This window comes from Thauera sp. WH-2 (assembly GCF_048321015.1).
Taxonomy (GTDB): Bacteria; Pseudomonadota; Gammaproteobacteria; order Burkholderiales; family Rhodocyclaceae; genus Thauera.
In genome coordinates, this window is record NZ_JBLWFG010000006.1 from 1 (window position 1) to 54,817 (window position 54,817).

Sequence of the window (54,817 nt, forward strand, 5' to 3'; positions counted from 1 at the left end):
GCATCCTGACCACGCCGTAAGCGCCCTGAGCACCCCCGATACCTTCCAGGTCAGAGCACCATGAGATATCGAAACAGTTTCTCAGTGGAGTCCTCCAGCCCGTCCGCTCTCCGCGAATCCAAGCAATTTGGATGCCACAAGTTGTGATGTATTCAGGCAGGGGGTCGGCGCTCAGGACGGATCACCCATTCGATCTGCCTTCTGGCATGGAACTTGATTCCGATGGCAGTTCCCGACACCCCCTGGAAACACTCACACCACCATGAAGATCGCAATCACCAGCCAGAACTTCCGCACTGTCACTTCCCACGCGGGTAAGGCGCGCCGTTTCCTGGTCTACGACCTGTCCGATCCGGCTGTACCACGCGAACTGGAACGGCTCGACCTACCGCGTGAGATGTCCTTCCACGAGTTCCGCGGGCTTGACCACCCCCTTTTCGAGATGGATGTAGTCATCACCGGCGGCGCCGGTGGTGGATTCGTTCGACGCCTCGCAACACGCGGCATCGAGGTAGTGGTCTGCGGCGAATCCGACCCCATGCAGGCAGTGCGCGACTATCTTTCCGGCATGGTCAAGCCGCCGTTGGCGCACGATCACGCCCACGAGCACACTCACACCCACTGAAAGCAGCGAACGCCATCACTGCCAGTTGTGCAGAATTAACTGCCACTCTGACAGCGATGGCAACTTCGAAATCGCACCCGACTCGAATCAAATGCACGCCGCAGCAGCATTCGCGCAGAATGCATTTGCCTTTGGGCCTGGCACGATTCCTGTATGCAGGAAGTCGACACGAGCGCATTGCGCCCCCCCCTACACCACGGAGCAACTCATGCAGAACAAGCTTCTCGCCGATAAGTACCCGATCCACGTGCTGGAGTTGGGCAAGAACGAGACCGAGCACGCCCATCTCGATGAGCTTCTGAAAGCGATCGAGGCCAAGGCCGAGGCCGACCCGACCGTGCGCCTGATCGCCGTCTTCGACCACCTGAGCCACACGAAGCTGATCGGCGGCGAAATCCGCCCCGACATCCTCGCAGCGAAAAACCTGATCTTCTGCTTCGGGGTCAAACTTCCCGACCCGGTGATGATGGCCGTGCGCCCACGCTCGATCGGCTTTGCCGAGTTGCCCGACCGCTACGTGATCAGTTTCCTTGAAGCGCCGATGCCGGAAGCCAACCGCAAGATGACCGAATGGGTCATGAGCCTGCGCAAGAGCGCCTGACCGATTCCGGCCGGCAAGCGCCGGCCCAAGCGATCCGCCCATGTACTTCCACCCCCTCCACAGCCCGGATTCGAGCCTGATCGGATACCTGCTCGCCGACCTCGACGAGCAGGAGGCCGTCATCATCGATCCACCGCCGCGCCATACCGAGTTGATCCTCGCGCTGTTGACCGAACGCAGCCTGCGGCTCTGTCATGTGCTGCGAACGCATGTGCATCAGGTCGACGTTGCCGACTGCAGCCCTTTGTGCGATCGCACCAGCGCACAGCTGGTGGTCGGCGAAGCGGCTTCGATGCCAATCGGGTGCGGACAGGCCGTCCATCGCGCCGCGCACGGCAGCCGCCTCGTGTTCGGCAACGAAGTCATCCGTGTCCTGAGCACACCTGGACACACACCCGGGTGCCTGAGCTACCTGTGGCGTGACCGGCTGTTCTGCGGGGACGCGTTCGACGTCGGCAGTTGCGGCGCGGGCGACGGCGAGGCCGATCCGGGGATGATGTTCGACACGCTGACCCGCCGCCTCTTCACCCTGCCCGAGCAGACCCTGGTATTCCCGGCCCATCCGATCCGGGGACGCCAGGTGGCCACGCTCGGCGAACTGCGCACCCGCTACGCCGCGCGCCTGCAGCAGAGCCGGGACGGTTTCATCACCGACATGATCCAGCGCCGCGAGCGCAACCCGGCAGGCAAGGCCAGCGCCCTCCCCCTGCCGCGACCATAGGCGACAAACGGACCGGGTGCTGGGCACGCAGCGCCTGGATCAAGGCTGCAGCGGCGCCCAGCCCGGATGGTCGTATTCACGACCGTAATAGTTCAGCGTTTCCACCACGCGCAGCAGGCCCAGACGTTTGCCCGCTGCGCGGGGTGCGCTGCGCATCAGGCCAGCGCCATCGGTGATGTCGCCCAGCATCCACTGCAAGTGTCGTCCGGCCGGACTGTGAAAATCCCGCCCGGCAGCAATCGCGGCCACCTGGTGGTCGATCCCCGCGGCCAACGTCACATGCTCATCCTCGTTCAGCTTCTCCGCACCACCATCGGCCAGCCTTGCTGCAACGAGAGCACGCAGATCCTCCATCGCGGCGCGCAAGGACTCATCGGTCGCACGAGGCAGCGCATCCGCGCCGGATGCGAGCCGGGGTGCTGCGTCCGCGGCCGCAGACAGGGGAAACACCACCGCGCAACTGGCGATGAGCGACGCGAGGACGAGGGATTTGCGCATGAGAGGCTCCACGAAGGCCGATGAATGCCGGGAATGCTACCCGTCTGCAACACAATCCGGTTTGAAGTGAATCAAGTCCGCGGGGCCTGCAAGCACAGACTGAGACGCTGCCCGGGTGCATCGGCATGGAGGGTCAGCCCGTCCTCCGCCTGCGGATCGATGACGTGCACGACCACCTCCCACTGCCCGTCGCCGGGCAACAGGACACCAAGCCGGTTCGGCTGCCGAAGGATCCAGCCCTCATCCAGTCCGTTGCCCGCCATCTTCGGGAACAAGGCGAAGTAGAGCAGATCGGCCTCGATCAGTTCGTTGAGAAAGTGCGTGCCCAACGACACATCCGGCACCAGGTTCTCGTGCATGGCGACGATCTCGCACAAAGCCGCAACGTGGTTGATCTCCGAGAAGCGCACCGGGATGCCGAGGAAGGGATCGCTGGACCCCCAGCGTCCAGGCCCCAGCACCAGCAGGCAGGCCGCATCTGCAAGGCCATTGATCCGCCCGATCAGGCGCGCAATCTCGATGCGTTGTGCGGAAGTCAGCGCCGCATACGCGCCCGGCCGTACATACACCAGCCGGTCCGGCCGGATCACTCGACTCGGACCGATCACGGCACCACGGGCTTCGACCACCCGCGGCAGTTCCACCGGCGGCGCCTCCGCACTCACGCCCTCCACGCTACGCACCTGCATCGGCCGGCATTGCAGCAGGTTGATGCGGTAGTCACCCTGCGGGTTGAAGTTGAGGGCAAACTCGATCTCGACCGGGTGCGCATAGGCTGCGTGCAAGGCAGCGAGCACGCCATGCAGGTCGGCAACGAAGTCAGTCTGCGCGATCAGGCCGTCGAAAGTCAGGAAAGGCGGGCGATCCTCCTGCTCGCGGGTGGTGAACAGAGCGTGCGGGAAATCCTCTTGTCCTCGAACAAGCTCAGCAAAGGGACCGGTGACGACCCTGTTCTCACGCAGGTCCAGCGAATCCATGCGCCGCTGCGCGTGACGCGCAATGGCACCGAAGCTCGTCTCGGGCCGCAGTTCGGGGGCTCCGAGCGCGATCAATCGCGTGTAGTCGTCATCCGCACGATCCACCGCGCGCGTACCGAGGCCGGCGACCAGGCGAACCACGCCGGCCTTCATGTCGATACGCGGGTTCCACGGGTATGGATTCACCGACAGCCCGACCCCCGCGGCATGGGGATGGAAATAGCGCCCACCCGCGGTGCCGGACACGCGCATGATCAGCAGCGCCATCTGCTCATGCTCGTCGAGCAAGCCGCGGCGCTGGCGATAACGCAGCGCCTCCTCGGACAGCGTGCTCGCATACACGCGCCGCACCGCATCGAGCAGGTCGGACAGGCGCTTCTCTCGCGGACCCTGGTTTACGCAGAAAACGCTCTCGTACTGACCAGCGAAGGCGTTGCCATAGCGGTCCTCAAGCCTGGAGCTTGAACGCACGATAAAGGGCCACTCGCCAAAATAGTCCAGCATGGCCTCGAACTGGCGCACCGTCGCCGCAGGGAAACTGCCACGCAGGATGCGCGCATGGGCGCCCTCGTCACCTTCCAGCCCGCGGAGAAAGCCATCGGGTTCACGCTGGCGGCGGCGCACCCACCACAGGCCATTGAGGACGAAGAAGGTGTCGAACACCTCGGTACCGACGTAGAAGGAGTCGTGCGCCTCCAGCCGGCAATCCACCGCGGGCGCATCACGACGCAGGATCGCGCGCGCGATCAGCATGCCCGCAGCCTTCCCGCCAATCGTGCCGATGCCGATCATGCGGCTGCGTACCTCGAGCAGGTCGCCAAGGTCCAGGTAGCGCGCGATCAGACGCTGCAGGCCCGGCTCCTCGGGGAACAACAAGGCCGCGAGACGGGCAAAGCACGCCTGCTCGGCCCTCGGGTCCGCTGACTGCGCTCCACGTTGGGCAAGGTGATCCCGCGCCTCGTCGAACAGGCGCTGCCAGTGACTGAGGATCCGCTCATCCTCCAGTCCGGGCCACCCGGAGCCGGCCAGGATCTCCGCCACCGTCCCGCTGTCGGCCACCGGCCGGAAGCGATCCATCCCCGGACGCCCCCCCTCCTCCCACGCATGAATGAGGTTCATGACCGCCGCCGAACGGTGCTGGACCTTGATCGGCTTGATATACAGCCGTCCGCGGCAGCGGAACACATCAAGCAGGTACTGTGTAGTGTCGGCGATGAGATCCATGCCCGCGCGGGCATGACGATGGCGGAGCACGCCGAAATAGGTCACCGTGTCCAGGTCAAACAGGCGCGGACAGGTCAGGCGGAAGAAATTTCCAAGCATGCGATCCGACTGCCAGGTATCCGCCAATTCGGACAGGCAATCGAAGATGTACAAGGTTTCGGGCCCCGCTGCCTCGATCACGGAATGCACCTGATCGACGAAGGCGTCGAAACCATCCTGCGCCCGCGGGTGCTGCACTTCCGCCCCATCCCCCGGCCCGAGCAACGCGGCATGGGACGCGAAGCGGAAATAGATCAGCCGGCGCTGCTGCCGCCTGGCCGCGGCAGCGTAGGGAAGCACCAGGGCTCGATAGTCCTCGAGCGACTGGATCTGCCACACGATGTTGTCACCGGGGGCGACCCCGCTGAGCACGGCATCGAGGCCGGGCAGGCCGGTGGTGGGCGCAAAGCCATGTGCGGGACGGAGGTTGGGGGTATCCATGGCGCAACCCTAGCGCGACGCAAGCACCTTGAACAGCGCAAACGTCCCGACAGCGTCAGCGCCCGGGGAACTTCTGGACAGCCCCCGGGCTCTGCAGGCATGCGCAAGCGGAACCTGTCTGCGCGCCATTCTGCTCCACTGCCCAACCTGATCCGACTTTCATGACCCTCACCACCCGTGTCCCCCGCTCCGCTCGCCTCGCCGCACTCACCCTGAGTATGCTCGCACTCGGCGCGTGCTCCACCGAAGTCGCCGACACCCACCCCGAGCAGCCGGTGAGCAAGCGACAGGAAGCCTTCAAGGGCATGCTCCGCAGCTTCGAACCGATGGGAACCATGCTCAAGGAGGGGCGCTACGACCCCGAGCGCTTCACCCGCCATGCTGGCGAGGTCGCTGCACTCAAGGAGGCGCCCTGGCCGCACTTCGGTCCCGACACGAATTACCCCCCGACCAAGGCCCTCGCGGCGGTATGGGATCGCCCCGAGGATTTCGCGCGCCTGCGCAGCAAGTTCATCGCTACGATCGACGCCCTCGTTGCCGCAGCCGCATCGCGTGAAGAAGCTCAGGTCCGCAGCGCCTTCGCCGCCGCACAGGACAGCTGCAAGGCCTGCCACCGCGACTTCCGCAAGTGAGCACCGCAAGCTCCTGCGCACCCTTCATGCGTTCCCTGCACACGCACCACACATGTAGCACTCTTCCGCCACCTCGCCCTGCGAGGACTGCAACTGCGCCCCTGGCTCTCGGTCGCTAGGCGCCACAGTCCTGCCAATGTCTGCCCTGCCAGCTGCCACGGCGCGCCAGTTCGGCACTCAGGCGCGGCGCCAGTTCGGACAGGCGCATGTTCCAGTGCGGCGCCAGCTTGAGCGCCGGCGGGACCTCGCTGCCCAGCCGCTGGAGCAGCATGCGGGGAGACAGGCGCTCGACGAAGTCGGCAAGGAGCACGATGTAGGCTTCTTCGTCGAACAGGGGCACGGAGCCCGGGTCACGCTGCCAGTCGCGTGCCATCTCGGTGCCGCGTACGAGTTGGAGCTGGTGCAGCTTGAGCGCCTTGACGGGCAGCGCGGAGAGACGGGTGGCTGCCTCGAGCATGCCTGCCCGTGTCTCCCCGGGCAGGCCGAGGATGAGGTGTGCCGTCACCTCCAACCCGTGCACCGCCGCACGCTCCAGCGCGTCCACGCTGCAAGCGAAGTCGTGCCCTCGATTGACCCGGCGTAGAACCGCATCGTCGCAGGACTCAATGCCAATCTCGAGCTCGATGATGTGCTCGTGCGAGAGCTCGGCCAGGTAGGCCAGCACTTCGTCCGGCAGGCAGTCGGGACGGGTGCCGATGGCCAGCCCGTCGATGCGTGGATGTGCCAGCGCAGCCTCATAGCTCTCGCGCAGACGCGCGAAATCACCGTAGGTATTGGTATAGCTCTGAAAATACGCAATGAAGCGCCCGGTTCCCGGATAACGCCGGTCGAGGAAACGCAGCCCGGTGTCAATCTGCTCCGCGATGCCGTCACGCCGGTCGAGGTACCCAGGCGTAAAACCGGCGTTGTTGCAGAAGGTGCAGCCGCCGCGCCCGAGCGAACCGTCACGGTTCGGGCAGGTGAAGCCCGCCGCCACGGAAACTTTCTGCACCCGACCTCCGTAGCGGCGTTTGACGTAGTCGTTCCACGCGTTGTAACGGCGCTCGCCAAAGGGTGGGCCCGGATACGGCTGCCCACCCATTCCCCCCGGCAATCGCCGGCTGGGTCCGGGCATAGGGGGGGCGAGGGTCGTGGGCACGGTCGTCGGCACCGCCGCGGGGAAAGGCAGGGAGTTTGGGGTCATCTTATGCGTGGCTCCAACGCGTGTCGGGTCTGCACATGCGGTCGCGAAGTTTGCCTTCATCAGCGTGACGGCCCCTTGACGATGCGCAAGGGGCAAGGCTTTCCGCCCTGTCGTTCATGCTGCGTGGACGTTTTTGACGCCGGTCAATTCAACAGCAATCTCTGATACTCTAAAATACGAGTCATTCCTATTTGCATCGGCAAGCCCGACTGGAGCTCAAAATGGACCATCAAGTCGTCGTCCTCTTCCACCTCATCTGCGCAATCCTGTTCGTCGGCGCGGTGGCCATGGAAGTCCTGATCCTCGAGCCGGTACGCAAGATCATCGGCGAAGACGTTTTCCAGCGCGTGGAGTTCTATCTCTTCCGCCAGATCCGTCGCACCTACCCGCTCGCAGTGATCCCGCTCTACATCACCGGCTTCTACATGTACTTCACCTATGTAGAGAACTTCGGCGGCTTCAGTGCCTTCATCGACACTCGCTTCGGCATGCTGCTGACCATCAAGATGAGTCTCGCGCTTGGCTTGCTCACCATCTTCGCGAGTTCGCCCTTCGTCTTCATGCGCAGCCGCCCCCGCAGCACGGTCGGCCACTTCAAGCATTTCCTGATCGTCACCGGCGGCCCCGAGGATTTCCGCATCGACCGCTTCGAGGCAGTGCACTACCTCGCCATGGGACTGGGCATCTGCATCGTGATCCTCGCCAAGCTGATGTTCATGGCCTGACCGGGATGCTGGCGCAAAAAAGCCGCCGCGTTCCGTACCCGGGCAGGGTCGGTACGCGGCGGCGCACTGGAGGGGGTTTGCTGGAACTGCGTCGCTCAGGCGACGCCCTGGTCGTCTTCGCCGATCAGAACCTGTGAGGCAGACAACCACTTGTGCGGAGGAATCTCGAGATTGGTGGGTGCCGGCTGGCTGAGATACACACGACCGGCCAGATCGAAGATGGAACCGTGGCACGGGCAGAAGAACCCGCCCGGCCAATCCGCAGGCATGCCTTCGGCCGAGCCTTCGGCGAACTTATCCGAAGGCGAGCAACCGAGATGCGTGCAGATGCCGATCACCACGAGGTATTCGGGGTGGATGGAACGGTGTCGGTTCGTCGCGTAGTCGGGCTGTTGGGGCACGTCGGAAGCAGGATCCGCCAGTTTGGGTTCGACGGGCTCAAGCGCTGCGAGCATCTCGGCCGTGCGGCGTACGATCCACACCGGCTTGCCGCGCCACTCGACGGTCATCATTTCACCGGGCGCAAGGCCCGCGACATCGGCTTCGACCGGAGCACCAGCCGCGCGGGCACGCTCGGAAGGGGTGAGACTGGCAACGAAGGGTACTGCGGTGGCAGCCGCGGCAAGTGCGCCTGCACCGGAGGTAGCAATCAACAGTTTACGACGCTGGGAAGCGAGGTCGGAACGTGTATCGGACATGGCGGGACGCTCTCCGGGGGAAACGTTCGTCGGACCGGCAGGGAATGCGCGGGGAAGAAAAAAGGCGAAGCGGGTCGGGGGATATCGTCGGGCCAGCGCTGCCGGGGGCAAGACCGTTGAGGGGGGGGACGATCATGCAGCGATCACGACTCGTCCCGCTTCGCACGACACTACATAAGCAACGACCGTGCCAGCTCTCAAAACACCCGAAAATAAAGCCAGTGTAGCGCGACAGAACAGGTGCCGAGCCGCCAAACTCCGCCAAACCGCCATTTCACCTGCCATTTCGGTCAGTTTGGCAGCACCCCCTACCCCCTCACTGCCTTTCCACCGCGCTCGCAGGCGACCAGCTCCGCGCGCGCAGGCTCCTGACCCCGGACTCCTGACGCCAGGTCCGTCTTCCCCCACGCCCTAGCCACCCCGGTCCTCAAGCAGGCCGAGCTCACGCAGACGGCGGTACAGCGTGCGCTCGCTGATGCCGAGCTTCTGCGCCAGCTCGCGCCGGCTGCCACGGTGGCCACGCACCGCACGCAACATCGCCTGGCGCTGGATCTCGTCGAGGTCGACCGATGCACCTTGCACGGTGGGAGAGGGAATCGCGGCCACGCCAAACATGTCGTCCTCATCAGGCACCGGGTCCAGCACTTCCTCCGGCAGATGCTCGGGACCGATGATGTCTCCATCGCACATCAGGCTGGCACGTTCGAGCACGTTGCGCAGTTCGCGCACGTTACCCGGAAAGGGGTAGTCGCACAGCACCCGCATGGCAGCGGGTGACAGCGACAACCTGCGCTTGGGTGCCACCCGTTCGAGCAGCGCCTCGATCAGCGGAGCGAGGTCACCCTCCCTTTCGCGCAAGGCCGGAACGCGAATCGGGAACGTGTTGATGCGGAAGTAGAGATCCTGGCGGAAGCTGCCCTCGGCAATCATGCGCTTGAGCGGGCGGTGCGTGGCCGAGACCAGGCGGATGTCGGCGCGCCGCAGCTCAGTCGAACCGACACGGCGGTAGGTGCCGGTCTCGAGCAGGCGCAGCAGCTTCACCTGCATGCCGAGTGGAATGTCGCCGACTTCATCCAGAAACAGGGTGCCGCCACTGGCCGCCTCGACCAGCCCGGGTTTGCGCGCGGTGGCACCGGTGAAGGCACCGCGCTCATGGCCGAACACCTCGCTTTCGAACAAGGTCTCGGGGAGCCCCGAGCAGTCCACCACAACGAAAGGCCCTTCGGCACGCCGGCTGGCCTCATGCACGGCCGCAGCGAGCAACTCCTTGCCCGTTCCCGATTCGCCCTGCAGCAGCACGCTCGCATCGGACGGCGCCACCCTGGAGATCAGCTCGAGCATGTGCTGGAAGGCTGGGGAGCGCCCGATCATGCCCTGATGCTCGGTCGCGCCGCGCGCCACCTGCATGGGCTCCATTTTTTCGATGAACCAGGCGATCTCTCCGCTGGCGTCGCGTATCGGCGAGAGCTCGATGTTGACGTATTCCTCCCCCCGCGGCGTGTGGTGCAGGTGCAGCACGCGCTCGCGCTGACCCGACTGCAGGCTGCGCGCAAGCGGACAGGACTCGCCCGCCCGGTCACACGGCACGCTGTAGTGGTGCGATACGTCGTAGCACGCCCGCCCGACCACGCTGCGCCCATCGCCGAGCGCGCTGCGATACGCCGCGTTGGCGGCAATGATGCGGTAGTCCCGGTCGCACAGGATGTGCGGCTCAGCAAGGGTTTCGAGAAAGGATACGAGTTCGGGCAAGGGACGTGAATCGGGTTGCATGGCTGCCACTCATGACGGTTTATACGCCACCAGTCTGCCACCGTGACAGAAAACACGTCAATGCCGACGTGTGTATCCCACCGGAAAGTCTTGATTTACATCAAATCCAGAACATGACCGGAACTGGCACGGCTCTTGATTAAGGGAGCGCACCGACAACCGGAGCCCCTCATGAACACCACCGATCGTCGCCTGGTGCGTGAAATCACCGTGGTCATCGTCATCAAGCTGATGCTCATCACCGCACTGTGGTGGGCCTTCATCCGTGACGCGAAGGTGCCGGTCGATCCCGGCGCCATGGCCGCCCAGGTTGCCACCCCTGCAAGCTCAAAACTACACACGACATCTGGAGAAACCCATGGTCAGTGAGCAACTCGTCGACCTGTCGCGGCTGCAGTTCGCCGCCACGGCGATGTACCACTTCCTGTTCGTGCCGCTCACCATCGGCATGGTGTGGATGCTGGTCATCATGGAAAGCGTTTACGTGATGACCGGCAAGACGATCTACAAGGACATGACCCGCTTCTGGGGCAAGCTGTTCGGCATCAACTTCGCGCTCGGCGTCACCACCGGCATCACGCTGGAGTTCCAGTTCGGCACCAACTGGGCCTACTACTCGCACTACGTGGGCGACATCTTCGGCGCGCCGCTGGCGATCGAGGGGCTGATGGCCTTCTTCCTCGAATCCACCTTCATCGGCCTGTTCTTCTTCGGCTGGGACCGCCTGTCGCGCCAGCAGCACCTGCTGGTGACGATCCTGATGGCGGTGGGCACCAACCTTTCGGCGCTGTGGATCCTGATCGCCAATGGCTGGATGCAGAACCCGGTGGGCTCGGAGTTCAGCTACGAGACGATGCGTATGGAACTCACCGATTTCTGGGCGGTGGTGTTCAACCCGGTGGCGCAGGGCAAGTTCGTGCATACGGTGTCGGCGGGCTACGTGACCGGGGCGATGTTCGTGCTGTCGATCTCGGCCTGGTACCTGCTGCGCGGGCGCGACGTGGAGTTCGCCAAGCGCTCGTTCCGCATCGCGGCGGCCTTCGGCTTCGCCTCGATCTGCTCGGTGATCGTGCTCGGCGACGAGTCCGGCTACGCGCTGGGCGAAGCGCAGCAGACCAAGCTCGCGGCGATGGAGGCGATGTGGGAGACCGAACCCGCGCCCGCCAGCTTCAACGTCATCGCCGTGCCCAACGAAGCCGAGATGAAGAACGACTTTGCGATCCACATTCCCTGGGTGATGGGCCTGATCGGCACGCGCTCGCTCGACAGGGAGCTGCCCGGCCTCAACCAGATCTACGCGCTGAACCGCGAGCGTGTGAAGGTGGGCGTGGAGGCGGTGAAGCTGCTCGAGGCGCTGCGCAAGAACCCTCAGGATGCGGCCCTGCGCGAGGCCTTCGACAAGGTCAAGGACGACCTCGGCTTCGGCCTGCTGCTCAAGAAATACGTCGCCTCCATGGACGACGTCACCCCCGAGCTGATCGACCGCGCCGCACGCGACACGCTGCCCAAGGTGACGCCGCTGTTCTGGACCTTCCGCATCATGGTGGCGTTGGGCTTCGCGATGCTGGCGCTATTCGGCCTGGCGCTGTGGTACTCGATCAAGGGTGATTTCGCCCAGCGGCCGTGGCTGCTGAAGTGGGCGCTGTGGTTCCTGCCCATGCCGTGGATCTCGTGCGAGATGGGCTGGTTCGTGGCCGAGTACGGCCGCCAGCCCTGGACCATCTACGGCGTGCTGCCCACCCATTTGTCGGTGTCGACGCTGACGGTCAACAGCCTTTACGGCTCGCTCGCCGGCTTCGTCGGCTTCTATACCCTGCTGCTGATCGTCGAGATGTACCTGATGGTGAAGTTCGCCCGCCAGGGCCCGGGCAGCCTGGGCACCGGCCGCTACATGAACGAAACCCACCACGCCCACGCCTGATCCGGAGCGGACATCATGATCTTCGACTACCCGACACTGAAACTCATCTGGTGGCTGCTGGTGGGCGTGTTGCTCGTCGGCTTCGCCATCATGGACGGCCACGACATGGGCGTGGGCACGCTGCTGCCCTTCGTCGGCAAGAACGACGAGGAGCGCCGCGTCGTCATCAACACCGTCGGCCCGCACTGGGACGGCAACCAGGTGTGGTTCATCACCGGCGGCGGCGCCATCTTCGCCGCCTGGCCGATCGTCTATGCGACCGCCTTCTCGGGCTTCTACTGGGCGATGCTGGCGGTGCTGTGGGCGCTGTTCTTCCGCCCGGTGGGCTTCGACTACCGCAGCAAGATCCACAACGCCACCTGGCGCAGCACCTGGGACTGGGGGCTCTTCATCGGCGGTGCGGTGCCGCCGCTGATCTTCGGCGTCGCCTTCGGCAACCTGCTGCAGGGCGTGCCCTTCCACTTCGACGACACTCTGGTGCCCTACTACACCGGCAGCTTCTGGGGTCTGCTCAATCCCTTCGCGCTGCTGGCCGGCGTGGTGAGCACGGCGATGATCACCTTCCACGGCGCGATCTACCTCGCGCACCGCACCGAGGGCGACATCCAGCGCCGCGCCACCACCGCTGCGCTGATCTTCGGCGTGCTGATGCTGGCCGGCTTCACCGCCGCCGGGCTTTGGATCGCCAGCGGCAACTTCGGTTACGCCATCACCTCGGCGGTGGACACCGCTGCGCTGCCCAATCCGCTCGCGAAGACGGTCGAGCTGCAGCCCGGCGCCTGGCTGGCCAACTACGACAAGGCGCCGCTGACGATGTTGGTGCCGGCACTGGCCTACGCGGGCGGGCTCGCTGCGCTGTTGCTGGTGTGGAAGGGCCGCACGCTGGCCGCCTTCATCGCTTCGTCGCTCGCCATCGTCGGCGTGATCGGCACCGCCGGCGTGTCGATGTTCCCCTTCGTGATGCCCTCCTCCACGGTGCCGGGCGCCAGCCTCACCGTGTGGGACGCGGTCTCGAGCCATCGCACGCTGAGCATCATGTTCTGGGCCACGATCATCTTCATGCCGATCATCGTCGCCTACACGAGTTGGGCCTACAGCGTGATGGCCGGCAAGGTCACCGCGGCCTATATCCGCGAAAACGAGCATTCCGCGTACTGAACGCGCATACCGAACAAGGAGAACGACATGTGGTATTTCGCCTGGGTACTCGGCATCGGTTTCGCGGTGCTGCTGGCCATCCTGAACGCCCTGTGGGGCGAGAACGAGGAAGCGCGCGAGCGCTCGCGTGGGCGCCGTCCCACCGGAGTCGAGGAATGAGGGCCGCCGTCATGAGCGCACCCGATCGCACCCCACCGGACGCAGCGGGTTCAACCGCTGCGTCCGCGTCCGCCCCCCCCCGTATCCGCCTTTTGCCGCTGCTGACAGCGATCGCGGTGATGCTCGGCATCACCGCCTGGCCGGGCGCGCTGTCTGGCCCGGACGGCGCAGCCGACCATTGGGCGGCAATGGCACTGTTCTGGGCAATGAGCGCGGGCTTTGTCAGTGGTGTCGGTTTTCGTGCGCATAACCGGATTGCGCGCTATCTGTTCTCACCATTGGCCTGCCTCACCGGCATCACGCTGGCGCTATGGCGGGTAGCGGAATTTGCGCTATAGGGTAAGAGGAAAATATTCCTTAACAAATGTTAAGTTTTTACTTATATAGTTATACCCACAAAAACAGGCGTGCCGGCTTCGGGTCCGGCACGCCGATTCACTCGCACCGGAGGAGTCAATGACAGTGAAAGACACGCAGACTGAAGCCGTTCAGGAAGTCGACGCCAATCGGCGTCGACTGCTTTTCGGCGCATCGGCCCTGCCCGTCGCGGCAGGGATCGGGCTGAGCGCCTCACCACGGAAGGCACAGGCTGCCCTGAAGACGAACGCCCGGATCGTGATCGCCGGCAGCGGCCTCGGTGGCCTCGCTGCGGCCAACCGGCTGGCGCGCGAACTCGATGGCGCGAAGATCACCATCGTCGACCGCAAGGAAATCCACAACTATCAGCCTGGCTACACCTTGGTCGCCACGGGCGTGTGGCCGGTCGAGAAGGTCAGTGACCGCAACGCCGACCTGATCCCCTCCGGCGTCGAGTGGGTGAAGGAGATGGTTGCCGAGTTCGACCCCGAAGCGAACGCAATCGTCACCGATGCAGGCCACCGAATCGAATACGACTACCTGATCGTCGCCACCGGCCTGCACATGGACTTCAACCTGATCGAAGGCATGGACGTGGCCGCGATCGGCACCAACGGTCTGGGTTGCGTATATCCCAGTCCCGAGGCGGCGCAGGCCACGTGGAACGCGATGGACAGCTTCCGCCAGAAAGGCGGCAAAGCCCTGATGACGCTGCCGTCCACCGCGCTCAAGTGCGCGGGGGCGCCCCTGAAAATGACCTTCATGCTGGTGGACCGGCTCAAGCAGGCCGGCACGCGTGACACGTCGGACGTCCAGTTCCATTCGGCCCTCGGCAACATCTTCAGCGTCCCACGGATCAACCAGGAGGTGCTGGAGCGCTGGGCAAAACTCGACATCCCGGTCCATTTCAACAGCAAGCTCGTGGCGGTCGACATTGGCGCCCGTCGCGCGACCTTCGCCAGCCCCGAAGGCGAGCGGAGCGAACTGGAGTACGACTTCCTCCACGTGGTGCCCCCGATGCGCGCACCGGACTCGGTGAAGAACAGTCCGCTCGCCTGGCAGGAAGGTGGCTTCGCTGCGGGCGGCTGGCTCGAAGTGGATAAGGACACCCTGCGCCACAAGCGTTTCCCCAACGTGTTCGGCATCGGGGACATCAACGGCACGCCCAAGGGCAAGACCGCCGCAACGGTCAAGAAGAGCACGCCGATGGTGGTGCAGAACCTGATCGACGTGATAGCGGGGCGCGAGCCGTCCCAGGTCTTCGACGGCTACACCTCCTGCCCGCTGCTGGTGCGTGAAGGCGCTGCACTGCTGATCGAGTTCGACTACGAGAACCGACTGACCCCATCGCTCCCGGCAATCGACCCGCTGCAGGACAGCTACTTCGCCTGGGTCATGAAATATCGCCTGCTCAAGCCCGCCTACATGGCAGTGGCCAAGGGCCGGGTATAAGGAGGAGACGACATGTACGAAATCTGGCTGACGCTCAACATCCTCTTCGAACTGGGGCTCCTTTACCTGCCCCAGGTGATCATCACCGCGGCGCTCTGGATCCTGCTGACGATCATGGCCGTGAAGCGCGGCAACGCAGGCTGGGCCAAGGCGCTCAAACCCGCCCTCGTGGTCTTCGTGGTCGTTACCGCAATCACCTTCTTCATCACCCCGGGCATGACCAAATCCTCATTCGCCAACATGGGTTACTGGGTCGACTGGGGCAACCTCTTCCTCTACGCAGCCGCCTTCGGCGGCGTGGGCGCCGCCCTCACCTGGCCGATCGCGGCCATGATGCGGCCTGCTCGCTGAGCTTGGAGTCCTGAGCCCCGTGGCGCATCTGCTGCGCAGCGGGGTTTCTTCATTCAGGCATTCCGCTTTCCAAGCTCTGGAGCAAGATCCAGAACGACGAGAAGAACGTGCTTTCCATTGACGTGCGCACCGTCATGGCGGGTTCAGCCCTTCGCTTCGAGCTTGAGGTCGACCATCAACTCGTTGGCCAGCGACTCAAGCGCCGCCTGCAGTTGCGCGGGTGACACGCTCCCCGGCACGCACACATCAAGCTCGGCGCGGAACATCGCCTCGCCGCTGAACGACGCGCTTTCGCAGGCGCTGTCCATGCGGTCGATGCTCGCGCCGTGCTGCGCCAGCACCGACGAGATGTCGCGCACGATGCCCGGGCGGTCGTGGGCGAGCAGTTCCATGTGAATCCGCTCGCCACCGACCGCGCCCGCGGTGGGGGTGCCGCGCTCGATGCTCAGGCTCAGTCCGGCCGAAGACAGCCCGCGCAGCGCCGCCTCAAGGCGGTCGGCGTTCGCCTCGGCGGTGTCGAGCCGCACGATGCCTGCGAACTTGCCGGCCAGGTGCGCCATGCTGCTGTCCAGCCAATTGGCACCGTTCGCGGCCGCACACTCGGCAAGCGTATTGACCAGCCCCGGGCGGTCCTCGCCCACGAGAGTGACGATCAAGGAAACGTTCATGTTCAGGGCTCCTCAGAATTCATGGTAGTCAGACATCGACGTGCGGCGGATCGCGCAACGGATTGTTCCTTGAATCGTACCCGCGCGGGCGCGCTCCATCTATCGCAACCGTGCGCCCCTGGCCCACGAGCAGCCCGAGCGCCCAGGATGCATCGCATCCCTGAGCCCAAGGGACAGCAGCAAGTGAGCGCAGCACTCGGCGCACATCATCGCTGCGCTAGAATCCCGACTTTTCCGGCACGCACGGGGGCGCCCGCACCCGGCGAGCCTCGCCACAGAACCCGACGGAGTCACCCCATGAGCCTGATCGCCCAACTGAAAAAGGATTCCCTGCTCGCCCGCAAGGCCGCCGACGGCGTACGCGCAACCCTGCTCAGCACGCTGATCGCCGAAGCCGAAATGGTCGGCAAGAATGCTGGCAACCGCGAAAGCAGCGACGACGAGGTGCAGCAGACGATCCGCAAGTTCCTGAAGAACAATCAGGAAGCGGTGGCCGTGATAAAGGACGCCGACCGCCTCGCGTTGCTGGGGCAGGAATCGACGATCCTGACGTCCTACCTGCCGCCGATGGCAAGCGAGGCCGAGGTGAAGGCCTTCATCGCCGAGACCGTCGCCGGCCTCGCCGAGCGCTCGCCCAAGCAGATGGGCACGGTGATGGGTGCGCTGAAGGCGAAGTATGGGAGCAGCTTCGACGCCAAACAGGCCAACGCCTGGGTGAAGGACGCGCTCACCTCCTGAACACACCATGCGGCCGCTCAGCGCCTCGGGCCGGCCTGCAGATGCCCCCGCTCAGCGCAGCGCGGCGTGGATCTGCTCCGCGAGCTTGCGGCTGACACCTTCGACCCGGCAAAGGTCTTCTACCGTCGCCTCGCGCACCCCGTCCAGCCCGCCGAAGGCGGCGAGCAGGTTGCGCCGGCGCGAGGGTCCCACGCCGGGAATGTCCTCCAGCTTCGAGCCCACCCGCGCCTTGCCGCGCTTGGCGCGGTGCCCGGTGATGGCGAAGCGGTGAGCCTCGTCGCGGATCTCCACGATCAGGTGCAGCGCAGCCGACTCGCCGCCCAGCACCAACCCCTCGCGACCGTCGGGGAAGATCAGCGTCTCAAGCCCCGCCTTGCGCCCCTCACCCTTGGCCACGCCCACCATCGCCACCGCCTCCAACCCGACCTCGGCGAGGATTGCGCGCGCCGCGCTGACCTGGCCCTTGCCGCCGTCGATCAGGATCAGATCGGGGCACACGCCCTCACCCGCTGCGACCTTGCCGTAGCGGCGCTCCAGCGCCTGGCGCATCGCCGCGAAGTCATCGCCCGGAGTGATGCCGGTGATGTTGTAGCGGCGGTATTCGGCGCGCTTCATCGCCCCCGCCTCGCACACCACGCACGAGGCCACCGTGGCCTCGCCCATGGTGTGGCTGATGTCGAAGCACTCGATACGCTGCGGCGCCTCATCCATGCCGAGCGCCTCGCGCAGGGCCTCTAGGCGCTGCTCGATGCGGCCGGTGTCGCGCGCACGCGCCTGGATGGCGAGGTGGGCATTCTTCTCGGCCATCTCCATCCACGCCCTTTCCGCCTCGAAGCGCGGCGACACCACGCCGGGCGGGCGCTCGGTGATCTCGGCGAGCGTCTCCTTCACGGCCTCCGGCGGCAGGTTCACCACGATGCGCGCCGGGATCGGGTGCTGGCTGTAGTGCTGCTCGACGAAAGCGAGCAGGCTGTCCATCGCCCCCGACACCGCCGCACCGCTGGGAAACTGCGGTCGGTCGCCGAGGTGGCGGCCGCCGCGCACCATGGCGATGTTCACGCAGGTCAGGCCGTCGGCCTCGATCGCGGCGAGCACATCGACGTCCTCGTCCTTGCGGCTGTCAACGAACTGCTTGTGCAGCACCGCCTGCAGCACGCGCACCTGGTCGCGGCAGGCGGCAGCCTCCTCGAAGGCAAGGCGTTCGGCAGCGGCCTGCATGCGGCTGGTCAGGTCGTCGATGACCTCGCTCGCCTGGCCGTCGAGGAAGCGGGTGGCGAGCTTCACATCTGCGGCATAGGCCTCGGGCTCGACGAGGCCTACGCAGGGCGCGGTGCAGCGCTTGATCTGGTGCAGCAGGCAGGGGCGCGAGCGGTTGGCGAAGACGGTGTTCTCGCAGGTGCGCAGCTGGAAGGTCTTCTGCAGCAGGTGGATGCTCTCGCGCACCGCCCAGGCGTTGGGAAAGGGGCCGAAGTAGCGCGCGCCCTTGGTGAAAGCGCCGCGGTGGTAGGCCAGGCGCGGGAACTCGTCGGCGGAGAGCTCGATGTAGGGGTAGGTCTTGTCGTCGCGGAAGAGGATGTTGTAGCGCGGCGCCAGACTCTTGATGAGGTTGTTCTCGAGGATCAGGGCCTCGGCCTCGGAGCGGGTGGCGGTGATGTCCACGCGCAGCACCTGCGCCACCATCATGGCGATGCGCGGGCTGGAGACGGTCTTCTGGAAGTAGCTGGAGACGCGGCGCTTGAGGTTCTTGGCCTTGCCGACGTAGAGCACCTTGTCGTCGGCGCCGATCATGCGATAGACGCCTGGCTCCTCGGTGAGGGTACGCAGGAAGGGCTTGGGGTCGAAGGCGTTGGAGGGCGTCGGATCGGTCATGAGTGGTGATGCAGAACAGGGCTTGAAACCATCTGTGCCTCGGAGCGGACACGGGGCATTCCTTCCATGGGCTGCGGAACTCGCTCGCTGCGCTCACTCAGACAGTCCTCGCCCATTCCAGGAACGCCCCGCATCCACTCCAACGCAATGCATGCTCGACGGTCCGCGGAAAACTTCCTGTCGATTATCGGTGCTCGATTATCCGTGCTTATGAAGGATCTCGGTACCTTGCTCGCCGATGGTGGCGGCGGTCATGGTCGGCGCGGTGTTGCTGTCGTCGGGGATGGCCGCGACGCGTTCGCGCGCCTGGACGTAGGCAGCGTGGAGTTCGAGCGCAAAGGGGTCGGCGAGCCAGGCGGGCTGCGGTGCGGCGGGCACGATCGCGGCAAGGCGGGCGAGATTGTCCGGGTCCGGGACGGGTGCCCAGCGGTCGAGCAGTTCGGCGGCCAGGTCCGGACGGTTACACACCAGCAGCATGTCGCAGCCGGCGGCGTATGCGGCTTTGGCACGACCGACGATGTCGCCGGCGATGCGGGCACCTTCCATGTTGAGGTCGTCGCTGAATATCACGCCCTTGAAGCCGAGCCGCTCGCGCAGCACGTCCTTGAGCCAGAAGGGCGAGAAGCCGGCCGGCTGGGGTTCCGGGCTGGGGTCGGCGTTGGGGTAGATCACGTGCGCGGGCATCACGCCGGCGAGCTGGCGGCCGAGGCGGTGGCGGTAGGGGGCGATGTCCTCGTTCCACACCGTATCGAAGTCGCGCGTGTCGACCGGCACAGCGTGGTGCGAGTCAGCCTCGACGAAGCCGTGGCCGGGGAAGTGCTTGCCGACGCAGCCCATGCCGGCATCGGCCATCCCCGCGCACAGTGCCTGCGCAAGCGCGGCAACAGCCTGCGGATCACGGTGGAAGGCACGGTTGCCGATGGCGCGACAGCAGCCGTAGTCGAGATCGAGCACCGGCGTGAAACTGAGGTCGACGCCATGCGCCAGGAGTTCCGCTGCAAGCACGAAGCCGGTGGCGCGGGCGGCATCGAGCGCGGCAAGGTGATCCTGCGTCCACAAGGCGCCGAGGCTGCGCATGGCAGGCAGGCGGGTGAAGCCGTCCGTGCGGAAGCGCTGCACCCTACCCCCTTCGTGGTCCACGGCGATGATCAGTGCCGGGTCACGCAACGCGCGGATCTCTGCGGTGAGCGCACGGAGTTGGTCGGAGCCGGTGTAGTTGCGCGCGAACAGGATGACGCCACCGACCAAGGGGTCGAGCAGGCGTTCGCGCTCCTCGTCGGTCAGCTCGGTGCCGGCGACGTCGATCATGACGGGGCCGCGGGAGCGGAGGATGGGTGAGCTCATGTGCGGGAGACTCCGGGGCTCAGGCTATTTCGATGAGCGCAAACGCGACGATGTGCTCGTCCTCGTCGCTGATGCTCAAGTGCGCACGCAGCCCGTTGTCGCGCATGTGCGCTGTGAGCCGCTCGTCGTAGCGGTATTCGGGCTTGCCGCGCGCGTCATGGCCGACGGCGACGGCGTGTAGCGTGGCCGGCACGGCGACGCCGGTGCCGAGCGCCTTGCCGAAGGCTTCCTTGGCGGCAAAGCGCTTGGCGAGGAAGCGGGCCGGGTCGCGGTGAGCGCGCCAGCCCTCGACCTCGCTCGCTGCCAGGATGCGCAACGCGAAGCGCTCGCCGTGGCGTTCAAGCGCCTCGCGCATGCGCCGCAACTGCACGAGATCCGTACCGATGCCGTGGATCATGGTGCGCCCTGCCCTTTGTCTTGTCGGCCGCTCACCGCTTGCGTTCCTTGCGCGCCTGGCTCACGCGGTCTGCGCGGCTTCGCGCATCAAGCGCTTCATCTCGACCACCGCCTCGCGCAGGCCGACGAAGACCGAACGGCTGACGATCGAATGGCCGATGTGCAGCTCGCGGATGCCATGCAGGCGGGCGATCGGCTGCACGTTGTAGTAGTTGAGCGCATGGCCCGCGTTGAAGCGCATGCCCAGGCGGCGCACGGCCTCACCCGCGTTGCGGATCTTGTCGATCTCGCCGACCACGTCCGGCGCCTCGGCATCGCGGCCGGCGGCGTGGAAGGCGTGGGCGTAAGGACCGGTGTGGATTTCGCAGACACGCGCGCCAATGCGGGCGGCAGCCTCGATCTGCTCAAGCTCCGCGTCGATGAAGACGCTGGTGACGATGCCGGCGTCGGCCAGGCGGGCGATGACGTCCTTGAGCCGCGCCTCCTGCGCTACCACATCGAGCCCGCCTTCGGTGGTGATCTCGTGCCGGCCCTCGGGCACCAGCATCGCCATCTGCGGCTGGGTGCGGCAGGCGATCGCGACCATCTCGTCGGTGGCCGCCATCTCGAGGTTGAGCTTGACCTGGGTAAGCTCGGCCAAGCGGCGCACGTCCTCGTCGTTGATGTGGCGGCGATCCTCGCGCAGGTGGATGGTGATGCCGTCCGCGCCGCCCAGGTGGGCTTCCACCGCGGCCCACACCGGATCGGGCTCCCAGGTGCGGCGCGCCTGGCGCAGCGTGGCGACGTGGTCGATATTGACGCCGAGTTCGATCATCAGAGTTCCTGCAATTCCTTCAGCACCCGGCGCGACTGCAACGGCTGGCCGCCCAAGGTGTGGTTGATCAGCATGCGCAGCAACTGCTTGGACTGGGCCAGCGTCTCTGCGCGGGAAAAATCGTCGGCGGCCATGTCGAGCAGGGTCTGTCCGGAGAGCAGTGGCTGCTCGCCGAGCGCCCCGGATTCGACCCCCTCCGCCTCCAGCGTTTCCAGCCTTACGGGCCCGCGTTCGATTATATAAAGGTAGCGCCCGTCGGGCTGAATCGCCGCGCCGCCGTCGGCTTCCACCGCGAGCCCGGCCTCGTAGCCCAGATCCTGCAGCAGGGCGAGCTCGAACCGACGCAGGATCGGCGACGCCGGCTCACCGCGGCCGAGCGCGCGCACCGCATCGACGTAGGCATCGAAGAGACGCGGGTGCGCATCCTCGCGCGCGGTCAGACGCATCAGAAGCTCGTTCAGATAGTAACCGCACAGCAGCCCCCGCCCCGAGAGCAGCGGCTGGCCACCCTGCCATTCGGCGCGCACCAGGGTCTTCACCTCACCGCCGCCTGACCAGTCCATCCGTAGGGGCTGGAATGCCAGGAGCACGCCGCGCAGCTGGGAATACGGTCTGCGCGCACCCTTGGCGACCAGTCCCACGCGGCCATGTTCGCGCGCGAAGATCTCCACGATCAGGCTTGTTTCGCGCCACGGATAGGTGTGGAGCACCCATGCGGGCTGCTGCTCGACGCGCTGCTTGGGTCCTGCCATGACAGGGCGCCCGGCTTACTCGTACCCCAGGCTCTTCAGCGCGCGCTCGTCGTCGGCCCAGCCGCTCTTCACCTTGACCCAAACCTCGAGGAAGACCTTGGCATCGAAGAGCTTCTCGAGCTCGACACGCGCCTCGCTCGAAATCCGCTTGAGCTTCTCGCCCCCACGGCCAATCACCATGGCCTTGTGGCCGGGTTTGTCGACGATCACCGCCGCGAAGATACGGCGAAGATTGCCCTCGACCTCGAACTTCTCGATCTCGACCGCGATACCGTAAGGCAACTCGTCGCCCAGCAGGCGGAACAGCTTCTCGCGCAGGAACTCGGAGGCGAGGAAGCGCTCGCTGCGATCAGTCACCTCGTCTTCCTCGAACATCGGCTCACCGACCGGCAACAATGGCGTGGCCGCAGCAATCAGGGCCTCGACGTTGCGCCCCTTCTCCGCCGACAACGGCACGATCTCGGCGAACGCCCGCAACTGGCGGAGCTCATCAATGAAGGGCAGCAGGCGCGCCTTGTCCTTGAGCTGATCCACCTTGTTGATGACGAGAATCACCCGTGACGACTCGGGGATCACGCTGAGCACCTTGCGGTCATCGTCGGTGAAGCGCCCCGCCTCGATGACGAAGAACACCAGGTCGACGTCGGCCAGCGCCTGCGACACCGTGCGGTTCATCGCGCGGTTGAGCGCGTTGCGGTGGTGGGTCTGAAAGCCCGGCGTATCGACGAAGACGAACTGCACCCCCTGCTCTGTGAGGATGCCGGTGACGCGATGGCGTGTGGTCTGCGCCTTACTTGAGACGATGCTGATCTTCTGCCCGATCAAACGGTTGAGCAGCGTGGACTTGCCGACATTGGGGCGGCCGACGATGGCGACGAAGCCGGCACGGGATGCCTGCTCGTCATGATCTTCAGCGCTTGCCGCCGGCGTGCTGGGGACTTCGCTCATTTCTTTCTCACCGCGGCGAGCGCAAGCTCGGCCGACTGTTGTTCGGCGATGCGCCGGCTCGGGCCGCGGCCCAGGGTGCGAACACCGAGTTTGGGAATGTCGCAGGCTACCTCGAACTCCTGCGAGTGCGCTTCGCCCAGCACCTGCACCATCGAATACGCCGGCAGCGGCAATCTGCGGCCCTGCAGCCACTCCTGCAGCGCTGTCTTGGGGTCCTTGCTGGGCTTGCGTGGGTCGACCTCGGCGAGCAGCGGTGCGTAGAGACGGTCGATGACCGACTTGGCAGCCGCGAAACCGCCATCGAGAAACACAGCCGCAAAAACCGCCTCCACCGCATCGGCAAGGATCGAGGGCCTGCCCGCCCCACCGGACCGCAGTTCGCCCTCCCCAAGGCGGAGGCACTCGCCGAGTTCGAGGTCTAACGCGACGCGATACAGCGCATCCTGACGCACCAGCGACGCACGGATCCGCGAGAGTTCTCCCTCACGCAGGGCCTCGAAACGCTCGAAGAGCGCGATCGACATGACGCAGTTGAGGATACTGTCGCCGAGGAACTCGAAGCGCTCGTTGTTCGGCTGGCCGAAGCTGCGGTGCGTGAGCGCCTCCTGCAGCAGGCCGGGCGAGGCGAAGACGTGCCCGAGTCGGGCCTGCAAGCGTTCCGCGGTCATCGGGTCAACGCACCTCGCTGCTCGGACTGAGCTCGAACAGCAGACTCACGTTGGCCACCAGCGGCACCGTGCGGGCGTACTGGACCTCCACCACGGTCTTTCCTCCGCTGCGGTCGATCACCAGATCGGCACCGGAAACACTCGAAACGTCGTCGATGGACTTGCGCCGGTCGAAATTGCGTCGCGCCTCGATCACCGACGTGCCATTGTCGATGTCATTGGCCAGGATGCCGACGATGCGCTTGATCGCCATGTACTCATTGAAAACCGGCACCGTGCGAAAGGCGACGATCAACAGAAAGGCCGCAAAGGCGCCGACGATCATCACGCCGAGCAGGCTCACGCCGCGTTGGGATGTGTGGTTCATGAGGTCTCCCGAGTCTTAATGAAAGCTGCCGATGCGCTTCATGTCGCTGAAGTTGAACCAGATGAAGAAGGCGCGCCCCACGATGTTCTCTTCCGGGACGAACCCCCAGACCCGGCTGTCGCTGCTTGCGTCACGGTTGTCGCCGAGCACGAAGAAATGCCCTTCAGGCACGGTACAGCGCAGCCCGGAGTGCGTATAGGTGCAATTGTCACGGTTCGGGAAATTCAGCACATGCGGCACAAAGGCAGGCGCCTCGCGCTCGATCAGCACTGAGTGTTCGACCGTGCCGAGTTGCTCGGTGTATTGCGGTGAGTAATACAGCCGGTCCGGATGCAGGTAGGTGCCGTTCTCTTCGATCGGGACAGCCTCGCCGTTGATGGTGAGCCGCTTGTTGACGTACTCGACCCGATCGCCCGGCACGCCAACCACGCGCTTGATGTAGTCCATCGAGGGGTCCGCCGGATAGCGGAACACCATCACGTCACCACGCTGCGGATCGTTGAGGTCGATGATCTTCTTGTTGATCACCGGCAGTCGGATACCGTAGGTCCACTTGTTGACCAGGATGAAGTCGCCCACCAGCAGCGTCGGAATCATCGAGCCTGAAGGGATCTTGAACGGCTCGACCACGAAGGAACGCAGGCCGAATACGATCAGGATCACCGGAAAGAAGCTCGCGCCGTACTCCACCCACCAGGGGTTGGGCGCACCGGCCGGGCGCAGCTTGCGTGCGTGGAAGCGGTCGAAGAACCACAGCACGCCGGTGGCGACCAGGAGCAGGAAAAGAGTCAGGGCGAAATTCATGCGGTTTCCGTCACTTGCCTTCGTCGGTGCGCAGCACGGCGAGGAAGGCCTCCTGCGGAATTTCCACGTTGCCCACCTGCTTCATGCGCTTCTTGCCTTCCTTCTGCTTCTCGAGCAGCTTCTTCTTGCGCGTGATGTCGCCGCCATAGCACTTGGCGAGCACGTTTTTGCGCAGCGCCTTGATCGTCTCGCGCGCGATGATGTGCGCACCGATCGCCGCCTGCACCGGCACATCGAACATCTGGCGCGGAATCAGCCCGCGCAGCTTGCTCGCCAGCTCGCGCCCGCGGTACTGTGCGCTGGCGCGGTGCACGATGACCGACAGCGCATCGACCTTCTCGCCGCCCACCATGAGGTCCAGCTTGACCAGATCGGCCGTGCGGTACTCCTTGAAGTCGTAGTCGAGCGAAGCATAGCCGCGCGACACCGACTTGAGCTTGTCGAAGAAGTCCATCACGACCTCGTTCATCGGCATCTCGTAGATCAGCTGCACCTGACGGCCGTGGTAGCGCATGTCGATCTGGTTGCCCCGCTTCTGGTTGCACAGCGTGATCACCGGACCGACGTAGTCCTGCGGCAGGAAGATGGTCGCGGTGATGATGGGCTCGCGGATCTCCTGGTATTTGCCCGGCTCCGGCAGCTTGGCCGGGTTCTCGACGTGGATCACCGAGCCATCGTTGAGCACCACCTCGTACACCACGGTCGGCGCGGTGGTAATGAGGTCCATGTCGAACTCGCGCTCCAGGCGCTCCTGCACGATATCCATGTGCAGCAGACCAAGGAAGCCACAACGGAAGCCGAAGCCGAGCGCCTGCGAGACCTCCGGTTCGAACTGCAGCGAGGCGTCATTCAGGCGCAGTTTCTCCAGCGAGTCGCGAAGCTGGTCGTACTCGGAGGATTCAACTGGATACAGGCCGGCGAACACCTGCGGCTTGATCTCCTTGAAGCCGGGCAGCGCCTCGGCTGCGGGCCGGCTGGCGAGCGTGACGGTGTCGCCCACCTTGGCGGCTTCGATCTCCTTGATACCGGCGATGATGAAGCCCACCTCGCCGGCCCGCAGTTCTGCACGCGCCACCGAGCGCGGAGTGAAGACGCCGACCTGGTCACATGGATACTGCAGACCGTTCGACATCAGCAGGATGCGGTCCTTGGGCTTCAGCACGCCATCGACCACCCGCACCAGCATCACCACGCCGACGTAGTTGTCGAACCACGAGTCGATGATCAGCGCCTTGAGCGGCCCCTCGGGCTCGCCCACCGGCGGCGGCACGCGTGCCACGATGGCCTCGAGCACGTCTTCCACGCCCAGGCCAGTCTTGGCCGAGCACAGGATCGCCTCGGAGGCGTCGACGCCGATCACATCCTCGATCTCGCCACGCGCGTTCTCAGGATCCGCCGCAGGCAGGTCGATCTTGTTGAGCACCGGCACCACTTCGACATCGAGGTCGAGCGCGGTATAGCAGTTGGCCACCGTCTGCGCCTCGACGCCCTGCGAGGCATCGACGACGAGCAGCGCCCCCTCGCACGCGGCAAGCGAGCGGCTGACCTCGTAGGAAAAGTCGACGTGTCCCGGCGTGTCGATCAGATTCAGGTTATAAACCTGACCATTCTTCGCCTTGTAATGCAACGCCGCGGTCTGCGCCTTGATGGTGATGCCGCGCTCGCGCTCGATGTCCATCGAGTCGAGCACCTGCGCTTCCATCTCGCGCTCGGACAGTCCGCCGCAGAAGTGGATGAGTCGGTCGGCCAGGGTGGATTTGCCGTGGTCGATGTGGGCGATGATGGAGAAATTGCGTATGTGGTTCATGCGAAACGAAAAGGGTGCCTCACAGCACCCGTTTCGGAAAAATGTTCGGAAGGGTCGCGGCCGGTGCTTGGCGACCGCGTCAAGCCCGCGATTCTAGCGGAAAACCACTGCAATAAGCGCGTACCGCCGCTTCGTCGAGATGGTAGTTGCACAACACCTGTTCGCCGTGCAGCAGCACGGGCACCAGTTCATCCCAGCGCGCCTCCAGCGCAGGATCCTCATCGACGTCCAGCACGCATATGCGCCAGCCATATTCCTGCGCGATCGGCTCGAGCGCGGCAACAAGGTCGTGGCACAGGTGGCACCACTGCCGGCTCATGACCGTGAAGCAGGCATCTGCCGTCTCGCCGGTCATCGCGCCGCCCGCAGGCTGACGAAGGATGCACCATCGCCACGATGGACGAGCAGCGTCACCTGCTCGCCGGGTGCAAGCCCAGCGACCGCGTGCTCGAAATCGGTGAGCTTGCCCAGGCGGATCTGCTGCCCCTTTCTCACCAGCGCCAGCACCAGGTCGCCGGGCACGATCTCGGCACGCGCGGCTGGACCCTGCGTACGCTGCACCAGCAGGCCGCTTTCAATGCCACGCTCACGGCGCTGCACCGCTGTGGGCTCGGCCAGTTCCAGACCGAGGCGGTTTGGCGCCTGAGCCGGCCCCTGCGCAGCGGCCTGCTCGGGCGCCTGCTCCGGATCCTGCCACTCGCCGACCTCGATCTCCAGCGCCTCCGGCACGCCACCGCGGTAGATCTCCACCTGCGCCCTGCTGCCCGGGCGCGCCGCGGCGACAATGCGCGGCAGGTCGGCGGAGCTTTCCACCACACGCGCGTTGAAGCGCACGATCACGTCCCCTTGCATCACGCCCGCGCGCGCAGCGGGCCCCTCCGGTTCGACCATGCTCACCAGTGCGCCTGCAGGACGGGGCAGACCAAAGCTGTCTGCCAGGTCGCGCGTGACCTCCTGGATGGACACCCCGATCCGGCCACGCTCCACCCGGCCCTGGGTGCGCAACTGTGCTTGCACGTCCATGGCAACATCGATCGGAATTGCGAACGACAGGCCCATGAAGCCACCGGTACGGCTGTAGATCTGCGAGTTGATGCCGACCACCTCGCCGCGCAGGTTGAACAGCGGCCCACCCGAATTACCCGGGTTGATCGCCACATCGGTCTGGATGAAGGGTACGAAGTTCTCATCCGGCAGGCTGCGCCCCTTCGCGCTGACGATGCCTGCCGTCACCGACTGCTCGAATCCGAACGGCGACCCGATCGCCAGCACCCACTCCCCCACCTGCAGCGCTTCCGGATCGCCAAGCACCACGTGCGGCAGATCAGCGGCATCGATGTGCAGCAGTGCAATGTCACTACGGACATCCGCACCGATTACAGTGGCATCGTACTCGCGCTTGTCCGCGAGCCGCACCAGCACCTCTTCGGCGCCCTCGATCACGTGCGCATTGGTGAGGATGTAACCGTCCGCGCCAATGATGAAGCCAGACCCGAGCGAACGGTCCTCCGGGTCGGCGCCCAGACCGGGGTTGTCCGGCGTGCGGGGGATGAATTTTCGGAAGAAGTCGAACATCGGGTCCGACTCGTCCAGTTCCGGAAGCCGGAACGGCATGCGCACCGGGGCCTCACTGCGCTGCGTCGCGCTGATGTTGACCACGGCTGCGCCCTGCTGAGCGGCGAGCACGCGGAAGTCGGGCAGCACGATCTCTGCCGCACCCACGGTCCCGAGGGGAAGCAGCAGCCACGCGCAGAGCACGACCACGAAGACCCGCAAGGCCCAGTCGGGAGAATGCGCGGACGGACGCTTCATTGCTGCAACGGGCGCAAGGTTCGTACGCACTCGTCCTCCCGCGTGAGCTCCATGTGCAGGCGACTGCGCCAGTTGCGGCTACGCGGAAGCGCCCGGTTGGCTGCCCAGGCAAGGCCGAGACCAAGGAGTGCACCGATCAGGGCGTAGAGATCCGCCCGCACTGCGCCGCCCAGGTGATTTCCCAGTGCAGCCCCCAGCAGCAGCAGCAGCGAGGCCAGCCCGTAGCTCGCGAATGCCGCGCGCAACGGAGCGCCCTCCGGGATGCTGATCAGCACGCTGTCACCCGGCTTCAGATCCAGCCGGGTCGGCAGCACGAACTCCTCTTTCGGCAGGCCGAAGGCATGACTGATCTGCACCGAGCGGCAGCCCCCCGGCTCGTCGCAGCGCCCGCAGCCACCGGTACTCTCGGACAGCTTCAACCAGGCCTGCCCGCCCTCGACCCGAAGAACGCGCGCCCGCGCCTGCATCATTGCTCGCGGGCCCGCACGCTCTCGCCGAGCCGCCGCACGGCCTGCTCAGGCGCTTCGCCCAGGGTCGTGACCAGATGCCCGTTCACCGTGCGTTTGAAAATGCTGATGGCTCCGTTCGAGATCGGCCCGAGGCCGATCGCCGACGCGTCCCCGACAGGCTCGATGAAGACCGAGATCGCAGCGAGACCATCGCTGAACACCATGTGCAAGGCCTCACCGCGCTCACGGCCGAGCGGCCTGCGCATCACCGAACTGAGGGTGTAGCCGGGCAAGGGCTCCGCGAGCGACCACCCTGCATCACGTTCGTCCAGATCGTTGCCGCGCGCATTGACTACCTGCCAGCCCTCGCCCTGGTCGAAGCGGGACTCGAGCAGGGCGGGATCGACCTCGCCACCGATCTGCAAGTCACTGAAACTGAACTGCTCGACCAGCCCGCCGCCCGCGTCCACCGTACGCGACTTCAGCAGCAGGCCCGTCTGCATCTCCGCCCACAGCACATGTCCATAGCGCAGGTTGTCCCGAGGCTCCAGCAACACGGATTGCGCCTCGTATCCTGCGACGCGACTCACCTCGCCCTTGCGGATGCGGTAGTGCTCGGCGAGACCACCTGGCGAGCCCGGTAGCCGCGCAGGAAAGGCACGTCGCCCGGCCGCTTCGTCGATGATCACCGTACGCCGCTCGGGCAACACGCAGTGAACCTCGTTCCCCCGCCGGATCACCTCGCGCGGACTGCCATCGAGCACTTCGAGGCGTTCATATTCGACCCCACCTTCCACGCGATGGACGATACGGGAGGTCTCGACCTGTCCGCCGGATTGATAGACGAACGTACCCACATAATTGAGCCGCTGCCCGGCCGAGGCAATCCGGCCAAGCCAGGACAACGGATCGGAGGGCGCGTCCGCCCGAGCGGGCCCCTGCGCCAGCAGGGCGCAAAAGCCGAGCGCGACCGCGAACAACCTCATCGGTTGGCACCCAGACGCTGATCGGAAACGGTGCGAACGTACTGCACGCCCGCCGGCAGCGGGCCGCTACGCGACAGGCCCTGGTGCGCGAACACGTATTCGCGCAGCGGGTCGTCGCCCAAGCCTGCCGTACCCGCCTGCGACGGCGCGGCCTTGACGAGCTGCACGACGGCCGCATTGGAAGCAATCTGCGGCGCCGGCGCCTCCTGCCGATAGAGCGTCGCAGCGACGAGTCCGACCGCGGCCACGCCCATCACCGAGGCGGCCAGCGGCATCAGCGACCGCCACAGTCTGCGCCCGTCACCATCCGCCTGCGCGCGCGCCGGCTGGGCGAGCGGTGCGAGCAGCGTGGGTTCGTCCTCTAGTTCACTCATGACGCGCGCGACGAACCCGCTCGATCGCGGCTGATCTCCGCGCAGCGTGTCGCCGATCAGACAGTAGGTTTCCCAGTCCTCGCGCAGATCCGGATCCCGACGCAAGCGTTCGAACACGGCCAGAGAGGCCTGATCGTCGAGATCTCCATCGAGCAGAGCCGATACCTTGTCCTTCATACTCGTTACCTACCAACGTTTGTCCGGGGCCGTATCGAGCAGAGGCCGCAGACGTTCAGCAATCGCTTCGCGCGCACGGAAGATCCGCGAGCGCACGGTCCCTATCGGGCACTCCATGATGCCGGCGATCTCCTCGTAGCTCAGACCCTCGAGCTCGCGCAGCATGATGGCGGTTCTCAATTCCTCCGGCAGCGCGGCCATTGCGTCCTCCACGGTCTCGCCGATCTGGCGGGTCATCATCAGCCGCTCGGGCGTGTTGATGTCACGCAACTGATCGCCGTCCTCGAAGGTTTCCGCCTCCTCGGAGTCGAAACTGGTCGACGTTGGCGCCCTTCTGCCCTGGGAGACGAGATAGTTCTTGGCCGTATTGACACCGATACGGTACAGCCAGGTGTAGAACGCACTGTCTCCCCGGAACGAGCCCAATGCGCGGTAGGCCTTGATGAAGGTCTCCTGCGCAACGTCCTCGACTTCGGCTGGATCGCGTATCAGCCTGGAAAGCAGACGGTTCAGCTTGCGCTGGTACTTGGATACCAGCAAGCCGAACGCCTGCTTGTCGCCGCGCTGCACGCGCTCGACGAGTTGCTGATCGAGTTCACGATCGCTCATGGGAACTGGGTTCTTCCGGGTATTTGAATGACAAAACGCCCGGATTATAAGCGACCGGTCACGCCAACAGCAGTAGTCGAAGACAGTCAGATGACCCGGCCCCTGCAAAATAGTTCAGGCGCTCATCCGCAAACGCCGCTCAGTAACCCGCCTCGCATGCAGACCTGCATGCCTGGCGCACCTGTCAAGGCGGCACCAGCCGCCAGGATCGAGCAGTTCGCGAGCAGTCACTCGCAAGGCCCGCACGGTCGAGCGGGTTTATTGGGGCCTCTCATGGCGTGCTATATTCCTTCTCCCTTTAATCCGGCCCGAGCGACATCTTGCTGAAACAGTACGACGTTCTCATTCTTGGCAGCGGCACGGCTGGCCAATCCATGGCGCTCCGGCTTGCCGACCACCTTCGCGTCGCGCTGGTCACCAAACGTGAACTGGCCGACAGCGCCAGCAACTGGGCGCAAGGCGGCATCGCCGCGGTGCTCGACACCACCGACAGCATCGAAGCGCACATCCAGGACACCTTCGTTGCCGGCGCCGGCCTGTGCAACCCCAAGTCGACCCGCTTCGTGGTCGAGAACGGCAAGCGCGCCATCGAGTGGCTGATCGACCGCGGCGTGCCCTTCACGCGCGAGGCAGATTCAGAGCTCGGCTACCACCTCACGCGCGAGGGCGGGCACTCGCACCGACGCATCATCCATGCCGCAGACGCCACCGGCGCTGCAGTGCAGGCCACGCTCGGCGACCATGTTCGCAACCACCCGAACATCGACATCTACGACCACCACATCGCAGTGGACCTGGTCGTCGGTGACAAGGTCGGCCACCCCGGCGCCGGCTGCCTCGGCGCCTACGTACTCGACATCGTCAACGACCGTGTGGTCACGTTCTCCGCCCAGCACACCGTGCTCGCTACCGGCGGCACCGGCAAGGTCTACCTGTACACGACCAACCCCGACGTCGCGACCGGCGACGGCGTGGCCATGGCGTGGCGCGCCGGATGCCGGGTGGGCAACATGGAATTCATCCAGTTCCACCCCACCTGCCTGTACCACCCGCAGGCGAAGTCTTTCCTCATCTCCGAAGCGGTGCGCGGTGAAGGTGGACTGCTGAAACTGCCCGATGGCACGCGCTTCATGCCCGAGCACGATGCACGCGAGGAACTCGCGCCGCGCGACATCGTCGCACGCGCGATTGACTTCGAGATGAAGAAACGCGGCATCGACTGCGTCTACCTCGACATCAGCCACAAGCCTGCCGACTGGCTGCGCGGGCATTTTCCGAACATCTACGCGCGCTGCCTGGAACTGGGCATCGACATCACGCGCGAACCCATCCCGGTCGTTCCGGCAGCGCATTATTCCTGCGGCGGCATCGTCACCGACCTATCCGCACGTACGGATGTGCCGGGCCTGTACGCGGTGGGCGAATCCGCCTGCACCGGCCTGCACGGCGCAAACCGCCTGGCGAGCAACTCGTTGCTCGAATGTCTGGTGTTTGGCGAAGCCGCAGCGAAGGACATCCTTTCCAAGCAGCGCCTGCCGGCACCGAAGCTGCCGGACTGGGACGAGAGCCGGGTCACCGATGCCGACGAGGAGATCGTCATCGCCCACAACTGGGCAGAGCTGCGCCGCTTCATGTGGGACTACGTCGGCATCGTGCGCACCACCAAACGCCTGCGTCGCGCGCAGCACCGCATCCGCCTGCTCGAACGTGAGATCAACGAGTTCTACTCGAATTTCCGCATCAGCAACGACCTGATCGAACTGCGCAACCTCGTGGTCACCGCTGATCTGATCGTGCGTTGCGCGCTTCGGCGCAAGGAAAGCCGTGGCCTGCATCATTCGCGCGACTACCCCGAGATGCTGCCACGGGCTCGCGACACTGTCCTGCGCCCGGCAACACCCAGGGGGCTTGCACGCTGACGCTTGAAGGCCGACTCACGCCGCCGCGCGCTGCCGACGGCGGCGAGGCTTCAGACCACCGAGTGCGGCGGGGATTCGGTCGCGGCAGCCGGGTCCCGTGATGTCTTGTGCCGCAACCAGATCTTCAGCGCGCGCCAGTCGCTGCCTCCCACGTTGGCGCGCACCAGCATGAGCCAAGGCACCGGCGCCGGCATTCCTGTGCCCTCGCCCATCTCGACCCGCGGCACCGGCCTCAGCCACACCGCCCAACCAAGATCCACGGTCGCCGAGGGCGCTGTGCCGCACAGCACACCCTGTTCCACGTCGGAGGCAAACCACACCAGTTCACCTCCCGGCTCCAGCAGGATGCTCACCCCACGTTTTGCAGCCTCGGCGCGCAGACCGTGCCACAAAGTCGCCAGCAGCACGCCCCACACCATCAGCAGGGCTGCGACCCGAGCGCCATTCACGACTTCATCCTCCACGCCGACGCCCGAACCGAAAACGTGAAAAAGCGCCAGCGCGGCTGCGAGATGCGCAACCAGCACTGACGCCATCACAGCCCGGGAGGGCTGCATCCTGATCTCGCGCGGGAACTGCATGTCGCCCGCGACGGACCGGGTTCAGAAGCGCCGGAAGACCAGCGTCCCGTTCGTACCGCCGAAGCCGAAGTTGTTCTTCAGCGCGACATCGATCTTCATTTCCCGCGCGACGTTCGCGCAGTAGTCCAGATCGCACTCGGGGTCCTGTTCGAAGATGTTGATCGTCGGCGGCGAAATCTGGTTATGCACCGCAAGTACAGTAAACACCGACTCGACGCCGCCCGCCCCGCCGAGCAGGTGACCCGTCATCGATTTGGTCGAGTTCACGACCAGCTTCCTGGCATTCTCGACGCCAAAGGCAAGCTTGATCGCCTCGGTTTCGTTCTTGTCGCCGAGCGGCGTGGAGGTGCCATGCGCGTTGAGATACTGCACCTGATCGTGATTGACGCCGGCGTTCTTCAATGCGTTAAGCATGCTGCGACGCGGACCGTCGGTATCGGGCGCCGTCATGTGATAGGCATCGCCACTCATGCCGAAGCCGCCAAGCTCGGCGTAGATCTTCGCGCCACGCCTGACCGCATGCTCGTACTCTTCGATCACCATCACACCGGCGCCTTCGCCAAGCACGAAGCCGTCGCGATCCCTGTCCCAGGGACGGCTGGCAGTCGCGGGGTCGTCGTTGCGCGTGGACAGCGCCTTGGCCGAGGAAAAGCCGCCGATGGCGAGATTGGTGACGGTCGACTCGGCGCCGCCGCAGACCATCACGTCGGCATCGCCATATTCGATCATGCGCGCACTCATGCCGATCGCATGCAGTCCGGTCGTGCAGGCCGTGACCACCGCGAGATTGGGCCCCTTCATGCCGAACATGATCGACAGGTTGCCCGAGATCATGTTGATGATCGTGCCGGGAATGAAGAAGGGCGAGATCTTGCGCGGACCACCGCCGAGGAAGTCGTTGTGCGTTTCCTCGATCATCGGCAGACCGCCGATGCCGGAGCCGATATTGACACCGATGCGATCGGCGTTGGCGTCGGTGACCTCGAGGCCGGAGTCGCGGATTGCCTGGATGCCCGCTGCCATGCCGTAATGGATGAATACATCCATGCGGCGTGCCTCCTTGGGCGACAGGTAGGCGGACACATCGAAATCCTTCACTTCGCCCGCAACGCGCGAAGCGAAATTGCTGGCGTCGAAGCGGGTGATCGGACCGATGCCGCTCTTGCCGGCAATCAGGTTGTTCCAGGCTTCCGGAACCGTATTGCCCACCGGCGAGATCACGCCCAGACCGGTGACGACGACTCTACGACGCGACACAGGCAACTCCGTTGAATTCGGTAATAAGGAATGAAACCCCAAAGAACGAAAACCCGCCCAGGGTCACCGCAGAACCCTGCGGGCACCGGGCAGGCAACGCTTCAGGAGCGCGAACGAGGCTTACTTCTTGAGGTGGGCGTTGACGTAGTCGATCGCCTGCTGGACGGTGGTGATCTTCTCGGCCTCTTCGTCCGGAATCTCGCACTCGAATTCCTCTTCCAGCGCCATGACGAGTTCCACGGTGTCCAGCGAATCCGCGCCCAGATCATCCACGAACGAAGATTCGTTCTTGATCTCCGATTCGTTCACGCCAAGTTGCTCAGCGACGATCTTCTTGACGCGCTGTTCGATGTTCTCCATGAACCAACTCCTTCCTGAGACAGGTGTATTTAAAAAGCCGGCGTATTCTACCAAAACGCCGGGGAACCGCTATCCCGACGAGCGTCAGGACATGTACATGCCGCCATTCACGTGCAGGGTGGTTCCCGTCACGTACGCGGCCGCGGGAGATGCGAGGAACGCCACGGCGCCGGCAATCTCTTCCGGACGACCCAGGCGACCCAGCGCGATGTTGCCCAACAGGGCGTCGCGCGCGGCTTCGGGAAGCGCGCGCGTCATGTCGGTATCAATGAAACCGGGGGCAACACAGTTCACCGTGATGTTGCGGCTCCCCAACTCGCGCGCCAGTGCGCGCGTCATGCCCGCCACGCCGGCCTTCGCCGCAGCGTAGTTGGCCTGACCCGCATTACCGGAGCTGGCCACCACCGAGGTGATGTTGATGATGCGCCCGTTGCGGGCCTTCATCATGCCGCGCATCACGAGCTTGCTCATGCGGAAAACGGCGCGCAGGTTCGTGTCGATCACCGCGTCCCATTCCTCGTCCTTCATGCGCATCGAGATGTTGTCGCGCGTAATCCCGGCATTGTTGACCAGGATGCCGATGGCACCGAAGCGCTTCTCGATCTCGCCGACCAGCGCCTCGCAGGCCGCGGCATCGGTGACGTCAAGCGCCATGCCGGCCCCCTGCACACCTGTCTCGGCGAGCGCTTTACCGATGTCGGCAGCGCCGGAGTCGGACGTTGCGGTGCCGACCACGGTAGCGCCGAGGCGCCCCAGTTCGAGCGCCACCGCACGACCGATGCCGCGCGACGCGCCGGTGATCAGCGCGACCTGACCTTCAAGCGAAAAACTCATGATTCACCTCACTGCGCCAATGGCTTGCTCGAGGCTGGCCGCATCGTGCGCCGAACCCCCTTCCACATCCTTGGCGATGCGCTTGGTCATGCCTGCAAGCACCTTGCCCGGTCCGCACTCGATGATGTGGCTCATGCCACGGCCGGCCATCGCCTGCACCAGTTCAATCCAGCGCACCGGCGCATATGCCTGGCGCACCAGCGCATCACGGATCTTCTCCGGCTCGTCGTACACCGCAACATCGACGTTGTTGATGACGGCAATCTCCGGCTGCGCGATCGACACACCGGCCAGACGTTCAGCCAGGCGCTCCGCAGCCGGACGCATCAGTGCACAGTGGAAGGGCGCGGAAACCGGCAGCAGCACGGCGCGTTTGGCGCCCTTGGCCTTGGCGATCTCACCTGCACGCTCCACCGCAGCCTTTGCGCCCGCGATCACGATCTGGCCAGGGGCGTTCAGGTTGGCCGCCTCGACGACCTGTCCCTGCGCCGCCTCGGCGCAGGCCTCCCGCACCGCGTCGGCCTCCAGCCCCATCACTGCAGCCATCGCGCCCTCGCCCGCCGGCACCGCTTCCTGCATGGCCTGGGCGCGGAAGCGCACCAGCGGCACCGCATCCTTGAAGGCCAGCGCACCCGCGGCGACCAGAGCCGAGTACTCCCCGAGGCTATGGCCGGCGACCATGTCGGGCTTCGGACCACCTGCAGCAAGCCAGGCACGATAGGCCGCGACGCCCGCAGTCAGCATCAGAGGCTGGGTATTGACGGTCAACGCCAGACGTTCCGCCGGGCCATCACAGACCATCGTCCAGAGATCCTCGCCCAGCGCCTCGGACGCTTCGGCGAAGGTGTCACGAATCACGGCCGATTCGCCATAGGCGGCCATCATGCCGACCGACTGCGAGCCCTGGCCGGGAAAAACCAGCGCAAATGCCATGCTGTTCTCCAGTTTTGGGAGTTCGGGAAGTATCAGAAATCGATCAGGGCTGCGCCCCAGGTGAAGCCGCCACCCACGCCTTCGATGATGACCCGGTGCCCCGGACGGATCATTCCGCCACGCACCGCCTCATCAAGGGCAAGCGGGATCGACGCCGCCGAGGTATTGCCGTGGTGATCGACCGTCGTGACCACGCGCTCCATCGGCAGGCCGAGGCGCTTCGCCGTGGCCTGGATGATGCGGATGTTCGCCTGATGAGGGACCAGCCAGTCGACACTTTCGTTACCCTCGCCCGCGATGTCCAGCACTTCCTGGGCCACGTCGCCGAGCACCTTGACCGCAAACTTGAACACGGCCTGGCCGTCCATGCGCAGGAAGGGGTCGCCGATCACCTGTCCGGAAGCCACGCCGCCCGGCACGCACAGGATCGGGTGATGGCTGCCGTCGGCATGCAGCGCGGAAGACAGGATGCCCGGCCGCTCCGATGCCTCGAGCACCACCGCGCCGGCGCCGTCGCCAAACAGCACGCAGGTAGCGCGGTCGGACCAGTCGAGGATACGCGAGAACACCTCTGCGCCGATCACGAGCGCGCGCTTGTGGCTGCCCGAACGGATGAACTTCTCCGCGATGGAGAGCGCATACACAAAGCCGCTGCACACCGCCTGCACGTCGAACGCCGGACCGCCGTTGCGGATGCCAAGCTTGGACTGCACCAGCGCGGCCGTACTGGGGAAGATGTAGTCGGGCGTCGAGGTGGCGACAATGACCAGATCGATGTCATCGGCCTCGCAGCCGGCCGCCTCGATCGCGCGCTCGGCGGCGATGCGCGCCAGATCGCTGGCACCCACGTCAGCGGCCGCGAGGTGGCGTGCACGGATGCCCGAGCGGGTGACGATCCACTCGTCGGAGGTATCGATCCCCCGGGCGACGAGATCGTCGTTGCTGACCGGACTGCCGGGCAGGAAACTTCCGGTACCCGCGATGCGTGCGTAGATCATCCATTCACCTCGTTCATGCTCGCCATACGCTCGCTGATGCGCTCGATCAGGCAGTTCGAAGCCGCCTCGGCTGCACGCCCCAGCGCATTGCCGAACGCCAGCTTGTCGGCAGACCCGTGACTCTTCAGCACCACCCCGCGCAGACCCAGCAGCGGCGCGCCATTGTAGAGCCGGTGATCGACCCGCTTCTTGAAGCGCAGCAGCACCGGCAACGCACACAGACCCATCAGCCGGGTCAGCAGGGAACGCTTGAACTCCTGCTTCAGGAACGCGCCGATCATCTGCGCCAGCCCCTCGGAGGTCTTGAGCGCGACGTTGCCCACGAAGCCATCGCAGACAACCACATCAACCGTACCTTCGTAGATGTCGTTGCCCTCGACGTTACCGTAGAAGTTGAGCCCGCTGCCACGCAGCAGTTCGGACGCTTCCTTCACGACGTCGTTACCCTTGATGACCTCTTCGCCGATGTTCAGCAGACCGACGCTGGGGCGTTCCTTGTGCTCGATCGCCGCTACCAGCATCGCGCCCATCACGCCGAACTGCAGCAGGTGCTCGGCACTGCAATCGACGTTGGCACCCAGATCGAGGACATAGGTATGCCCCTTCACCGACGGCAGGATGGTCGCGATCGCGGGCCGGTCGATGCCAGGCAGCGTCTTGAGCACGAAACGGGAGATCGCCATCAATGCGCCGGTGTTGCCAGCGGACACTGCCGCGTTGGCCTCCCCCGACTTGACCAGGTCGATCGCGACCCGCATCGAAGAGTCCTTCTTGTTGCGCATGGCGATCGCAGGCGGATCGTCCATGGTCACGACCTCGCTGGCAGGATGCACCCGAAGCCGGGCGCCGTATTCGGAGGCTGCATTGCCCAGCAGGGGCCGAATCGCCTCTTCCCGGCCGACAAGGATCGCCCCGGCCTGGGGGTGGCTGCGCAGGAAATCCAGCGCTGCGGGCACGGTCACGACCGGGCCGTGATCGCCACCCATGCAGTCGATCGCAATGGTGACACCCATCGGCATATCGCGTGCTTTCTAGTTATCGTGGTCGGAAAAAAGGCGGCGCGGGCGCCAAGCGCCCTGCGCCGCCTTCGCGCATCCAGGCTGCCGGATTACTCGCCCTTGGCCTTCAGAACCTTCTTGCCGCGGTAGAAACCGTTCGGGCTGATGTGGTGGCGCAGATGCACTTCACCGGTGGTCGCCTCGACCGCCAGCGCCGGGCCGGTGAGGAAATCGTGGGCACGGTGCATGCCACGCTTGGACGGGGACTTCTTGTTCTGTTGAACGGCCATGGATAAAACTCCTAAAACAAATATCGCGCCTATTTCGCGCTGGGACTGCCTCGCAGCGACGCCAGCGCAGCGAAAGGCGATTCTTTTGACGCCGCCCCCGCTGGGGACGGCAGCTCACAAACCTGGTGTCGCGGGGCGATTGGCATGGCGAGCAGCACCTCGTCCTCGAGCAGCGCAAGCACATCGAGATCGCCATCGATCTCGATCGCATCGACCTGATCGTCCTCGAGCTCTTCCTCGGGGATCGGCTGACCGGCACGCACCGGCTGCAGCACCGTCTCAAGCTGCACAGGCCATGCAAGCCCGCCCAGACAACGCTGACAAGACAGATCGAGCTCGCCCGCAACCGTCAACCGCAGACGGGGCTCCGTACCTTGCACACCGTCGACCGTCGCCCCCTCCAGCGACCACTTCAGCGCGGCCTCGGTTGAGGCCAGCGCGTCGGCCAGACGCGGCAAATCGGCCACCTGCACTTCACCCTGCAGGGCGCGGTGCTCGGTAGCAAACCTGAACGGATCATGAATGACCCTGGACGGAACGCCTTGTTGCGACATAAGCCGCGCATGATATGATTTTTTCCACTTGCGTGTAAAGCCACATCATGAATCTCGTCCTCGCCTCCACCTCTGCCTACCGCAAGATTCTGCTCGAGCGGCTGCAACTCCCCTTCGACACAGACCGACCCGAGACCGACGAGGCACCGCTCGCAGGCGAGCGCCCGGCGGCCACCGCCGAGCGCCTCGCCTGCGAGAAGGCGCGCGCGGTCGCTGCGCGCTGGCCGGACGCGCTGATCATCGGCAGCGATCAGGTTGCCTATCTCGATGACGAGATCTTCGGCAAACCCGGCACCGAAGAGCGCGCGATCGCCCAGCTGCAGCGCATGCGCGGCAGGACGGTCGTGTTTCACACCGCGCTCGCCCTGCTCAACACACGCAGCGGTCACATCCAGGTGGAAGGCGTCCCCACCCATGTGCGCTTCCGCGACTTGAGCGACGCGGAGATCCAACGCTATGTTGCGCGCGAGCGACCGCTCGACTGCGCCGGCAGCGCGAAGTCCGAAGGACTGGGCATCGCGCTCCTCGAAGCCATGCGCGGCGACGACCCCACCGCACTGATCGGCCTGCCGCTGATCGCCCTGTCCCGCATGCTGCGCGCCGAAGGCGTGGAGTTGCCATGAGCGCGGCGGCAAACCACGCCACCAGCAAGGGAACGCTGTACCTGCTGCCGGTGGCGCTGGGCGAAACCACGCCCTGGCCAGCCTTCCTGCCCGCGCAGGCGCAAGCCGTCGCGGCGGAGCTGCGCCACTTCGTGGTCGAAACTGCGCGCGCGGCACGCGCGCATCTCAAACAGCTGGACTACCCTTACCCCCTGCGCGAAACGGACATCCAGGAACTCCCCGGGGATCCGGACAAGGCGACGGACGCCGCCTTCGACGCCCTGCTCGCACCCGCGCTCGCTGGTCACGACCTCGGCCTGATGTCGGACGCCGGCTGCCCCGCGGTGGCCGACCCGGGCGCCCGCCTCGTGGCCCGCGCGCACGCGCTCGGGATCCGCGTCGCGCCGCTGGTCGGCCCGTCCTCCATTCTGCTCGGGCTGATGGGCTCCGGACTGAACGGCCAGAGCTTCGCCTTCCACGGCTATCTCCCGGTCGCAGAGATGGAGCGCGATGCGCGCCTGCGCGCACTGGAGGAAGAATCGCGCCGGCTCGGACGCACGCAGCTCTTCATCGAGACGCCGTACCGCAACGAACGCATGCTCGAAGCACTGCTGAAGCAGCTCGGCCCCGCCACCCGCGTCTGCGTCGCCTGCGACCTCAATACGGCAGGCGAGACGATCCTCACCCGCACCGTGCGAGACTGGCGCAAGGCGGAACGGCCCGCATTAGCACGGCGACCGACCCTGTTCCTCGTTCTCGCCTGACGCCCCGAGCAGCCCCCACCCCGACGCAAGCGCTACGGGTCGAAAGCACCCCGGAAGCTGCTCAGGCGTGCATCAACAGCCAGCTCGCCATCTCGGCCGGCGTGCGAACGCAGGCAAGCGGCGACTCTGCCTCTAGCGCCACCAGGGGGTGTGCACCGAAGCCCACGCCGAGACTCGCAGTGCGCGCATTTTTCGCCATCTGCAGGTCGTGCGTGGTATCGCCGATCATCAGCGTGCGCTCCGGGCTGGCGCCCAACTCGTCCATCAGCGCCTCGAGCATCGCCGGATGGGGCTTGGAGAAGCACTCATCCGCACAGCGCGTGGCGTGGAAATAGCGCCCCAGCCCGGAATGCCCCAGCGCCCGGTCGAGCCCGATCCGACTCTTGCCAGTGGCGACCGCGAGCAGGTGCCCGCGCGCTGCGAGCGCGTCGATCATCTCGACCACGCCCTCGAACAGCGAGAGCTCCTGATCCGAGGACAGATAGTGGTGCCGGTAACGCTCCACCATGCGCGGATAGGCCGACTCTTCCAGGTCCGGGACCGCATGACGCAGGGCCTCGCCCAGCCCCAGCCCGATCACGTAGCGCGCACGCTCCTCCGCCAGCTCGGCAAGGCCGAGGTCGCGGGTCGCGGCCTGCATCGCGCGCACGATCGCGCCCGCCGAATCCATCAGCGTGCCATCCCAGTCGAAGACGATGAGGTCAAAACGTTCAGCCATGGGCATTTTTCTCCGCGGCATCGAGCCGCTCGATGAAGGATTGCAGGTCATCGGGCAGCGGCGATGCGAAGGACAGCGCCGCGCCGCTCAAGGGATGGGCGAAACGCAACAGCGCCGCATGCAGGAACATGCGCCGCAGCCCCTCGCCCTCGAGCTGCTTGTTGAGCGCGAAATCGCCGTATTTGTCATCGCCGCACAAGGGAAAGCCCAGGTGGGCGAGATGCACGCGGATCTGATGGGTGCGCCCGGTCTTGAGTTCCACCTCGAGCAGGCTGTAGTCGCGCCAGCGCCGAACTAGACGCACGATGCTGTGCGCAGGCTTGCCGTCCTCGGCCACACGCACGCGACGCTCACCCTCCGGGGTCAGGTACTTGTACAGCGGCGCCCTGACGTGCTGCATCGCGTTCGTCCAGCGCCCGGGCACCAGCGTCAGGTAGCGCTTCTCCACACTCCCCGCGCGCATCATGTCGTGCAGCGCCGTCAGGGCCGAGCGCTTCTTGGCGACGATCAGCAAGCCCGAGGTCTCGCGATCGAGGCGATGCGCAAGCTCGAGCATGCGCAGCTCCGGGCGCTGCACGCGCAGCTGCTCGATCACGCCGTAGCTCACCCCGCTGCCGCCATGCACCGCCTTGCCCGATGGCTTGTCGATGACCAGCAGCGCATCGTCCTCATAGACCACCGGCAACGGCTTGCCCGCCGGCGCGGGCGCGCTGCGCGTCGGCTCGGCGATGCGGATGGGCGGGATGCGCACCTCGTCGCCCTCCTGCAGACGGTAGGTCTGCTGCACACGGCGCCCATTCACCCGCACCTCACCGCTGCGCACGATGCGATAGACGTGACTCTTCGGCACGCCCTTGGCGAGGCGCAACAGGTAGTTGTCGATGCGCTGCCCTGCGGCCGCGTCGTCGATGCGCTCGTGGCGCACAGCGATCGCTTTGCTTTCAATCGTCGTCATGAAATATACTTCTGCGCGGTTAACCGGTCGCGTCCAGCCAAGTGCGGCGTCACAACATCCTGCAGGTCGAAACATCTGCCAAGGAAGACGCAGGCAGACTGCTGGCAATGAGCCCTGAAGAGCGCTCCCGGCTACACCCTTGCATGCCATCCAAGGCCGAAAAGGCGCCGATGGTAACGCAAGCGATCACCTTCGACATACCCATCCAGCCCACGGGTTGGATTTTGACGTACAAGTCACACACGCAGGATCAAATGCTCCGGCCCGAAGCCCACACGGCACGCCGGGCGGGAGCAAGAGAATTTCGACCAGCCGACCCATCACAGCCCGATCAACCCACCGGATGAAAGCAGCAGCTCTACCCAATCGCTCCTGAACCCGGAAAGCGCGATGGTGCGCGCCGTTCGTCCTGCCCGTGTGATTTGCGCGGGAGAACGATCCAAATGAAGCGCATGCTTTTCAATGCGACGCAGGCCGAAGAACTGCGCGTCGCGATCGTGGACGGTCAGAAACTGATCGACCTCGATATCGAATCGGCCGCAAAAGAAGAACGCAAGAGCAACATCTACAAGGCGGTCATCACCCGTATCGAGCCCAGCCTCGAGGCGGCTTTCGTCGACTATGGCGCTGATCGCCACGGCTTTCTGCCGTTCAAGGAAATTTCCCGGGCCTATTTCCAGCCGGGCGTGGATGCCGGCAAGGCCTCCATCAAGGAGGCACTGAAGGAAGGCCAGGAGCTCATCGTCCAGGTCGAGAAGGACGAGCGCGGCAACAAGGGTGCAGCGCTCACCACCTACATCTCGCTGGCGGGCCGCTACCTCGTGCTCATGCCCAACAACCCGCGCGGCGGCGGTGTCTCGCGCCGCGTCGAGGGTGACGAGCGCGCCGAGTTGCGCGAGAACATGGACCAGCTCGAAGTGCCCCAGGGCATGAGCTTGATCGCCCGCACCGCAGCCATCGGCCGCAGTGCCGAAGAACTGCAGTGGGACCTCAACTACCTGCTGCAGCTGTGGCGCGCGATCGAGGGTGCCGCCCAGAGCCAGTCCGGCGCCTTCCTCATCTATCAGGAAGGCAGCCTGGTCATCCGCGCGATCCGCGATTACTTCCAGCCCGATATCGGTGAGATCCTGATCGACACCGACGACATCTACGAGCAGGCCACGCAGTTCATGGCCCACGTGATGCCGGGCAACGTCGCCCGAGTGAAGCGCTACAGTGACGACGTGCCGCTGTTCTCGCGCTTCCAGATCGAGCACCAGATCGAATCCGCCTATTCGCGCCAGGTGAACCTGCCTTCGGGCGGTGCGGTCGTGATCGACCACACCGAGGCGCTGGTCTCGATCGACGTCAACTCGGGCCGTGCCACCAAGGGCTCGGATATCGAGGAAACCGCCTTCCGCACCAACTGCGAGGCAGCCGACGAGATCGCCCGCCAGTTGCGCCTGCGCGACCTGGGCGGCCTGATCGTGATCGACTTCATCGACATGGAGTCGGCCAAGAACCAACGCGAGGTCGAGAACCGCCTGCGCGACGCACTGCGCCACGACCGCGCCCGCGTGCAGACGGGCAAGATCAGCCGCTTCGGCCTCCTCGAACTGTCGCGCCAGCGCCTGCGTCCGGCGCTGGCCGAGACCAGCTACATCCCCTGCCCGCGCTGCAACGGCACCGGCCACATCCGCAGCACCGAATCGTCGGCCCTGCACATCGTCCGCATCCTCGAAGAAGAGGCCATGAAGGACAACACGGGCGCAGTGCACCTGCAGGTGCCGGTCGACGTGGCCACCTTCCTGCTCAACGAGAAACGGGTCGACATCGCACGCATCGAGATGCGCCACAAGGTGCAGCTGATCATCGTGCCGAACCGCCACCTCGAGACGCCGGCACACGAGATCATTCGCCTGCGTCACGACCAGCTCAACGCCGAAGACATCGCGCTGGCCAGCTACCAGATGGTGCAAAAGCCCGCCGAGGAGGACGCCCGTCTGCCCTCCAAGGCCAACGAGCGCCCCGCCCGTCCTGAAGCAGCGGTCAAGGGTATCGCACCATCACAGCCCGCCCCGGTCACGGCCCCCGCGCCCGCCGCTGCGGCTGCGCCTGCCGCCAAGGGCCTGTTCGCACGTCTGTTCGGCTGGCTCTCGGGTGGTAAGGCGGAATCCGCGCCTTCGCCCGCAGCGGTCATCGAGGAAACGCCCAAGCGCGAGCCGCGCGGTCGCAGTGAGCGCAACGGCGAAGGCCGCCGCAGCAACGGCAACCGTAGCCGGCGTGGCGAACGCGACGGCGAATCGCAGCAGGGCGGCCGCAGTGGCCGTGGCGAGCGCACCGAGCGAACCGAGCGAACCGAACGCAGCGAACGCCCCGAGGGCGCCGAGAAACCTCAGCGCAGCCAGGGCGAACGAGGCGAACGCGCAGAGCGCAGTGAGGGCAGCCGCCGCGGCCGTGGCCAGCGCGGCAACCGCAGCGAGGACAGCACGGAGCGCAGCACAGAGAACCGCGCACCGAGCGCAGAGGAAGAGCTGCTAAAGACCGCCGCTGCTGCAAGCATGGCCGTCCCGAGCACCGATACTGGCGCGGCGGAAGTCGACGCGACCGCACAGGCGGAATCCACCGAGGGCGAAACGGCACCGTCCGAGAAGCGCCGTCGGCGCGGCCGCGGCCGTGGCCGTCGCACCAGCGAAGGCCAGGCGGTCGCCTCCGCCGCTGAGTCGAGCGACGGCGATGAAGCGCGCGACGACTCCGCGCCCGCAGCAGAAGCGCCCTCTGCCGAAGCGACCGCTACCGCAGGCGAACCCGCAGCCGAAACCGTGAGCGCCGCAGCGGCCGCCGAGGCTGCCCCGCAGGCAGTCGACACCATCGCCGGGATCCCCTCCCCGGAGACCGAACAGGCTGCAGCCGAGCTTCCGGTCGCCGTCGCGGCAGCCGAAACCGTGCAGACCGAAGAGGCCACGCCGCCCGAGCAGGCTCCGGCACCGCTGCCGGTGGAAGCCGGTGCGGTCGCCACCGAGCGCGATGCCCCTCAGGTCGCTGCCACCCAGGTCGCCCACGCCGAGGCAGTCAGCGCAACAGTGGCCGAGCAACCCGAAACCACTGCGCCCGCCGCTGAACCGGAGGCTGCAACGGAACAGGCGGCAAGCGCGGTCGCCAGCCAGGAACCGGTCGAGCACGAAAAGGTGGAGGCTTCCCTCGCAGAAGCCGTCGAGCAGCAGACGGTTGCGATCGAAGCCGCTGCCGCCGAAGCTGTTGCCACCGACGCCGTTTCCATCGAATCGGCGCCAGAGGCCGCTGCAGAAGTGGAGCGTGCTCCTGCACCGCTCGCCCCGACTGCGGTACCCGAAACGCCGGCGAGTGAGGCACAGACCGTGGCCACGGAGACCGAGGCAGCTCAGCCCGCAGGCGCATCTGAGGCGCCGGCCGCGGACAGCGGCCTGATCAAGATTGAAACTGATCCCGGCAAGCTCTCCCAGTTCGGCACGGGCGCCGTCGAAGCGCCCGTCCGTCTGGGCCGCAAGCCGCGTCCGGCACCGGTGGTTATCGACGAACCGCTGCAACAGGTCGAAACGCAGAAGTAAGCCTTACAGGCAGAGCGTCTCACGCGGAAGAAGGCCATCCAAAATCGGATGGCCTTCTTTTCGTCCGCACCCTGCGCCATCCCACCGGAAAGGCGCCGCCAGCCAGAACTCAGACCCGGGTTGCCACCGCATCCAGCAGCCCGCGCACGCCGTGCTCGCACATGTCGAGCACGAGATCGAAGCCGCGCGGCCCACCGTAGTACGGATCGGGCACCTCGTCACCAAAGCGTCGCAAACCGTCGAATTCCAGAAACAGCCGCAGCCGCGGCTGGTATACCGGTGGGCACTGGCGCCGCATCGCTTCCAGATGGCCGCGGTCCATCGCCAGCAGCAGGTCGAACTCGAGGAAATCACGCGCCTCAAGCTTGCGCGCGCGTAGGCCCGACAGGTCGTAACCGCGCTGCTGCGCGGCCTTCTGCGTACGTGGATCGGGCGCCTCGCCGGCGTGGTAACCATGCGTGCCGGCAGAATCGACTTCCACCAGGCCACTGAGTCCACCGGTCTCGATGAAGTGCCGCGCAACGCCCTCCGCGGTTGGCGAACGGCAGATATTCCCAGTGCAGACGAAAAGAACCCTCGTCATTTCATCCCCTCCTTCCGATGCATTCTTCTTGTTCGTTCGTCAAACGCTGCCGTGCTGGTCTGCGCCAAATGCGCGCTGGCGAAGCTTGAACAACTCGTCGCGCGCCGCAGCGGCCTTCTCGAACTCCAGGTTGCGGGCGTGTTCCTGCATCTCCTTTTCCAGGCGCTTGATCGCCCGCGCCAGCGACTTCTCGTCCATCACCGCGTAGTCGGCGTCCTTCTCGGCCACACGGGCGGCGTCACGCTTGGCCCCATCCGAATCATAGACCCCGTCGATGATGTCCTTGATGCGTTTTGTCACCGACTTGGGCACGATGCCGTTCGCCTCGTTGAAGGCGACCTGCTTCTGCCGGCGGCGCTCGGTCTCGCCGATGGCCGCCTTCATCGAATCGGTCATGCGGTCGGCGTAGAGGATGGCGGTGCCGTGGAGGTGGCGCGCAGCGCGACCGATGGTCTGGATCAGCGAGCGTTCGGAGCGCAGGAAACCCTCCTTGTCCGCATCCAGGATCGCCACCAGCGACACCTCTGGAATATCCAGACCCTCGCGCAGCAGGTTGATGCCCACCAGCACGTCGAACTCGCCCAGGCGCAGGTCGCGGATGATCTCGACGCGCTCCACAGTGTCGATGTCCGAATGCAGGTAGCGCACGCGGATGCCGTTGTCGGCGAGGTAGTCGGTGAGGTCCTCGGCCATGCGCTTGGTCAGCACGGTGACCAGCACGCGCTCGTTCACCTCGAGCCGCTTCTTGATCTCGGTGAGCAGGTCATCCACCTGCGTCATCGCCGGGCGCACCTCGACCACCGGATCAATCAGGCCGGTCGGGCGCACCACCTGCTCCACCACCTGCCCCTGGTGTTCCTCCTCGTACTTCGCCGGCGTCGCCGACACGAAAACGGTCTGCGGCATCAGGCGCTCGAACTCGTCGAACTTCAGCGGCCGGTTGTCCAGCGCCGAGGGCAGGCGGAAGCCGTAGCCGACGAGGTTCTCCTTGCGCGAGCGGTCGCCCTTGTACATGCCGCCCACCTGCCCGATGGCGACGTGCGACTCGTCGATGAACAGCAGCGCGTCCTGCGGCAGGTAGTCAATCAGGGTGGGCGGTGGCTCGCCGGGGCCTCGGCCGGAGAGGTGGCGCGAGTAGTTCTCGATGCCCTTGCAGAAGCCCATCTCGTTCAACATCTCGAGATCGAAGCGGGTGCGCTGCTCGATGCGCTGCGCCTCCACCAACTTGCCCTCGCGCTGGAACAGCGCGATGCGCTCCTTCAGCTCCTCCTTGATCTTCTCGATCGCCTCGAGCACCGTGGCGCGCGGGGTCACGTAGTGGCTGGACGGATACACGGTGAAGCGCGCCAGCTTGTGCTTGAGGTGGCCGGTGAGCGGATCGAACAGGGTCAGATGCTCGATCTCGTCGTCGAACATCTCGATACGCACCGCAAGCTCGGCGTTCTCCGCCGGGAAAACGTCAATCACGTCGCCGCGCACGCGGAAGGTACCGCGGCGGAAATCGATGTCGGCGCGGGTGTACTGCATCGCCACCAGGCGCTGGATGAGGTCGCGATGCGCCATGCGCTCGCCCTCGCGCAGGTGCAGGATCATCGCGTGGTAATCCACCGGGTCGCCGATGCCGTAGATGCACGACACCGTCGCCACGATCACCACGTCGCGGCGCTCCATCAGGCTCTTGGTCGCCGACAGCCGCATCTGCTCGATGTGCTCGTTGATCGACGAATCCTTCTCGATGAAGAGATCGCGCGAGGGCACGTAGGCTTCGGGCTGGTAGTAGTCGTAGTAGCTGACGAAGTACTCGACCGCGTTCTCGGGCAGGAACTCCTTGAACTCCGCGTACAGCTGCGCCGCCAGCGTCTTGTTCGGCGCCAGCACCAGCGCCGGCCGCCCCATGCGGGCGATCACGTTGGCCATGGTGTAGGTCTTGCCAGAGCCGGTCACGCCGAGCAGGGTCTGGTACATCAGGCCGTCCTCCACACCCTCGCACAGCAGGCGGATCGCCTCGGGCTGGTCGCCCGCCGGCGGAAAGGGCTGGTGCAGGCGGAAGGGACTGCCCTCGAAGCCGAGCACCGTCCCGCCATGCTGCGGTGCATCGTTTCCGGCGCTATTGCCTTGAGTCGTCATGCTAAAATTCCCGCTCCATTCCGGTGCATCGCCGCATGGCGAGGCCGGACGAAAACGCCGATTATTTCCCAAATCGCGTGACAAGGCACGGCGCAAGTCCGTTCCCACCACGCACACCCACCGCTGCCCTACCGGAACAACTGGAGTCCTCATGTCCGCTTCGATCTTCGCCGCCGTCGAGATGGCGCCCCGTGACCCGATCCTTGGCCTCAACGAGGCCTTCGCCGCCGACACCCGCGCCGAGAAGGTCAACCTCGGCGTCGGCGTGTACTACGACGACAACGGCAAGATCCCGCTGCTCGCCGCCGTGCGCGCCGCCGAGAAGGCACGCCTCGAAGCCATGCCGCCGCGCGGCTATCAGCCGATCGAAGGCCCCGCCGCCTACAACAACGCGGTGCAGGGCCTGCTCTTCGGCAAGGACTCGCAGCTCGCCACCAGCGGCCAGACCATCACCGTCGAGGCCCTCGGCGGCACCGGCGCGCTCAAGGTCGGCGCCGACTACCTCAAGCGCCTGGTGCCCGGCGCCACCGTCTACATTTCCGACCCGAGCTGGGAGAACCACCGCGCGCTGTTCGAGTCCGCCGGCTTCCCGGTCGAAAACTACCCCTACTACGAGGCCGCCACCCGCGGCGTGAACTTCGCCGGCATGAAGGCCAAGCTCGACAGCCTGCAACCCGGCTCGATCATCGTGTTGCACGCCTGCTGCCACAACCCTACCGGCGCCGACCTGTCCGATGCGCAGTGGGACGAAGTGGTCGCCGTGTGCCGTGAGCGCGGCCTCATCCCCTTCCTCGACATGGCCTACCAGGGCTTTGCCGAAGGCATCGACGCCGACGCCGTGGCCGTGCGCGCCCTGTCGGCCAGCGGCCTGCAGTTCTTCGTGTCGAGCTCGTTCTCGAAGAGTTTCTCGCTCTACGGCGAGCGCGTCGGCGCACTGTCCATCGTCACCGCCAGCAAGGAAGAAGCCGGCCGCGTGCTGTCGCAGGTCAAGCGCGTGATCCGCACCAACTACTCCAACCCGCCGATCCATGGCGGCGCCATCGTCGCCGCGGTGCTGTCCTCGCCCGAGCTGCGCCAGATGTGGGAAGACGAGCTCGGCGGCATGCGCGAACGCATCCGCGCCATGCGCACCGGCCTGGTCGAGCAGCTCAAGGCGGCGGGCGTGGCGCAGGACTTCTCCTTCGTGATCAAGCAGCGCGGCATGTTCTCCTACACGGGCCTGACCGCCGCACAGGTCGAGACGCTGAAGTCCGACTTCGGCATCTACGCCGTCTCGACCGGCCGCATCTGCCTGGCCGCGCTCAACTCGAAGAACATCGGCTACGTCGCCAAGGCGATCGCGCAGGTGGTCAAGGGCTGACACCGGAGCACGTCGAGGCAGGCGGCATCCAGAAAAACGCCGCTCTGCCTTGACGCGCGCGCGTGGTCTGCCTAAAATGCGCGCCTCTGTTCCCCGATAGCTCAGTCGGTAGAGCGCCGGACTGTTAATCCGTAGGTCCCTGGTTCGAGCCCAGGTCGGGGAGCCAAGTTTCAGGACTTGGTGTTTCTCACAGGAACAGCAAGTCGCAGCGAAGGCTGCAGAAGAGTAACTCGCAGCGAAAGCTGTAAAAAGGTAATTCCCCGATAGCTCAGTCGGTAGAGCGCCGGACTGTTAATCCGTAGGTCCCTGGTTCGAGCCCAGGTCGGGGAGCCAGCATCAAACGAGAGTGCCATCCTTCGGGATGGCATTTTTCGTTTACGGGGATGCACGGCGCGAAAAGCTGCTCACCCATGACGTTCGCGCTGCCCACATGAAGTTACTGCTGCCGCATTCTCCGCCTCCACGAAGAACGCACCCCAATAAACGGTCCACAGGGTTATGAACCTTCGTGAGCGCCTTTGCCGATTATCAAGATGAAGGACAATTGATGAAAAAGCTATTCCCGATGCTGGCGCTCGTCTGCGCTCCGCTCTTTGCCGCAACTGCCGCACATGCTGATAACCTCGATTTTAGCCTCTTGAACAGGACTGGCTACGTGATAAGTGAGGTGTATGTCTCGTCAGCCTCAAGCAACGACTGGGAAGAAGACGTCATGGGCAGCGACGTCCTCGCGAACAGCGAAAGCGTCGACATCGAGTTCGAGCAAGGCTCGAAGGGCTGCCAATGGGACATGAAGGTGGTCTACGATGACGGCGAAGAAGCCGTGTGGGAAAACCTGAACCTGTGCTCCACTTCCAAGGTCTCGCTGCGGTACGACCGTAAGAAAGGTACTACTTGGGCGGAGCTGAACTAAGCCACCTCGATCCGTCCCGAGGCCTGCGGAAGGTAGTCGGACGGTTGCATAAGTGACATGCCCGTGAACGGTGGGAAATGCCAAGTTTCCCACCACTTTCTTGCGTTGCAAGAGGCATCTCAGTCTGACCAACAGCTCCTTCTAAGCAATAGCTTGCCGCACCAAGGATATGCTCACCACCCGGGCGGACCCGCAGACACCGCCAGCGGCGATTTTGCCGGCATCCTGCCCTCAGAGGTGATCACCCGCGATTAGGTCGCGAGTGGGAAGACGACCCGAACCTGTTGCAAATAAGCGACACCACGCTCCGGTTTTCGGTCTTAATTTCCCTGCTCCGTTCACGAATGCACTTGGAGCCGCCATGCCCACCACCCTGATCGAACCCTTCCGCATCAAGAGCATCGAGCCGATCCGCATGACCACGCGCGCCGAGCGCGAGCGCCTGCTGGACGAAGCCCGTCTCAACCCCTTCCGCCTGCGGGCCGAGGACGTGCTGATCGACTGGCTCACCGACTCGGGCACCGGTGCGATGTCGAGCCGGCAGTGGGGGGCGATCATGGAGGGCGACGAAAGCTACGCCGGCGCACGCAGCTTCTACCGCCTGCAGGCGGTGATCCGCGAACTCACAGGCATGGAGCACTTCATGCCCACGCATCAGGGCCGCGCCGCCGAGAAGGTGCTGTTCACCGCCGCATGCAGGAAGGGCGACGTGGTGCCCAACAACTGCCACTTCGACACCACGCGCGCCAACCTCGAATACCTCGGTGTCGAGGCACTCGACCTCGTCATCCCCGAAGGCCTGCAGCCGGCGCTGATCCACCCGTTCAAGGGCAACATCGACCTCGACCGCGTCGAGCACCTGCTGCGCACCCGCGGCGACAGCATCCCCTTCGGCATGATCACGGTGACCAACAACACCGGCGGCGGCCAGCCGGTGTCGATGGCCAACATGCGCGCCTATTCCGAGCTGCTGCACCGCCATGGCAAGCCGCTGATCATGGATGTGTGCCGCTTCGCCGAGAACGCGATGTTCATCAAGATGCGCGAGCCGGGCTACACGGACGTGCCGGTGAAGGCCATCGTGCAGGAAATGTTCTCGCTCGCCGACGGCTGCACCATGAGCGCGAAGAAGGACGGCATGGTCAATATCGGCGGCTTCATCGTGCTGCGCGACGAACAATGGATGGACGCGGTGCGCAACATGCTGATCCTCACCGAAGGCTTCCCGACTTACGGCGGCCTGGCGGGCCGGGATCTCGAGGCGCTCGCGGTGGGCCTGCAGGAAGGCATCGATGAGGACTACCTGCGCTATCGCCTGCGCACCGCGGAATACCTCGGCGAGCGACTGGAAACCGCCGGCGTGGGCATCGTGCGCCCAACCGGCGGCCACGCGGTGTATATCGACGCACGCAGCATCCTGCCCGACATGCCCGTCGAGCAATACCCCGCCTGGGCATTGTGCAACGCGCTCTATCTGCAGGGCGGCATCCGCGGCGTGGAGATCGGCTCGGTGATGTTCGGCAAGCGCCGCGAGGACGGCAGCGAGACTTACCACAGCATGGAGCTCGTGCGTCTGGCCTTCCCGCGCCGCATGTACACTCAGTCGCATTTCGATTACGCGGCCGAGGTGATCGCCGAGGTAAAGGAAGACGCACGTAACATCCGCGGCGTGCGGATCGTCAAGCAGCCGCCCTTCCTGCGCCACTTCACCTGCGAGTGTGCGTGGGCCTGAGAGCGGACCTCCCTCCTGCGATGCGCCTGCCCGTGACCCTCCTCGCAGTCGTCCTCACTGCGCTCGCAGCTTCAGGCGTCGCCCCATACGATCGCGGCGTGTGGTGGGCAGAGGTGGCACCGGTGCTCATTGCCATGCCCATCCTCGTCGCCACCGCACGGCGCTTTCCGCTCACCCCGCTCTGTTACGGGTTGATCGCCTTCTTCTCTCTGATTTTGATCCTGGGGGGCAGCTACACGTATGCGCGCGTACCGATCGGCTTCGTGGTGCAGGACTGGTTCGAGCTCGCGCGCAACCCCTACGACCGTTTCGGCCATTTCTTCCAGGGGGTGACGCCGGCCATCCTCGGGCGTGAGCTGCTGCTGCGCACCTCGCCGCTGCGCGCCGGAAAATGGCTGTTCGCGCTACTCACGCTGAGCTGCCTGGGGATCAGCGCGCTCTACGAGCTCGTGGAGTGGACGTCGGCCGTGCTGTGGGGCGGCGGTGCAGTGGAATTCCTCGGCACCCAGGGGGATCCTTGGGACGCGCAGGCCGACATGCTGATGGCGCTGCTGGGGGCAATGGGTGCACAACTGCTGCTGGGCCGGATGCACGACCGTCAACTGGCCGGACTGAAGCAGCGCCCGCACTGAACGCTGGTCGGGCGACGACCGATGGCAGTCGCCCGACCAGCCTTACACGGCGTGCCGGCGCCGGTGCTGGCGCGCGCCGGCCGAACCGTCGCCATCCGCGTGCGCATGCCGTGCCGCGGTCATTTCGGCGAGCACGGTGGCGATCTTGTGGTTCAGCGTACCCTTGGGGATGACACCCTTCGCATCCGGCTCGCCCGCCTCGACGCCGGTCAGTACCGTCATCGCCTCATCCACCGTCTTCACCGCGTGGATGTGGAACAAGCCCTTGGCCGCGGCCTCGACCACGTCTTCGCGCAACATCAGGTGGCGCACGCTCGCGGCCGGGATCACCACCCCATGCGAGCCGTCCAGCCCGCGTGCCTTGCACAGGTCGAAGAAGCCCTCGATCTTCTCGTTGACGCCACCGATCACCTGCACCTCACCGAACTGGTTCACCGAGCCGGTGATCGCAAAGCGCTGCTGGATGGGGATCTGCGTGAGCGCCGACAGCAGCGCGCACAGCTCGGCAAGCGAGGCGGAGTCGCCCTCGACCGGCGCATACGACTGCTCGAACACCAGGCTCGCCGACAGCGACAGCGGCTGGTGGCGGGCATAGCGCGCGGCGAGGAAGGCGGACAGGATCAGCACGCCCTTGGAGTGGATGGCACCGCCCAGCTCGGTCTCGCGCTCGATGTCGACCACATCGCCTTCGCCCATGCGCACGGTGGCGGTGATGCGTACCGGGTGACCGAAGAGCTCGCCGGCCAGTTCGATCACCACCAGCCCGTTGATCTGCCCGGCGCGTTCGCCGTCGGTGGAGATCAGCGTGGTGCCGTCCAGGATGGACTCCAGCACACGGGTCGGATAGCGGTCGGCACGACGCTTGCGGGCCGCGAGCGCATCTTCCACTTCGGTACGCCCGGTGACGGCCAACCCCTTGCCACGCGCATGAAAATCGGCCTCGCGCATCAGGTCGGACAGCGCGCGCGTGTTCAGCGACAGGCGCCCGGAGTCGTCCGCCAGACGCGAGGCTTCCTCCACCAGGCGC

General features: G+C 65.4%; 57 protein-coding genes and 2 tRNA genes (1 of these 59 cut by a window edge). 23 read left to right on the plus strand and 36 right to left on the minus strand.

Annotation, left to right across the window (positions count from 1 at the left end; genetic code table 11):
* Positions 1-262: 262 nt before the first annotated feature.
* The 3 genes from ACNKW1_RS10985 (at position 263) to ACNKW1_RS10995 (ending at position 1,947) form a co-directional block, all read left to right on the plus strand.
* Entirely contained in the window at positions 263-625 is a 363-nt protein-coding gene (locus tag ACNKW1_RS10985) for a NifB/NifX family molybdenum-iron cluster-binding protein (RefSeq protein ID WP_418364632.1), read from the plus strand.
* A 208-nt stretch (positions 626-833) separates the two neighbouring features.
* A complete protein-coding gene (locus ACNKW1_RS10990) occupies positions 834-1,226 on the plus strand; it encodes a DUF6858 family protein (RefSeq protein ID WP_418364633.1) in 393 nt (130 codons plus the stop codon).
* Positions 1,227-1,266: 40 nt separating this feature from the next.
* Positions 1,267-1,947: an MBL fold metallo-hydrolase gene (locus tag ACNKW1_RS10995; protein WP_418364634.1), complete on the plus strand. Its 681-nt coding sequence runs from the start codon at positions 1,267-1,269 to the stop codon at positions 1,945-1,947.
* Positions 1,948-1,986: 39 nt separating this feature from the next.
* Here the strand turns inward: ACNKW1_RS10995 and ACNKW1_RS11000 are convergent, their stop codons facing one another.
* Positions 1,987-2,445 carry a hypothetical protein gene (locus ACNKW1_RS11000; protein ID WP_418364635.1) on the minus strand — a complete coding sequence of 153 codons (459 nt, stop codon included), beginning with the start codon at positions 2,443-2,445 and terminating at the stop codon, positions 1,987-1,989.
* 71 nt (positions 2,446-2,516) lie between these two features.
* Entirely contained in the window at positions 2,517-5,126 is a 2,610-nt protein-coding gene (locus ACNKW1_RS11005; RefSeq protein ID WP_418364636.1) for a PEP/pyruvate-binding domain-containing protein, read from the minus strand.
* A 161-nt stretch (positions 5,127-5,287) separates the two neighbouring features.
* Between ACNKW1_RS11005 and ACNKW1_RS11010 the strand changes: the two genes are divergently transcribed.
* On the plus strand, positions 5,288-5,758 hold the full coding sequence (locus tag ACNKW1_RS11010) for a c-type cytochrome (RefSeq protein ID WP_418364637.1): 471 nt from the start codon (positions 5,288-5,290) through the stop codon (positions 5,756-5,758).
* 115 nt (positions 5,759-5,873) lie between these two features.
* On the opposite strand, the gene ACNKW1_RS11015 is transcribed toward ACNKW1_RS11010, so the two are convergent.
* On the minus strand, positions 5,874-6,872 hold the full coding sequence (locus ACNKW1_RS11015) for a TIGR01212 family radical SAM protein (protein ID WP_418364840.1): 999 nt from the start codon (positions 6,870-6,872) through the stop codon (positions 5,874-5,876).
* Positions 6,873-7,162: 290 nt separating this feature from the next.
* Between ACNKW1_RS11015 and ACNKW1_RS11020 the strand changes: the two genes are divergently transcribed.
* Entirely contained in the window at positions 7,163-7,666 is a 504-nt protein-coding gene (locus ACNKW1_RS11020; protein WP_418364638.1) for a hypothetical protein, read from the plus strand.
* 95 nt (positions 7,667-7,761) lie between these two features.
* On the opposite strand, the gene petA is transcribed toward ACNKW1_RS11020, so the two are convergent.
* Both petA and ACNKW1_RS11030 read right to left on the minus strand, forming a co-directional pair.
* Complete coding sequence (gene petA / locus ACNKW1_RS11025) at positions 7,762-8,364, minus strand: ubiquinol-cytochrome c reductase iron-sulfur subunit (protein ID WP_418364639.1); 603 nt, start codon at positions 8,362-8,364, stop codon at positions 7,762-7,764.
* 411 nt (positions 8,365-8,775) lie between these two features.
* Entirely contained in the window at positions 8,776-10,134 is a 1,359-nt protein-coding gene (locus tag ACNKW1_RS11030; RefSeq protein ID WP_418364640.1) for a sigma-54 interaction domain-containing protein, read from the minus strand.
* Between the two features lie 171 nt (positions 10,135-10,305).
* On the opposite strand from ACNKW1_RS11030, the gene cydP reads away from it, so the two are divergent.
* From cydP to ACNKW1_RS11065, 7 genes are all read left to right on the plus strand, one after another.
* On the plus strand, positions 10,306-10,503 hold the full coding sequence (cydP, locus tag ACNKW1_RS11035; protein WP_418364641.1) for a cytochrome oxidase putative small subunit CydP: 198 nt from the start codon (positions 10,306-10,308) through the stop codon (positions 10,501-10,503).
* Positions 10,493-12,055, plus strand: a complete 1,563-nt coding sequence (locus ACNKW1_RS11040) for a cytochrome ubiquinol oxidase subunit I (RefSeq protein ID WP_418364642.1) — start codon at positions 10,493-10,495, stop codon at positions 12,053-12,055. The genes cydP and ACNKW1_RS11040 overlap by 11 nt, the downstream gene beginning before the upstream one ends.
* 15 nt (positions 12,056-12,070) lie before the next feature.
* A complete protein-coding gene (gene cydB, locus ACNKW1_RS11045) occupies positions 12,071-13,213 on the plus strand; it encodes a cytochrome d ubiquinol oxidase subunit II (RefSeq protein WP_418364643.1) in 1,143 nt (380 codons plus the stop codon).
* A gap of 27 nt (positions 13,214-13,240) precedes the next feature.
* Complete coding sequence (cydX, locus tag ACNKW1_RS11050) at positions 13,241-13,372, plus strand: cytochrome bd-I oxidase subunit CydX (protein ID WP_418364644.1); 132 nt, start codon at positions 13,241-13,243, stop codon at positions 13,370-13,372.
* An 11-nt stretch (positions 13,373-13,383) separates the two neighbouring features.
* Positions 13,384-13,710 (plus strand): cyd operon YbgE family protein, encoded by a 327-nt coding sequence (locus tag ACNKW1_RS11055; RefSeq protein ID WP_418364645.1) that lies wholly within the window; start codon positions 13,384-13,386, stop codon positions 13,708-13,710.
* Between the two features lie 118 nt (positions 13,711-13,828).
* Positions 13,829-15,181 (plus strand): NAD(P)/FAD-dependent oxidoreductase, encoded by a 1,353-nt coding sequence (locus ACNKW1_RS11060; RefSeq protein ID WP_418364646.1) that lies wholly within the window; start codon positions 13,829-13,831, stop codon positions 15,179-15,181.
* 12 nt (positions 15,182-15,193) lie between these two features.
* Positions 15,194-15,532 carry a hypothetical protein gene (locus ACNKW1_RS11065; protein ID WP_418364647.1) on the plus strand — a complete coding sequence of 113 codons (339 nt, stop codon included), beginning with the start codon at positions 15,194-15,196 and terminating at the stop codon, positions 15,530-15,532.
* 143 nt (positions 15,533-15,675) lie between these two features.
* On the opposite strand, the gene ACNKW1_RS11070 is transcribed toward ACNKW1_RS11065, so the two are convergent.
* Positions 15,676-16,200, minus strand: coding sequence for a glycine cleavage system protein R (locus ACNKW1_RS11070; RefSeq protein ID WP_418364648.1), 525 nt, complete (start codon positions 16,198-16,200; stop codon positions 15,676-15,678).
* Positions 16,201-16,497: 297 nt separating this feature from the next.
* On the opposite strand from ACNKW1_RS11070, the gene ACNKW1_RS11075 reads away from it, so the two are divergent.
* Positions 16,498-16,938 (plus strand): GatB/YqeY domain-containing protein, encoded by a 441-nt coding sequence (locus tag ACNKW1_RS11075; protein ID WP_418364649.1) that lies wholly within the window; start codon positions 16,498-16,500, stop codon positions 16,936-16,938.
* A 51-nt stretch (positions 16,939-16,989) separates the two neighbouring features.
* Here ACNKW1_RS11075 and uvrC read toward each other — a convergent pair whose 3' ends face one another.
* From uvrC to rpoE, 16 genes are all read right to left on the minus strand, one after another.
* Complete coding sequence (gene uvrC / locus ACNKW1_RS11080; RefSeq protein WP_418364650.1) at positions 16,990-18,807, minus strand: excinuclease ABC subunit UvrC; 1,818 nt, start codon at positions 18,805-18,807, stop codon at positions 16,990-16,992.
* A 198-nt stretch (positions 18,808-19,005) separates the two neighbouring features.
* On the minus strand, positions 19,006-20,151 hold the full coding sequence (gene nagZ, locus ACNKW1_RS11085; RefSeq protein ID WP_418364651.1) for a beta-N-acetylhexosaminidase: 1,146 nt from the start codon (positions 20,149-20,151) through the stop codon (positions 19,006-19,008).
* 19 nt (positions 20,152-20,170) lie between these two features.
* Positions 20,171-20,548 (minus strand): holo-ACP synthase, encoded by a 378-nt coding sequence (acpS, locus tag ACNKW1_RS11090; protein WP_418364652.1) that lies wholly within the window; start codon positions 20,546-20,548, stop codon positions 20,171-20,173.
* A gap of 60 nt (positions 20,549-20,608) precedes the next feature.
* Positions 20,609-21,361, minus strand: a complete 753-nt coding sequence (locus ACNKW1_RS11095; RefSeq protein ID WP_418364653.1) for a pyridoxine 5'-phosphate synthase — start codon at positions 21,359-21,361, stop codon at positions 20,609-20,611.
* Entirely contained in the window at positions 21,361-22,113 is a 753-nt protein-coding gene (gene recO, locus ACNKW1_RS11100; protein ID WP_418364654.1) for a DNA repair protein RecO, read from the minus strand. Before recO ends, ACNKW1_RS11095 begins: the two co-directional genes overlap by 1 nt.
* Before the next feature lie 15 nt (positions 22,114-22,128).
* Complete coding sequence (gene era, locus ACNKW1_RS11105) at positions 22,129-23,061, minus strand: GTPase Era (RefSeq protein ID WP_418364655.1); 933 nt, start codon at positions 23,059-23,061, stop codon at positions 22,129-22,131.
* Positions 23,058-23,729: a ribonuclease III gene (gene rnc / locus ACNKW1_RS11110; protein ID WP_418364656.1), complete on the minus strand. Its 672-nt coding sequence runs from the start codon at positions 23,727-23,729 to the stop codon at positions 23,058-23,060. The genes era and rnc overlap by 4 nt, the downstream gene beginning before the upstream one ends.
* A 4-nt stretch (positions 23,730-23,733) precedes the next feature.
* The gene (locus tag ACNKW1_RS11115) at positions 23,734-24,096 is read right to left on the minus strand and encodes a DUF4845 domain-containing protein (protein ID WP_418364657.1); all 363 of its coding nucleotides are present in this window, start codon (positions 24,094-24,096) and stop codon (positions 23,734-23,736) included.
* A gap of 15 nt (positions 24,097-24,111) precedes the next feature.
* Positions 24,112-24,900, minus strand: a complete 789-nt coding sequence (gene lepB / locus ACNKW1_RS11120) for a signal peptidase I (protein WP_418364658.1) — start codon at positions 24,898-24,900, stop codon at positions 24,112-24,114.
* A gap of 10 nt (positions 24,901-24,910) precedes the next feature.
* The gene (lepA, locus tag ACNKW1_RS11125) at positions 24,911-26,707 is read right to left on the minus strand and encodes a translation elongation factor 4 (RefSeq protein ID WP_418364659.1); all 1,797 of its coding nucleotides are present in this window, start codon (positions 26,705-26,707) and stop codon (positions 24,911-24,913) included.
* Positions 26,708-26,786: 79 nt separating this feature from the next.
* Positions 26,787-27,062, minus strand: coding sequence for a glutaredoxin family protein (locus tag ACNKW1_RS11130; RefSeq protein ID WP_418364660.1), 276 nt, complete (start codon positions 27,060-27,062; stop codon positions 26,787-26,789).
* Complete coding sequence (locus ACNKW1_RS11135) at positions 27,059-28,519, minus strand: Do family serine endopeptidase (protein WP_418364661.1); 1,461 nt, start codon at positions 28,517-28,519, stop codon at positions 27,059-27,061. Before ACNKW1_RS11135 ends, ACNKW1_RS11130 begins: the two co-directional genes overlap by 4 nt.
* A complete protein-coding gene (locus ACNKW1_RS11140) occupies positions 28,516-28,989 on the minus strand; it encodes a SoxR reducing system RseC family protein (protein WP_418364662.1) in 474 nt (157 codons plus the stop codon). The genes ACNKW1_RS11135 and ACNKW1_RS11140 overlap by 4 nt, the downstream gene beginning before the upstream one ends.
* A complete protein-coding gene (locus tag ACNKW1_RS11145; protein ID WP_418364663.1) occupies positions 28,986-29,954 on the minus strand; it encodes a MucB/RseB C-terminal domain-containing protein in 969 nt (322 codons plus the stop codon). Before ACNKW1_RS11145 ends, ACNKW1_RS11140 begins: the two co-directional genes overlap by 4 nt.
* Positions 29,951-30,505 (minus strand): sigma-E factor negative regulatory protein, encoded by a 555-nt coding sequence (locus ACNKW1_RS11150; RefSeq protein WP_418364664.1) that lies wholly within the window; start codon positions 30,503-30,505, stop codon positions 29,951-29,953. The genes ACNKW1_RS11145 and ACNKW1_RS11150 overlap by 4 nt, the downstream gene beginning before the upstream one ends.
* A gap of 9 nt (positions 30,506-30,514) precedes the next feature.
* A complete protein-coding gene (gene rpoE / locus ACNKW1_RS11155; protein ID WP_418364665.1) occupies positions 30,515-31,114 on the minus strand; it encodes an RNA polymerase sigma factor RpoE in 600 nt (199 codons plus the stop codon).
* A gap of 320 nt (positions 31,115-31,434) precedes the next feature.
* Here rpoE and nadB point away from each other — a divergent pair, with 320 nt between their 5' ends.
* On the plus strand, positions 31,435-33,033 hold the full coding sequence (gene nadB, locus ACNKW1_RS11160; protein WP_418364666.1) for an L-aspartate oxidase: 1,599 nt from the start codon (positions 31,435-31,437) through the stop codon (positions 33,031-33,033).
* A gap of 50 nt (positions 33,034-33,083) precedes the next feature.
* On the opposite strand, the gene ACNKW1_RS11165 is transcribed toward nadB, so the two are convergent.
* The 9 genes from ACNKW1_RS11165 to ACNKW1_RS11205 all read right to left on the minus strand — a co-directional run bounded on the left by ACNKW1_RS11165 (position 33,084) and on the right by ACNKW1_RS11205 (position 39,838).
* Entirely contained in the window at positions 33,084-33,590 is a 507-nt protein-coding gene (locus ACNKW1_RS11165) for a hypothetical protein (RefSeq protein ID WP_418364667.1), read from the minus strand.
* Between the two features lie 45 nt (positions 33,591-33,635).
* The gene (fabF, locus tag ACNKW1_RS11170; RefSeq protein WP_418364668.1) at positions 33,636-34,871 is read right to left on the minus strand and encodes a beta-ketoacyl-ACP synthase II; all 1,236 of its coding nucleotides are present in this window, start codon (positions 34,869-34,871) and stop codon (positions 33,636-33,638) included.
* 120 nt (positions 34,872-34,991) lie between these two features.
* Positions 34,992-35,231, minus strand: coding sequence for an acyl carrier protein (gene acpP / locus ACNKW1_RS11175; protein WP_011765359.1), 240 nt, complete (start codon positions 35,229-35,231; stop codon positions 34,992-34,994).
* Positions 35,232-35,315: 84 nt separating this feature from the next.
* Positions 35,316-36,065 carry a 3-oxoacyl-ACP reductase FabG gene (fabG, locus tag ACNKW1_RS11180; RefSeq protein ID WP_418364669.1) on the minus strand — a complete coding sequence of 250 codons (750 nt, stop codon included), beginning with the start codon at positions 36,063-36,065 and terminating at the stop codon, positions 35,316-35,318.
* A 3-nt stretch (positions 36,066-36,068) separates the two neighbouring features.
* On the minus strand, positions 36,069-36,998 hold the full coding sequence (fabD, locus tag ACNKW1_RS11185) for an ACP S-malonyltransferase (protein ID WP_418364670.1): 930 nt from the start codon (positions 36,996-36,998) through the stop codon (positions 36,069-36,071).
* A gap of 32 nt (positions 36,999-37,030) precedes the next feature.
* Positions 37,031-37,996, minus strand: a complete 966-nt coding sequence (locus ACNKW1_RS11190; RefSeq protein WP_418364671.1) for a beta-ketoacyl-ACP synthase III — start codon at positions 37,994-37,996, stop codon at positions 37,031-37,033.
* Positions 37,993-39,009, minus strand: a complete 1,017-nt coding sequence (plsX, locus tag ACNKW1_RS11195) for a phosphate acyltransferase PlsX (RefSeq protein WP_418364672.1) — start codon at positions 39,007-39,009, stop codon at positions 37,993-37,995. The genes ACNKW1_RS11190 and plsX overlap by 4 nt, the downstream gene beginning before the upstream one ends.
* Before the next feature lie 95 nt (positions 39,010-39,104).
* A complete protein-coding gene (gene rpmF / locus ACNKW1_RS11200) occupies positions 39,105-39,284 on the minus strand; it encodes a 50S ribosomal protein L32 (protein WP_418364673.1) in 180 nt (59 codons plus the stop codon).
* A 29-nt stretch (positions 39,285-39,313) separates the two neighbouring features.
* Positions 39,314-39,838, minus strand: coding sequence for a YceD family protein (locus ACNKW1_RS11205; RefSeq protein ID WP_418364674.1), 525 nt, complete (start codon positions 39,836-39,838; stop codon positions 39,314-39,316).
* Positions 39,839-39,885: 47 nt separating this feature from the next.
* Between ACNKW1_RS11205 and ACNKW1_RS11210 the strand changes: the two genes are divergently transcribed.
* Together ACNKW1_RS11210 and ACNKW1_RS11215 are read left to right on the plus strand one after the other, a co-directional pair.
* Entirely contained in the window at positions 39,886-40,461 is a 576-nt protein-coding gene (locus ACNKW1_RS11210; RefSeq protein ID WP_418364675.1) for a Maf family protein, read from the plus strand.
* A complete protein-coding gene (locus ACNKW1_RS11215) occupies positions 40,458-41,204 on the plus strand; it encodes an SAM-dependent methyltransferase (protein WP_418364676.1) in 747 nt (248 codons plus the stop codon). Before ACNKW1_RS11210 ends, ACNKW1_RS11215 begins: the two co-directional genes overlap by 4 nt.
* Positions 41,205-41,265: 61 nt before the next feature.
* On the opposite strand, the gene ACNKW1_RS11220 is transcribed toward ACNKW1_RS11215, so the two are convergent.
* Entirely contained in the window at positions 41,266-41,922 is a 657-nt protein-coding gene (locus ACNKW1_RS11220; protein ID WP_418364677.1) for an HAD-IA family hydrolase, read from the minus strand.
* Positions 41,915-42,877, minus strand: a complete 963-nt coding sequence (locus ACNKW1_RS11225; RefSeq protein WP_418364678.1) for an RluA family pseudouridine synthase — start codon at positions 42,875-42,877, stop codon at positions 41,915-41,917. Before ACNKW1_RS11225 ends, ACNKW1_RS11220 begins: the two co-directional genes overlap by 8 nt.
* Before the next feature lie 443 nt (positions 42,878-43,320).
* Between ACNKW1_RS11225 and ACNKW1_RS11230 the strand changes: the two genes are divergently transcribed.
* The gene (locus ACNKW1_RS11230) at positions 43,321-46,443 is read left to right on the plus strand and encodes an Rne/Rng family ribonuclease (protein ID WP_418364679.1); all 3,123 of its coding nucleotides are present in this window, start codon (positions 43,321-43,323) and stop codon (positions 46,441-46,443) included.
* A gap of 109 nt (positions 46,444-46,552) precedes the next feature.
* Here the strand turns inward: ACNKW1_RS11230 and ACNKW1_RS11235 are convergent, their stop codons facing one another.
* Together ACNKW1_RS11235 and uvrB are read right to left on the minus strand one after the other, a co-directional pair.
* Positions 46,553-47,026, minus strand: coding sequence for a low molecular weight protein-tyrosine-phosphatase (locus ACNKW1_RS11235; RefSeq protein WP_418364680.1), 474 nt, complete (start codon positions 47,024-47,026; stop codon positions 46,553-46,555).
* A 39-nt stretch (positions 47,027-47,065) separates the two neighbouring features.
* Complete coding sequence (gene uvrB / locus ACNKW1_RS11240; protein ID WP_418364681.1) at positions 47,066-49,153, minus strand: excinuclease ABC subunit UvrB; 2,088 nt, start codon at positions 49,151-49,153, stop codon at positions 47,066-47,068.
* Positions 49,154-49,304: 151 nt separating this feature from the next.
* Between uvrB and ACNKW1_RS11245 the strand changes: the two genes are divergently transcribed.
* The 6 genes from ACNKW1_RS11245 (at position 49,305) to ACNKW1_RS11270 (ending at position 53,790) form a co-directional block, all read left to right on the plus strand.
* Positions 49,305-50,513 (plus strand): amino acid aminotransferase, encoded by a 1,209-nt coding sequence (locus tag ACNKW1_RS11245; protein ID WP_418364682.1) that lies wholly within the window; start codon positions 49,305-49,307, stop codon positions 50,511-50,513.
* A 90-nt stretch (positions 50,514-50,603) separates the two neighbouring features.
* Positions 50,604-50,679: transfer RNA gene (locus ACNKW1_RS11250), tRNA-Asn, on the plus strand.
* Between the two features lie 91 nt (positions 50,680-50,770).
* A tRNA-Asn gene (locus tag ACNKW1_RS11255) sits at positions 50,771-50,846 on the plus strand.
* A 175-nt stretch (positions 50,847-51,021) separates the two neighbouring features.
* On the plus strand, positions 51,022-51,426 hold the full coding sequence (locus ACNKW1_RS11260; protein ID WP_418364683.1) for a hypothetical protein: 405 nt from the start codon (positions 51,022-51,024) through the stop codon (positions 51,424-51,426).
* A 361-nt stretch (positions 51,427-51,787) separates the two neighbouring features.
* The gene (locus tag ACNKW1_RS11265; protein ID WP_418364684.1) at positions 51,788-53,158 is read left to right on the plus strand and encodes a tryptophanase; all 1,371 of its coding nucleotides are present in this window, start codon (positions 51,788-51,790) and stop codon (positions 53,156-53,158) included.
* A gap of 20 nt (positions 53,159-53,178) precedes the next feature.
* On the plus strand, positions 53,179-53,790 hold the full coding sequence (locus ACNKW1_RS11270) for a DUF2238 domain-containing protein (RefSeq protein WP_418364685.1): 612 nt from the start codon (positions 53,179-53,181) through the stop codon (positions 53,788-53,790).
* Positions 53,791-53,832: 42 nt separating this feature from the next.
* Here the strand turns inward: ACNKW1_RS11270 and ACNKW1_RS11275 are convergent, their stop codons facing one another.
* A protein-coding gene (locus tag ACNKW1_RS11275; protein WP_418364686.1) for a Lon protease family protein crosses the window boundary here: on the minus strand, positions 53,833-54,817 show its final stretch. It continues 1,445 nt past the right edge of the window; 985 of the gene's 2,430 nt are visible here — the last part of the coding sequence; its start codon lies beyond the right edge, outside the window — the gene reads right to left on this strand; the stop codon is at positions 53,833-53,835.

Excerpts from the sequence above, each read along its gene's own strand:
- ACNKW1_RS11245 (WP_418364682.1), top strand. The coding sequence starts at position 49,305 with ATGTCCGCTTCGATCTTCGCCGCCGTCGAGATGGCGCCCCGTGACCCG.
- ACNKW1_RS11190 (WP_418364671.1), bottom strand. The coding sequence starts at position 37,996 with ATGATCTACGCACGCATCGCGGGTACCGGAAGTTTCCTGCCCGGCAGT.
- era (WP_418364655.1), bottom strand. The coding sequence starts at position 23,061 with ATGAGCGAAGTCCCCAGCACGCCGGCGGCAAGCGCTGAAGATCATGAC.
- ACNKW1_RS11075 (WP_418364649.1), top strand. The coding sequence starts at position 16,498 with ATGAGCCTGATCGCCCAACTGAAAAAGGATTCCCTGCTCGCCCGCAAG.
- ACNKW1_RS11020 (WP_418364638.1), top strand. The coding sequence starts at position 7,163 with ATGGACCATCAAGTCGTCGTCCTCTTCCACCTCATCTGCGCAATCCTG.
- ACNKW1_RS11235 (WP_418364680.1), bottom strand. The coding sequence starts at position 47,026 with ATGACGAGGGTTCTTTTCGTCTGCACTGGGAATATCTGCCGTTCGCCA.
- ACNKW1_RS11005 (WP_418364636.1), bottom strand. The coding sequence starts at position 5,126 with ATGGATACCCCCAACCTCCGTCCCGCACATGGCTTTGCGCCCACCACC.
- ACNKW1_RS11220 (WP_418364677.1), bottom strand. The coding sequence starts at position 41,922 with ATGGCTGAACGTTTTGACCTCATCGTCTTCGACTGGGATGGCACGCTG.
- rnc (WP_418364656.1), bottom strand. The coding sequence starts at position 23,729 with ATGACCGCGGAACGCTTGCAGGCCCGACTCGGGCACGTCTTCGCCTCG.
- ACNKW1_RS10990 (WP_418364633.1), top strand. The coding sequence starts at position 834 with ATGCAGAACAAGCTTCTCGCCGATAAGTACCCGATCCACGTGCTGGAG.
- ACNKW1_RS11000 (WP_418364635.1), bottom strand. The coding sequence starts at position 2,445 with ATGCGCAAATCCCTCGTCCTCGCGTCGCTCATCGCCAGTTGCGCGGTG.
- ACNKW1_RS11225 (WP_418364678.1), bottom strand. The coding sequence starts at position 42,877 with ATGACGACGATTGAAAGCAAAGCGATCGCTGTGCGCCACGAGCGCATC.
- ACNKW1_RS11095 (WP_418364653.1), bottom strand. The coding sequence starts at position 21,361 with ATGATCGAACTCGGCGTCAATATCGACCACGTCGCCACGCTGCGCCAG.
- ACNKW1_RS11270 (WP_418364685.1), top strand. The coding sequence starts at position 53,179 with ATGCGCCTGCCCGTGACCCTCCTCGCAGTCGTCCTCACTGCGCTCGCA.
- rpmF (WP_418364673.1), bottom strand. The coding sequence starts at position 39,284 with ATGGCCGTTCAACAGAACAAGAAGTCCCCGTCCAAGCGTGGCATGCAC.
- ACNKW1_RS11060 (WP_418364646.1), top strand. The coding sequence starts at position 13,829 with ATGACAGTGAAAGACACGCAGACTGAAGCCGTTCAGGAAGTCGACGCC.
- cydX (WP_418364644.1), top strand. The coding sequence starts at position 13,241 with ATGTGGTATTTCGCCTGGGTACTCGGCATCGGTTTCGCGGTGCTGCTG.
- ACNKW1_RS11040 (WP_418364642.1), top strand. The coding sequence starts at position 10,493 with ATGGTCAGTGAGCAACTCGTCGACCTGTCGCGGCTGCAGTTCGCCGCC.
- uvrC (WP_418364650.1), bottom strand. The coding sequence starts at position 18,807 with ATGACCGATCCGACGCCCTCCAACGCCTTCGACCCCAAGCCCTTCCTG.
- acpP (WP_011765359.1), bottom strand. The coding sequence starts at position 35,231 with ATGGAGAACATCGAACAGCGCGTCAAGAAGATCGTCGCTGAGCAACTT.
- ACNKW1_RS10995 (WP_418364634.1), top strand. The coding sequence starts at position 1,267 with ATGTACTTCCACCCCCTCCACAGCCCGGATTCGAGCCTGATCGGATAC.
- ACNKW1_RS11230 (WP_418364679.1), top strand. The coding sequence starts at position 43,321 with ATGAAGCGCATGCTTTTCAATGCGACGCAGGCCGAAGAACTGCGCGTC.
- ACNKW1_RS11030 (WP_418364640.1), bottom strand. The coding sequence starts at position 10,134 with ATGCAACCCGATTCACGTCCCTTGCCCGAACTCGTATCCTTTCTCGAA.
- ACNKW1_RS11135 (WP_418364661.1), bottom strand. The coding sequence starts at position 28,519 with ATGAAGCGTCCGTCCGCGCATTCTCCCGACTGGGCCTTGCGGGTCTTC.
- plsX (WP_418364672.1), bottom strand. The coding sequence starts at position 39,009 with ATGGGTGTCACCATTGCGATCGACTGCATGGGTGGCGATCACGGCCCG.
- lepA (WP_418364659.1), bottom strand. The coding sequence starts at position 26,707 with ATGAACCACATACGCAATTTCTCCATCATCGCCCACATCGACCACGGC.
- ACNKW1_RS11065 (WP_418364647.1), top strand. The coding sequence starts at position 15,194 with ATGTACGAAATCTGGCTGACGCTCAACATCCTCTTCGAACTGGGGCTC.
- ACNKW1_RS11165 (WP_418364667.1), bottom strand. The coding sequence starts at position 33,590 with ATGCAGCCCTCCCGGGCTGTGATGGCGTCAGTGCTGGTTGCGCATCTC.
- lepB (WP_418364658.1), bottom strand. The coding sequence starts at position 24,900 with ATGAATTTCGCCCTGACTCTTTTCCTGCTCCTGGTCGCCACCGGCGTG.
- ACNKW1_RS11115 (WP_418364657.1), bottom strand. The coding sequence starts at position 24,096 with ATGAACCACACATCCCAACGCGGCGTGAGCCTGCTCGGCGTGATGATC.
- ACNKW1_RS11265 (WP_418364684.1), top strand. The coding sequence starts at position 51,788 with ATGCCCACCACCCTGATCGAACCCTTCCGCATCAAGAGCATCGAGCCG.
- ACNKW1_RS11210 (WP_418364675.1), top strand. The coding sequence starts at position 39,886 with ATGAATCTCGTCCTCGCCTCCACCTCTGCCTACCGCAAGATTCTGCTC.
- rpoE (WP_418364665.1), bottom strand. The coding sequence starts at position 31,114 with ATGAGCGATCGTGAACTCGATCAGCAACTCGTCGAGCGCGTGCAGCGC.
- ACNKW1_RS11215 (WP_418364676.1), top strand. The coding sequence starts at position 40,458 with ATGAGCGCGGCGGCAAACCACGCCACCAGCAAGGGAACGCTGTACCTG.
- ACNKW1_RS11015 (WP_418364840.1), bottom strand. The coding sequence starts at position 6,872 with ATGCCCGGACCCAGCCGGCGATTGCCGGGGGGAATGGGTGGGCAGCCG.
- uvrB (WP_418364681.1), bottom strand. The coding sequence starts at position 49,153 with ATGACGACTCAAGGCAATAGCGCCGGAAACGATGCACCGCAGCATGGC.
- ACNKW1_RS11145 (WP_418364663.1), bottom strand. The coding sequence starts at position 29,954 with ATGAGGTTGTTCGCGGTCGCGCTCGGCTTTTGCGCCCTGCTGGCGCAG.
- fabD (WP_418364670.1), bottom strand. The coding sequence starts at position 36,998 with ATGGCATTTGCGCTGGTTTTTCCCGGCCAGGGCTCGCAGTCGGTCGGC.
- acpS (WP_418364652.1), bottom strand. The coding sequence starts at position 20,548 with ATGATCCACGGCATCGGTACGGATCTCGTGCAGTTGCGGCGCATGCGC.
- ACNKW1_RS11150 (WP_418364664.1), bottom strand. The coding sequence starts at position 30,505 with ATGAAGGACAAGGTATCGGCTCTGCTCGATGGAGATCTCGACGATCAG.
- ACNKW1_RS11010 (WP_418364637.1), top strand. The coding sequence starts at position 5,288 with ATGACCCTCACCACCCGTGTCCCCCGCTCCGCTCGCCTCGCCGCACTC.
- cydB (WP_418364643.1), top strand. The coding sequence starts at position 12,071 with ATGATCTTCGACTACCCGACACTGAAACTCATCTGGTGGCTGCTGGTG.
- ACNKW1_RS11205 (WP_418364674.1), bottom strand. The coding sequence starts at position 39,838 with ATGTCGCAACAAGGCGTTCCGTCCAGGGTCATTCATGATCCGTTCAGG.
- ACNKW1_RS11140 (WP_418364662.1), bottom strand. The coding sequence starts at position 28,989 with ATGATGCAGGCGCGGGCGCGCGTTCTTCGGGTCGAGGGCGGGCAGGCC.
- cydP (WP_418364641.1), top strand. The coding sequence starts at position 10,306 with ATGAACACCACCGATCGTCGCCTGGTGCGTGAAATCACCGTGGTCATC.
- ACNKW1_RS10985 (WP_418364632.1), top strand. The coding sequence starts at position 263 with ATGAAGATCGCAATCACCAGCCAGAACTTCCGCACTGTCACTTCCCAC.
- fabG (WP_418364669.1), bottom strand. The coding sequence starts at position 36,065 with ATGAGTTTTTCGCTTGAAGGTCAGGTCGCGCTGATCACCGGCGCGTCG.
- nagZ (WP_418364651.1), bottom strand. The coding sequence starts at position 20,151 with ATGAGCTCACCCATCCTCCGCTCCCGCGGCCCCGTCATGATCGACGTC.
- ACNKW1_RS11130 (WP_418364660.1), bottom strand. The coding sequence starts at position 27,062 with ATGACCGGCGAGACGGCAGATGCCTGCTTCACGGTCATGAGCCGGCAG.
- ACNKW1_RS11055 (WP_418364645.1), top strand. The coding sequence starts at position 13,384 with ATGAGCGCACCCGATCGCACCCCACCGGACGCAGCGGGTTCAACCGCT.
- petA (WP_418364639.1), bottom strand. The coding sequence starts at position 8,364 with ATGTCCGATACACGTTCCGACCTCGCTTCCCAGCGTCGTAAACTGTTG.
- recO (WP_418364654.1), bottom strand. The coding sequence starts at position 22,113 with ATGGCAGGACCCAAGCAGCGCGTCGAGCAGCAGCCCGCATGGGTGCTC.
- ACNKW1_RS11070 (WP_418364648.1), bottom strand. The coding sequence starts at position 16,200 with ATGAACGTTTCCTTGATCGTCACTCTCGTGGGCGAGGACCGCCCGGGG.